This is a genomic window from Kribbella qitaiheensis, from assembly GCF_014217565.1.
Lineage (GTDB): Bacteria > Actinomycetota > Actinomycetes > Propionibacteriales > Kribbellaceae > Kribbella > Kribbella qitaiheensis_A.
Window position 1 is genome coordinate 5054506 of record NZ_CP043661.1, and the last position, 55351, is coordinate 5109856.

The 55351-nt window shown below is 67.4% G+C and carries 63 protein-coding genes, 3 tRNA genes, 1 pseudogene and 1 riboswitch (2 of these 68 running past the window's edge); of the genes and pseudogenes, 32 read left to right on the forward strand and 35 right to left on the reverse strand.

Features of this window, described 5'->3' with window-relative positions; translation table 11 throughout:
* Positions 1-277, reverse strand: partial view of a hypothetical protein gene (locus tag F1D05_RS39045; protein WP_206685810.1) — the 5' portion only. The gene continues 29 nt to the left of window position 1, outside the view; the window shows 277 of its 306 coding nt (coding positions 1-277); its start codon is at positions 275-277; its stop codon lies off the left edge, out of view.
* A 267-nt stretch (positions 278-544) separates the two neighbouring features.
* Complete coding sequence (locus tag F1D05_RS23915) at positions 545-1225, reverse strand: TetR/AcrR family transcriptional regulator (protein WP_185442585.1); 681 nt, start codon at positions 1223-1225, stop codon at positions 545-547.
* Between the two features lie 90 nt (positions 1226-1315).
* Here F1D05_RS23915 and F1D05_RS23920 point away from each other — a divergent pair, with 90 nt between their 5' ends.
* A complete protein-coding gene (locus tag F1D05_RS23920; RefSeq protein WP_185442587.1) occupies positions 1316-2743 on the forward strand; it encodes an MFS transporter in 1428 nt (475 codons plus the stop codon).
* A gap of 171 nt (positions 2744-2914) precedes the next feature.
* Here the strand turns inward: F1D05_RS23920 and F1D05_RS23925 are convergent, their stop codons facing one another.
* Both F1D05_RS23925 and F1D05_RS23930 read right to left on the reverse strand, forming a co-directional pair.
* Positions 2915-3205, reverse strand: coding sequence for a DUF6247 family protein (locus F1D05_RS23925; protein WP_185442589.1), 291 nt, complete (start codon positions 3203-3205; stop codon positions 2915-2917).
* Between the two features lie 55 nt (positions 3206-3260).
* On the reverse strand, positions 3261-4124 hold the full coding sequence (locus tag F1D05_RS23930; protein WP_185442591.1) for a TolB family protein: 864 nt from the start codon (positions 4122-4124) through the stop codon (positions 3261-3263).
* Between the two features lie 126 nt (positions 4125-4250).
* Here F1D05_RS23930 and F1D05_RS23935 point away from each other — a divergent pair, with 126 nt between their 5' ends.
* Genes F1D05_RS23935 through F1D05_RS42120 form a run of 3 tightly spaced genes read left to right on the forward strand, consistent with a single transcriptional unit; the run spans position 4251 to position 7450 of the window.
* On the forward strand, positions 4251-5918 hold the full coding sequence (locus F1D05_RS23935; RefSeq protein WP_185442593.1) for an FAD-dependent oxidoreductase: 1668 nt from the start codon (positions 4251-4253) through the stop codon (positions 5916-5918).
* On the forward strand, positions 5918-7306 hold the full coding sequence (locus tag F1D05_RS42115; RefSeq protein WP_185442595.1) for a sensor histidine kinase: 1389 nt from the start codon (positions 5918-5920) through the stop codon (positions 7304-7306). Before F1D05_RS23935 ends, F1D05_RS42115 begins: the two co-directional genes overlap by 1 nt.
* Before the next feature lie 21 nt (positions 7307-7327).
* Positions 7328-7450: a hypothetical protein gene (locus F1D05_RS42120; RefSeq protein ID WP_281388732.1), complete on the forward strand. Its 123-nt coding sequence runs from the start codon at positions 7328-7330 to the stop codon at positions 7448-7450.
* Positions 7451-7499: 49 nt separating this feature from the next.
* Here F1D05_RS42120 and F1D05_RS23950 read toward each other — a convergent pair whose 3' ends face one another.
* A complete protein-coding gene (locus F1D05_RS23950; protein ID WP_185442597.1) occupies positions 7500-7748 on the reverse strand; it encodes a hypothetical protein in 249 nt (82 codons plus the stop codon).
* Positions 7723-7881 (reverse strand): annotated as a pseudogene (locus F1D05_RS43130) (hypothetical protein); the annotation flags it as partial. The pseudogene F1D05_RS43130 and the gene F1D05_RS23950, both read right to left, overlap by 26 nt.
* A gap of 18 nt (positions 7882-7899) precedes the next feature.
* On the opposite strand from F1D05_RS43130, the gene F1D05_RS23960 reads away from it, so the two are divergent.
* From F1D05_RS23960 to F1D05_RS39050, 4 genes are all read left to right on the forward strand, one after another.
* Positions 7900-8808, forward strand: a complete 909-nt coding sequence (locus F1D05_RS23960) for a phosphotransferase enzyme family protein (protein ID WP_185442599.1) — start codon at positions 7900-7902, stop codon at positions 8806-8808.
* Entirely contained in the window at positions 8798-9415 is a 618-nt protein-coding gene (locus F1D05_RS23965) for a class I SAM-dependent methyltransferase (protein WP_185442601.1), read from the forward strand. The genes F1D05_RS23960 and F1D05_RS23965 overlap by 11 nt, the downstream gene beginning before the upstream one ends.
* A gap of 3 nt (positions 9416-9418) precedes the next feature.
* Positions 9419-9985 (forward strand): DinB family protein, encoded by a 567-nt coding sequence (locus tag F1D05_RS23970; RefSeq protein WP_185442603.1) that lies wholly within the window; start codon positions 9419-9421, stop codon positions 9983-9985.
* A gap of 593 nt (positions 9986-10578) precedes the next feature.
* Complete coding sequence (locus F1D05_RS39050; protein WP_206685811.1) at positions 10579-11175, forward strand: carbon-nitrogen hydrolase family protein; 597 nt, start codon at positions 10579-10581, stop codon at positions 11173-11175.
* Here F1D05_RS39050 and F1D05_RS23980 read toward each other — a convergent pair.
* Together F1D05_RS23980 and F1D05_RS23985 are read right to left on the reverse strand one after the other, a co-directional pair.
* A complete protein-coding gene (locus F1D05_RS23980) occupies positions 11128-11829 on the reverse strand; it encodes a GNAT family N-acetyltransferase (protein ID WP_246485917.1) in 702 nt (233 codons plus the stop codon). The two genes, F1D05_RS39050 and F1D05_RS23980, sit on opposite strands and share 48 nt — an antisense overlap.
* Positions 11830-11898: 69 nt before the next feature.
* Positions 11899-12381: an NUDIX hydrolase gene (locus tag F1D05_RS23985; protein WP_206685812.1), complete on the reverse strand. Its 483-nt coding sequence runs from the start codon at positions 12379-12381 to the stop codon at positions 11899-11901.
* Positions 12382-12466: 85 nt separating this feature from the next.
* Between F1D05_RS23985 and F1D05_RS23990 the strand changes: the two genes are divergently transcribed.
* Positions 12467-12718, forward strand: coding sequence for a VOC family protein (locus F1D05_RS23990; RefSeq protein WP_185442605.1), 252 nt, complete (start codon positions 12467-12469; stop codon positions 12716-12718).
* Positions 12719-12889: 171 nt separating this feature from the next.
* On the opposite strand, the gene F1D05_RS23995 is transcribed toward F1D05_RS23990, so the two are convergent.
* Positions 12890-13471 (reverse strand): DinB family protein, encoded by a 582-nt coding sequence (locus tag F1D05_RS23995; protein ID WP_185442607.1) that lies wholly within the window; start codon positions 13469-13471, stop codon positions 12890-12892.
* Positions 13472-13566: 95 nt separating this feature from the next.
* Between F1D05_RS23995 and F1D05_RS24000 the strand changes: the two genes are divergently transcribed.
* Entirely contained in the window at positions 13567-15042 is a 1476-nt protein-coding gene (locus tag F1D05_RS24000; protein ID WP_185442609.1) for an ArnT family glycosyltransferase, read from the forward strand.
* A 252-nt stretch (positions 15043-15294) separates the two neighbouring features.
* Here the strand turns inward: F1D05_RS24000 and F1D05_RS24005 are convergent, their stop codons facing one another.
* Entirely contained in the window at positions 15295-16833 is a 1539-nt protein-coding gene (locus tag F1D05_RS24005) for a glycoside hydrolase family 16 protein (RefSeq protein WP_185442611.1), read from the reverse strand.
* A 4-nt stretch (positions 16834-16837) separates the two neighbouring features.
* A riboswitch (cyclic di-AMP (ydaO/yuaA leader) is annotated at positions 16838-17046 on the reverse strand.
* Positions 17047-17801: 755 nt separating this feature from the next.
* Here F1D05_RS24005 and F1D05_RS39055 point away from each other — a divergent pair.
* Positions 17802-17963: a hypothetical protein gene (locus F1D05_RS39055; protein WP_206685813.1), complete on the forward strand. Its 162-nt coding sequence runs from the start codon at positions 17802-17804 to the stop codon at positions 17961-17963.
* A 243-nt stretch (positions 17964-18206) separates the two neighbouring features.
* The gene (locus F1D05_RS24010) at positions 18207-18875 is read left to right on the forward strand and encodes a Type 1 glutamine amidotransferase-like domain-containing protein (protein ID WP_185442613.1); all 669 of its coding nucleotides are present in this window, start codon (positions 18207-18209) and stop codon (positions 18873-18875) included.
* A 441-nt stretch (positions 18876-19316) separates the two neighbouring features.
* Here the strand turns inward: F1D05_RS24010 and F1D05_RS24015 are convergent.
* The 5 genes from F1D05_RS24015 to F1D05_RS24035 form a co-directional block, all read right to left on the reverse strand.
* A tRNA-Phe gene (locus tag F1D05_RS24015) sits at positions 19317-19389 on the reverse strand.
* A 50-nt stretch (positions 19390-19439) separates the two neighbouring features.
* Positions 19440-19516 (reverse strand) — tRNA-Asp (locus F1D05_RS24020).
* A gap of 59 nt (positions 19517-19575) precedes the next feature.
* Positions 19576-19648, reverse strand: a tRNA-Glu gene (locus F1D05_RS24025).
* Positions 19649-19869: 221 nt separating this feature from the next.
* On the reverse strand, positions 19870-20181 hold the full coding sequence (locus F1D05_RS24030) for a hypothetical protein (RefSeq protein ID WP_185442615.1): 312 nt from the start codon (positions 20179-20181) through the stop codon (positions 19870-19872).
* Positions 20181-20618 (reverse strand): hypothetical protein, encoded by a 438-nt coding sequence (locus tag F1D05_RS24035; RefSeq protein WP_185442617.1) that lies wholly within the window; start codon positions 20616-20618, stop codon positions 20181-20183. Before F1D05_RS24035 ends, F1D05_RS24030 begins: the two co-directional genes overlap by 1 nt.
* Before the next feature lie 40 nt (positions 20619-20658).
* Here F1D05_RS24035 and F1D05_RS24040 point away from each other — a divergent pair, with 40 nt between their 5' ends.
* Together F1D05_RS24040 and F1D05_RS24045 are read left to right on the forward strand one after the other, a co-directional pair.
* Complete coding sequence (locus F1D05_RS24040; protein ID WP_428995038.1) at positions 20659-21000, forward strand: metallopeptidase family protein; 342 nt, start codon at positions 20659-20661, stop codon at positions 20998-21000.
* Positions 21001-21009: 9 nt separating this feature from the next.
* On the forward strand, positions 21010-21666 hold the full coding sequence (locus F1D05_RS24045) for a hypothetical protein (RefSeq protein WP_185442621.1): 657 nt from the start codon (positions 21010-21012) through the stop codon (positions 21664-21666).
* A gap of 38 nt (positions 21667-21704) precedes the next feature.
* On the opposite strand, the gene F1D05_RS24050 is transcribed toward F1D05_RS24045, so the two are convergent.
* The 7 genes from F1D05_RS24050 to F1D05_RS24080 form a co-directional block, all read right to left on the reverse strand.
* Entirely contained in the window at positions 21705-22436 is a 732-nt protein-coding gene (locus tag F1D05_RS24050) for a polyprenol monophosphomannose synthase (protein WP_185442623.1), read from the reverse strand.
* Between the two features lie 135 nt (positions 22437-22571).
* Positions 22572-23126: a D-sedoheptulose-7-phosphate isomerase gene (locus F1D05_RS24055; protein WP_246485918.1), complete on the reverse strand. Its 555-nt coding sequence runs from the start codon at positions 23124-23126 to the stop codon at positions 22572-22574.
* Positions 23127-23150: 24 nt separating this feature from the next.
* Positions 23151-24182 (reverse strand): LacI family DNA-binding transcriptional regulator, encoded by a 1032-nt coding sequence (locus F1D05_RS24060; protein WP_185442625.1) that lies wholly within the window; start codon positions 24180-24182, stop codon positions 23151-23153.
* Between the two features lie 53 nt (positions 24183-24235).
* Complete coding sequence (locus F1D05_RS24065; RefSeq protein WP_185442627.1) at positions 24236-26074, reverse strand: CheR family methyltransferase; 1839 nt, start codon at positions 26072-26074, stop codon at positions 24236-24238.
* Between the two features lie 9 nt (positions 26075-26083).
* Positions 26084-26875: an ATP-binding protein gene (locus F1D05_RS24070; protein WP_185442629.1), complete on the reverse strand. Its 792-nt coding sequence runs from the start codon at positions 26873-26875 to the stop codon at positions 26084-26086.
* Positions 26872-27792, reverse strand: coding sequence for a chemotaxis protein CheB (locus F1D05_RS24075; protein WP_185442631.1), 921 nt, complete (start codon positions 27790-27792; stop codon positions 26872-26874). The genes F1D05_RS24070 and F1D05_RS24075 overlap by 4 nt, the downstream gene beginning before the upstream one ends.
* A gap of 25 nt (positions 27793-27817) precedes the next feature.
* A complete protein-coding gene (locus tag F1D05_RS24080) occupies positions 27818-28207 on the reverse strand; it encodes an STAS domain-containing protein (protein WP_185442633.1) in 390 nt (129 codons plus the stop codon).
* Positions 28208-28505: 298 nt separating this feature from the next.
* Between F1D05_RS24080 and F1D05_RS24085 the strand changes: the two genes are divergently transcribed.
* Complete coding sequence (locus tag F1D05_RS24085) at positions 28506-29255, forward strand: DNA alkylation repair protein (protein ID WP_185442635.1); 750 nt, start codon at positions 28506-28508, stop codon at positions 29253-29255.
* Positions 29256-29307: 52 nt separating this feature from the next.
* On the opposite strand, the gene F1D05_RS24090 is transcribed toward F1D05_RS24085, so the two are convergent.
* Both F1D05_RS24090 and F1D05_RS24095 read right to left on the reverse strand, forming a co-directional pair.
* Positions 29308-30807, reverse strand: coding sequence for an MFS transporter (locus F1D05_RS24090; protein ID WP_185442636.1), 1500 nt, complete (start codon positions 30805-30807; stop codon positions 29308-29310).
* A 16-nt stretch (positions 30808-30823) separates the two neighbouring features.
* Positions 30824-31534 carry a hypothetical protein gene (locus F1D05_RS24095; protein ID WP_185442638.1) on the reverse strand — a complete coding sequence of 237 codons (711 nt, stop codon included), beginning with the start codon at positions 31532-31534 and terminating at the stop codon, positions 30824-30826.
* A gap of 246 nt (positions 31535-31780) precedes the next feature.
* Between F1D05_RS24095 and F1D05_RS24100 the strand changes: the two genes are divergently transcribed.
* The 8 genes from F1D05_RS24100 (at position 31781) to F1D05_RS24135 (ending at position 37665) form a co-directional block, all read left to right on the forward strand.
* Positions 31781-32566: a DUF4397 domain-containing protein gene (locus F1D05_RS24100; RefSeq protein WP_246485919.1), complete on the forward strand. Its 786-nt coding sequence runs from the start codon at positions 31781-31783 to the stop codon at positions 32564-32566.
* Positions 32567-32748: 182 nt separating this feature from the next.
* Positions 32749-33195 carry a class F sortase gene (locus tag F1D05_RS24105; protein ID WP_246485920.1) on the forward strand — a complete coding sequence of 149 codons (447 nt, stop codon included), beginning with the start codon at positions 32749-32751 and terminating at the stop codon, positions 33193-33195.
* A 71-nt stretch (positions 33196-33266) separates the two neighbouring features.
* Positions 33267-34646, forward strand: a complete 1380-nt coding sequence (locus tag F1D05_RS24110) for a S41 family peptidase (protein WP_185442640.1) — start codon at positions 33267-33269, stop codon at positions 34644-34646.
* An 87-nt stretch (positions 34647-34733) separates the two neighbouring features.
* On the forward strand, positions 34734-35354 hold the full coding sequence (locus F1D05_RS24115) for an L-threonylcarbamoyladenylate synthase (protein WP_185442642.1): 621 nt from the start codon (positions 34734-34736) through the stop codon (positions 35352-35354).
* Between the two features lie 116 nt (positions 35355-35470).
* Entirely contained in the window at positions 35471-36451 is a 981-nt protein-coding gene (locus F1D05_RS24120; protein WP_206685814.1) for a penicillin-insensitive murein endopeptidase, read from the forward strand.
* 12 nt (positions 36452-36463) lie between these two features.
* On the forward strand, positions 36464-37108 hold the full coding sequence (locus F1D05_RS24125; protein ID WP_206685815.1) for a nitroreductase family protein: 645 nt from the start codon (positions 36464-36466) through the stop codon (positions 37106-37108).
* An 86-nt stretch (positions 37109-37194) separates the two neighbouring features.
* A complete protein-coding gene (locus tag F1D05_RS24130; RefSeq protein WP_246485921.1) occupies positions 37195-37449 on the forward strand; it encodes a CGNR zinc finger domain-containing protein in 255 nt (84 codons plus the stop codon).
* Between the two features lie 3 nt (positions 37450-37452).
* Positions 37453-37665 (forward strand): hypothetical protein, encoded by a 213-nt coding sequence (locus F1D05_RS24135; protein WP_185442644.1) that lies wholly within the window; start codon positions 37453-37455, stop codon positions 37663-37665.
* On the opposite strand, the gene F1D05_RS24140 is transcribed toward F1D05_RS24135, so the two are convergent.
* The 6 genes from F1D05_RS24140 to F1D05_RS24165 form a co-directional block, all read right to left on the reverse strand.
* On the reverse strand, positions 37652-38149 hold the full coding sequence (locus tag F1D05_RS24140; RefSeq protein WP_185442646.1) for a DNA polymerase ligase N-terminal domain-containing protein: 498 nt from the start codon (positions 38147-38149) through the stop codon (positions 37652-37654). The two genes, F1D05_RS24135 and F1D05_RS24140, sit on opposite strands and share 14 nt — an antisense overlap.
* 91 nt (positions 38150-38240) lie before the next feature.
* Complete coding sequence (locus F1D05_RS24145; RefSeq protein ID WP_185442647.1) at positions 38241-39068, reverse strand: SigB/SigF/SigG family RNA polymerase sigma factor; 828 nt, start codon at positions 39066-39068, stop codon at positions 38241-38243.
* Positions 39069-39260: 192 nt separating this feature from the next.
* Positions 39261-40133, reverse strand: a complete 873-nt coding sequence (locus F1D05_RS24150; protein ID WP_185442649.1) for a LysR family transcriptional regulator — start codon at positions 40131-40133, stop codon at positions 39261-39263.
* 535 nt (positions 40134-40668) lie between these two features.
* Complete coding sequence (locus F1D05_RS24155) at positions 40669-40941, reverse strand: DUF4235 domain-containing protein (protein WP_185442651.1); 273 nt, start codon at positions 40939-40941, stop codon at positions 40669-40671.
* Complete coding sequence (locus F1D05_RS24160; protein ID WP_185442653.1) at positions 40938-41276, reverse strand: DUF3618 domain-containing protein; 339 nt, start codon at positions 41274-41276, stop codon at positions 40938-40940. Before F1D05_RS24160 ends, F1D05_RS24155 begins: the two co-directional genes overlap by 4 nt.
* Positions 41273-41719 carry a phage holin family protein gene (locus F1D05_RS24165; RefSeq protein ID WP_185442655.1) on the reverse strand — a complete coding sequence of 149 codons (447 nt, stop codon included), beginning with the start codon at positions 41717-41719 and terminating at the stop codon, positions 41273-41275. The genes F1D05_RS24160 and F1D05_RS24165 overlap by 4 nt, the downstream gene beginning before the upstream one ends.
* A gap of 70 nt (positions 41720-41789) precedes the next feature.
* On the opposite strand from F1D05_RS24165, the gene F1D05_RS24170 reads away from it, so the two are divergent.
* The 8 genes from F1D05_RS24170 to F1D05_RS24205 all read left to right on the forward strand — a co-directional run bounded on the left by F1D05_RS24170 (position 41790) and on the right by F1D05_RS24205 (position 50445).
* Positions 41790-42155 (forward strand): VOC family protein, encoded by a 366-nt coding sequence (locus tag F1D05_RS24170; RefSeq protein WP_185442657.1) that lies wholly within the window; start codon positions 41790-41792, stop codon positions 42153-42155.
* 297 nt (positions 42156-42452) lie between these two features.
* Positions 42453-42614 (forward strand): hypothetical protein, encoded by a 162-nt coding sequence (locus F1D05_RS24175; RefSeq protein WP_246485922.1) that lies wholly within the window; start codon positions 42453-42455, stop codon positions 42612-42614.
* 45 nt (positions 42615-42659) lie between these two features.
* The gene (locus F1D05_RS40750; protein ID WP_246485923.1) at positions 42660-42794 is read left to right on the forward strand and encodes a LysR family transcriptional regulator; all 135 of its coding nucleotides are present in this window, start codon (positions 42660-42662) and stop codon (positions 42792-42794) included.
* Positions 42795-43237: 443 nt separating this feature from the next.
* The gene (locus F1D05_RS24185) at positions 43238-44524 is read left to right on the forward strand and encodes an SWIM zinc finger family protein (protein WP_246485924.1); all 1287 of its coding nucleotides are present in this window, start codon (positions 43238-43240) and stop codon (positions 44522-44524) included.
* Positions 44521-45921, forward strand: a complete 1401-nt coding sequence (locus F1D05_RS24190) for a DUF5691 domain-containing protein (RefSeq protein ID WP_185442663.1) — start codon at positions 44521-44523, stop codon at positions 45919-45921. Before F1D05_RS24185 ends, F1D05_RS24190 begins: the two co-directional genes overlap by 4 nt.
* Positions 45918-46997 carry an ATP-binding protein gene (locus F1D05_RS24195; RefSeq protein ID WP_185442665.1) on the forward strand — a complete coding sequence of 360 codons (1080 nt, stop codon included), beginning with the start codon at positions 45918-45920 and terminating at the stop codon, positions 46995-46997. The genes F1D05_RS24190 and F1D05_RS24195 overlap by 4 nt, the downstream gene beginning before the upstream one ends.
* A complete protein-coding gene (locus F1D05_RS24200; protein ID WP_219732962.1) occupies positions 46994-49291 on the forward strand; it encodes a DUF5682 family protein in 2298 nt (765 codons plus the stop codon). The genes F1D05_RS24195 and F1D05_RS24200 overlap by 4 nt, the downstream gene beginning before the upstream one ends.
* Before the next feature lie 17 nt (positions 49292-49308).
* Positions 49309-50445 (forward strand): VWA domain-containing protein, encoded by a 1137-nt coding sequence (locus F1D05_RS24205; protein WP_246485925.1) that lies wholly within the window; start codon positions 49309-49311, stop codon positions 50443-50445.
* An 11-nt stretch (positions 50446-50456) separates the two neighbouring features.
* On the opposite strand, the gene F1D05_RS24210 is transcribed toward F1D05_RS24205, so the two are convergent.
* Positions 50457-50798 carry a YciI family protein gene (locus F1D05_RS24210; protein WP_185442668.1) on the reverse strand — a complete coding sequence of 114 codons (342 nt, stop codon included), beginning with the start codon at positions 50796-50798 and terminating at the stop codon, positions 50457-50459.
* A gap of 28 nt (positions 50799-50826) precedes the next feature.
* On the reverse strand, positions 50827-51756 hold the full coding sequence (locus F1D05_RS24215; RefSeq protein WP_185449394.1) for an aldo/keto reductase: 930 nt from the start codon (positions 51754-51756) through the stop codon (positions 50827-50829).
* Positions 51757-51820: 64 nt separating this feature from the next.
* Here F1D05_RS24215 and F1D05_RS24220 point away from each other — a divergent pair, with 64 nt between their 5' ends.
* On the forward strand, positions 51821-52192 hold the full coding sequence (locus tag F1D05_RS24220; protein ID WP_185442670.1) for a cupin domain-containing protein: 372 nt from the start codon (positions 51821-51823) through the stop codon (positions 52190-52192).
* Between the two features lie 18 nt (positions 52193-52210).
* Here the strand turns inward: F1D05_RS24220 and aceB are convergent, their stop codons facing one another.
* From aceB to F1D05_RS24235, 3 genes are all read right to left on the reverse strand, one after another.
* Complete coding sequence (gene aceB / locus F1D05_RS24225) at positions 52211-53782, reverse strand: malate synthase A (protein ID WP_206685817.1); 1572 nt, start codon at positions 53780-53782, stop codon at positions 52211-52213.
* A gap of 267 nt (positions 53783-54049) precedes the next feature.
* Positions 54050-54913 (reverse strand): LLM class F420-dependent oxidoreductase, encoded by an 864-nt coding sequence (locus F1D05_RS24230; protein WP_185442674.1) that lies wholly within the window; start codon positions 54911-54913, stop codon positions 54050-54052.
* Positions 54910-55351: the 3' portion of a TetR/AcrR family transcriptional regulator gene (locus tag F1D05_RS24235; protein WP_185442675.1), read on the reverse strand. The gene runs 119 nt beyond the window's last position; only the last 442 of its 561 coding nucleotides appear in the window; its start codon lies off the right edge, out of view; the stop codon is at positions 54910-54912. The genes F1D05_RS24230 and F1D05_RS24235 overlap by 4 nt, the downstream gene beginning before the upstream one ends.

The following is a 55351-nucleotide window of genomic DNA, read 5'->3' on the forward strand; positions in this document are numbered from 1 at the left end:
GGCCTAGGGGTGGGCCGTCGGCGTCCGGGCGGTCCTCGGTCTCCGTCTTATAGGGACGGAGTCCGCGCGCCTCGTAGTTGGCGAGGGCATTCGGGCCGTCGAGGGTGTTGGTGTGCAGCCAGACGCGGCTGATCAGTCCGATCCCCGGATGCCGTTCGTTCAGGGTCCAGGCCTGCTGGAGCCCGACCGTGAGGAGGTGTCCGCCGATACCCCGCCCGATGAACCCGGGCAGCAGGCCGAAGTTCTCCACCTCGACCTCGGTGCCGATCGCCTTCATCGCGATGTACCCGGGCCGGTACGCCGCCGACGTACGGGACCCAGGTCTCGAAGCCGGGCCGGTTGAGCCACTGGGTCCATTGCTCCCAGGTCCACGCCAGCTTCTCGGACCAGTGCCAGTCGCCGCCGACCGAGGCGTAGAGGAAGCGCGAGAACTCCGGTGAGATCTCCTCGACCCGCTCGATGTCGACCGCGTCCTTCGGCTTTCGCGCCGGCCTCACCTCGTCCGGGCTGTGCAGCTCGAGGTAGGTGACAGTGCTGACAGCCACTACTTCTGCCGAGCCGGTAGTACGCCGCGGACGCCGGCTACTACGAGCTCGACGCCGAAGTCGTAGTACCGGTCGGTGGAGGCTGGGCAGACCAGGGTGTCGGCCGCGGCGGTGATCAGCGGGTAGCGCCGCGGTGACAGGGCGGCGAGTGAGGCGCGCTTGGCGCGGAGGGCGTCCTCGCGGGCGACCGGGTCGGTGACCTCGGTGGCACCCGGCTCCATCGTGACGAGGGTGATCAGCGAGCACAGTGACTGCCGGCCGACCTCGGCCGCGTCGTCGACGGAGAAGCCCGCCTCGGTGAGGAGCTCCATCGTGCGTTCGGCCATCGCCAGGCCTGGTTCGGTGACCAGGATGCGGAACATCGCCAGCTGAGCGACCTTCGGATGCGGCCGGAGGGCGGCGACGAAGGCGGTCAGGATCGCATGGAGCTGGACGTCCCAGGGGTCGTCGTTCGGCTCGGGCAGGGCGATGTCGGCCAGCATCCGGTCGCCGATCGCGGCCAGCAGGTCGTCCTTGTCGCTGAAGTGCCGGTAGAGGGCCATCGGGGTGACCTCGTGCTGCTGGGCCAGCCGTCTGATCGTGATCGCCTCGAGCCCTTCGAGGTCGGCCAGGGCCAGCGCGCTGATCGCCAGCTTCTCCGGGTCGAGCCGCTTCGCGGTCTCCTTGCTGATCGTCGCCACGTTGACAAGTGTACAACGTAGACCTACTGTCTACGAGGTACGCATACGGCGTATACATACAACGTAGACACACTCTCCTGTGAGGTAGGCATGCGACGCAGTCCCTGGGCGACACTCGCGGTGTTGGCCCTAGCGCAATTCATCGTGGTGCTGGACGTGACGATCGTGAACGTCGCGCTGCCGCACATCCAGGCAGATCTGAAATTCTCCACCGACAACCTGCAGTGGGTGATCAACGCCTACACCTTGCTGTTCGGCGGCTTCCTGCTGCTCGGCGGGCGGATGTCGGACCTGCTCGGCCCGCGCCGGGTCTTCATCGCCGGCCTCCTGCTCTTCGGCGCGACTTCGCTCGTCGCGGGGCTGTCGAACTCGCCGGAGTTCCTGATCGGCGCCCGCGCAGTACAGGGCCTTGGTGGTGCTCTGCTGTCGCCCGCCGCACTGGCGATCCTGACGGTGACGTTCGCCCATGGGCGTGAGCGGAACATCGCGATGGGCGTCTGGGGCGGCCTCGCCGGACTTGGCGGCACCCTCGGAGTCGTGGCGGGCGGCGTACTGGTCGACTCGCTCAGCTGGCAGTGGGTCTTCTTCGTCAACGTGCCGATCGTGCTCGCACTGGTAGCACTGATCCCGGTCTTCGTCCGCGACACCCGGCACAACGAGGGCCGTGACCGTACCTTCGACACGGCAGGCGCAGTGCTCGGTACTGCGGGTCTGCTGGCGGTCGTGTACGGCGTGGTCCGGTCCGAGCCGAAGGGATGGGGCTCGGGCGAGGTGCTCACGTTCCTCATCGGCGGCGTGGCGCTGCTGATCGCCTTCGTGATGGTGGAAGCGCGGTCGAAAGCGCCGCTGGTGCCGCTGCGGCTGTTCCGGTCCCGCGCGCTCAGCGTCTCCAGTGGTTCGCTGGCGTTGAACGGCGCTGGGTTCCTGTCGATGTTCTTCCTGACCGCGATCTACCTGCAGCAGGTCCGCGGTGACTCGGCACTCCAAGCCGGTGTGCACTTCCTGCCGATGGGCGGCGCTGCGATCGCCGGGGCCATCCTCGCCTCACAGCTGGTCCAGAAGGTCGGTACTCGGACAGTGCAGCTCGGTGGTGCTGTGCTGAGCGTCGCCGGATTGCTCCTGTTGTCCCAAGCGGACGCGGTCGGCAGCTACACGAGCCAACTGCTCCCCGGCCTGATCATCTTCGGCGTCGGCATCATCGGCGTCGGCGTACCGGGTCAGATCGCCGCAGTCTCCGACGTCGAGCACCACGAAGCAGGCGCGGCCTCCGGTGTCGTCAACGCGATGTACCAGGTGGGCGGCGCGCTTGGCCTGGCGATCGTCACCACCCTCTCGATCAGCCGCACCACAGACGCGATCGCCCACGGCGTACCCCAGCAACAGGCCCTGGTCGATGGCTTCCAACGCGGCCTCCTGGTAGCCGCAGCCTTCGCCATCGCCAACGTCTTCCTGACCCTGGCCTCCCCCCAACTCCAACCCACCGCAGAACAACTAACCGAAGCCACCGCCGCAGCCTGACCTACCTGGGCCGCCTCCAACTCAGGCGGCCCAGGTGTAGGCCGAAGTGATCAGCCAACCCCGGTGATGTCGTAGATCCTGAGGAGTTGGCTTTACCAGCACGTCGAATGCATCGGGCTGGTAGTCCGGAGAGCTGAGCTAGAGCGGCCGCGTGGAATTCCACGCGATAGGTCACGGTCGATCTGCCCAGCCAGGGATGACTTCTTCGGCCGGGGTGAACTCTTCGGCGCGACCTTCACGGGTTGCTTGTTCTGCGAGGGCGAATCCTGGTTTGGAGAACGCTGTGGCGCGGAGGTGCCAGAGGTGCAGGACGTCCTGGAGCTGACGGAAGCGCCAGACCTCGTGGGCCGCTTCCAAGGCTTCGTGGTACTCGCTCAAGAACTGCTCGTGCCACTCGGCAGGCAGCACGCGCAGGATCTCCGCGGGGTCGTCCCCCGGTCCCGGCAGCGGTTGAGCAGTCACAAGCAAAGAGTAACCCGCAGCGCGAATCTGCCGGGCTAGCTTTCCACAGGCGTGCTCAGAACGGGTAGGTCACGTAGGCGAGGTGGGTGCTGGTGGGGGACCAGCTGGGGACGTTCATGGTGCCTTGGCCGCCGGGGAGGGTGACCAGGTCCCGAGGCGGGTCGGTGAGGAGGCGGATGCGGACGTCGGCGATGTCCGCGGGGTGGCCGAGGGTGCCGGGTGGGAAGCTGATGTAGGCGATCGTGGTGCCGTCCGGTGACGGGTGGGGGAACCAGTTGACCCGCTCGTCGAAGGTGAGTTGTTCGAGGGTCTCACCGGAGATCCGGAAGAGCTGGGCGTGGCCGGGCGTCGTTGAAGCCCGCTCCGAGTTGAAGTAGATCCACTGACCGTCCGGGCTGTACTCCGAACCGTCGTCGGCATGTTCGTCGTCAGTGAGCTGTACGTCGGTGCCACCGGCCGACGGGATCGTGTAGACGTTGGTGAGCGTGGTGCCGTCGGCCGACTTCTCCAAGCCGATGTAGGCGAGCGTCGCGCCGTCGGGCGAGATCCCATGAAGGTAGTGGTGAAATCCCCGCCCGCGATCGTTGCTCACGCGCCTTGCGGAACCACCAGCCAGCGGTACGGCGTACAGGTGGCCGTCGTCGGCGGATACGAACACCGAGCTGCCGTCGGGGCTCAGCACGTGATCGTTGTTGATCGGCGGCACGCCACCGAGCTCGAGCTGCTCGGGTTCGCCGCCGGCAACGGCGATCCGGTACAGATTGCCGTCTCCGTTGACGATCAGCCACTCGCCGTCGACCGTCCAGTTCGGCGCCTCGAACAACAGGGTCGACGACTCGAAGACCAGCCGGCTTTCGCCCGAGTCCACATCGATGACGTACAGCTCGGCTCGCTGACCAGGACGGAGTGTGCGGGGCATAACGCCAACCTATCCAACCCCCCTGATAGTCGCCTTCGGCAACCAATCGGTCACCGCTGGTGGTCGAGTGGGGGACCTCTTGCTTTCGGGGCCGAAGCCACCGAGCATGGCCGCGGGGAGGGGCCAATGAGCAAACCGGCGATTCTGACCGTTGACGACGACCCCATGGTGTCCGCGGCGATCTCACGAGATCTGCGGAATCGGTACGGGGACGACTATCTCGTCGTGGGCGCGAGATCCGCGGCGCAGGCGCTTGCCATCTTGACGAAACTGGCCCTGCGCAACCAGGCGGTCGCGTTGATCGCCTCCGACCAGCGGATGCCCGGGATGACCGGCGTCGAGCTGCTCGAGCAGGCTCGAGTCCATGCGCCCGGAGCGAAGTACCTGCTGCTGACGGCGTACGCCGACACCGATGTCGCGATCAAGGCGATCAACGACATCGGCCTCGACTACTACCTGCTCAAGCCGTGGGATCCGCCCGAGGAGCGGCTGTACCCGATCGTCGACGACCTGCTCGGTGACTGGCGGCAGGCCAACCCGGACCAGTCCTCCGAAGTACGGGTGATCGGGCACCGATGGTCCGATCGCAGCTACGACCTCAAGACCTTCCTGGCCCGCAACCACGTGCCGTACCGCTGGTTCGACATCGAGCGCGACGCCGAGGCCCAGCGACTGTCCACGCTCGCTGAGGCAACCCCGGCTGACCTGCCGCTGGTCCTCATCCCGGAGGGCGAGTCGCTGCGTTCACCGTCGACGCTGGATCTGGCCGGCGCACTTGGCCTGCGGACCAGAGCCGAACAACCTTTGTACGACGTATGCATCGTCGGCGGCGGACCGGCAGGTCTGGCAGCCGCGGTCTACGCGGCGTCAGAGGGCCTGAGCACTGTCGTCGTGGAGCGCGAGGGTCCGGGCGGACAGGCCGGCCAGAGCGCCGCGATCGAGAACTACCTGGGATTCCCGAAGGGCCTGACCGGCGCCGACCTGACCCAGCGGGCGGTCGCCCAGGTCTCCCGGTTCGGCGCCGAGATGGTGCTCGCCCGGAACGTCGTCGGCTTCGAGAACCGTGGGCCGGTGCACGCCGTGCTGTTCGACGGCGCGGGTGAGCTCGAGGCTCGCGCGCTGATCGTGGCGACCGGGGTCTCGTACCGGCGGTTGGAGGCGGCCGGGCTCGACGAGTTCCGCGGTCGAGGCGTGTACTACGGCGCCACGGCGAGCGACGCGAATCTGTGTCAGGACGACGACGTCTACGTCGTGGGTGCCGCGAACTCGGCAGGTCAGGCCGCGCTCAACCTCGCCCGCTTCGCCAAGCGGGTGGTGCTCGTGGTCCGGGCCACGACGCTGGAGGCCACGATGGCCCGCTACCTCGTCGACCGCATCGCCTCCGCACCGAACATCGAGGTCCGCTGCCGGACCGAGGTGGCGGCGTGCCGCGGCGACGGTCATCTCGAAGGTCTCGTCCTCGCCGATCGGGCGTCCGGCGCGACCGAGGAGGTGTCGTCGAGTTGGCTGTTCATCTTCGTCGGCGCTTCGCCGCACACCGAATGGCTCGGGGACGGAGTCGCCCGCGATGCCAAGGGATTCGTCATCACCGGACAGGACCTGCTGGTGGACCTCGACCGGGTAGGTGGACCGCGTTGGCCGCTGGCTCGTCCACCGTTCGCCCTGGAGACCAGCGTGCCCGGGGTGTTCGCGGCCGGCGATGTCCGGCTCGACTCGATGAAGCGGGTCGCCTCGGCCGTCGGTGAGGGCGCGATGTCGGTCTATCTCGTGCATCGCTACCTGGCCACGATCTGATGCGCGTCGCCGATCTGCGGTCCTTCGGCCTCTTCGACGGTTTGACCGACGCCCAACTGGCGGAACTGGTCGAAGCCGGTACCGACGTACCGATCGTGCCCGGCGTCGACCTCTTCCACGAAGGTGAGCACGCGGACTTCTGGTGGGTGCTCGTCGACGGTGGGATCGAACTGCTCCGCCGGGTCGGCCGGGAGGACAACGTCGTCGGCCGGATGGACGTACCGGGTCGCTGGGCCGGCGGCTTCCGGGCCTGGGACGAGCACGGCGTCTATCTCGCGACCGGTCGGGGAGTGACCGACGGCCGCGTACTGCGGGTGCCTGCTCCGCTATTGCGCGAGTTGTCCAGCGCCTGGTTCCCCTTCGCTGGTCACCTCATCGAGGGCCTCTACGGCACCGCGCGCCGAATCGAGGCGACGGTGCGGCAACGCGAATCGCTCGTCACCCTCGGCACGTTGGCCGCCGGTCTTGCCCACGAGATCAACAATCCCGCCGCTGCTGCCACCCGTGCGGTCGGGGCGCTCGAAGGCGCCTGCGGGACGCTGCTCTCATCTCTGGGCAAGCTTGCCGAGGGGGAGATCTCGGCCGCCCAGTTCACCGCCCTCGATGCTTTGCGCCGTGAGATCAAGCCGCTAGCGGCCGAGGTGGATCCGCTCGACATTGCTGACCAGGAGATCGCCTTGTCGTCGTGGCTGGCCGGCCATGGCGTCAGCCGTGACTGGACCATCGCGCCGACGCTCGCGGCCGCAGGCGTTGACGTCGAGTGGTGTGAGCGGGCAGTGACCGTACTAGGCGAGCCCGCCCTGGAACCGGGGCTGGAGTGGGTGGCGAGCACGTTCTCCGCGATCACGCTGCTGTCCGAGGTGAAGGAGTCCACCCGGCGGATCTCCGACCTGGTCGCCGCGGTCAGGTCGTACTCGCAGATGGACCGCGCCTCGATGCAGCACGTCGATGTGACCGAAGGCCTCGAGAGCACGTTGGTGATGCTCGGCCACAAACTCCGCGACGGCATCGAGGTCAGCCGCGACTACGGCACCGACGTACCGCCGATCGATGCGTACGCCGGTGAGCTCAATCAGGTGTGGACCAACCTCATCGACAACGCCGTCGACGCGATGAACGGTATCGGGAGACTCCAGGTGACCACCCGCGCCGACGGCGACCACGTCGTCATCGAGATCGGCGACACCGGCACCGGGATGCCTCCCGAGGTGGCGGCCCGCGCCTTCGAGGCCTTCTACACAACGAAGGAAGTCGGCAAGGGTACGGGGCTCGGCCTCGACATCGCCCAGCGGATCATCGTCGAACGCCACGGCGGCGCCATCACCATCGACAGCCACCCGGGCTCGACGATCTTCCGGGTCCGGATCCCGATCCAGCACTCCACGTAGCCGCCGTCCGGACGGAGACTGTTGGGAACCTGGCCCTTGCAGGAGAGCTTTCCCTTCAAGGAGTGCCTCCTCATCGTCCTCAACGAGGAATGGGAGCACCGCCTGTACGCCGAACGCGACCTGACCGCGTTGGAGAAGCAGTGACGCTGGACTGACCGCTCTGCAGGGTGGGGCGACAGCCGAGCAATTCGCCTTACTGGCCGGGCGTCTCGGTTAGCAGCGGGGTTATCTCGTCGCGGAGAAGGCGCCGGTAGGTCTCGACGTCGATGACTCGCGCCCGCACGTGATGACGCAATCGGTGGGCGCGGACGAGTTGCGACCCGGCGTACGAGGTCGTACCGCTGATGCAGCTGTGACTGAGGGATCCCGCCGACCGAGTGCTGGCGGAGGCGCTGACGTAGGTTGGTCGCCTTCCCCACGTACAGAATTTCGTTGCCTTCATCAAGGAAGAAATAGACGCCGGCCTGGCGAGGCGCGTCCGCCGACGCGGCACGCAGTACGGTGAGGCCTTCCTCGCCCCAGCTGTTCGGTTTGCCCACGGACACCTGCCATCTATGCTCGGCTGTCGAGTTCATCGAGGAAGGCCGGTCACTGTGGTTGATGCAAAAGAGCTCGCGTCGATCGCCTTGCGGCACTTCCCGATCGAGGTCCGTCGGGTCACCCGAGCCGCCGAGTCGTTCAACACGATCTACCGCGTCGAGGCGGTCGAGGGGACCTATGCCCTTCGCGTCGGCCCTTCACTACAGATTCACGCGGCTGGTACTGCGCGAGCCGAGACGGTGTGGCAGCGCAGCTTGGTCGACGCCGGGCTGGCGGTGCCTGACGTCGTACAGACCTCGTCCGGCGAGCCGATGGTGCTCGTGAACGATGCTGATGACCAGCCGCGGACTTGCGTGTTGTTCACCTGGATCCGTGGTCGCTCGATGCGTACGCGGCTTGGTCTCTCGCGAGCGCGCACGTTGGGGCGCCTGATGGCTCGGCTGCATGGCTTCCCCGTGGGTGATGTCGATGTGCTGCGCGCGGACAAGGTGCTCTATTGGCTGTTGCCCGACCGGTTGGGAGATGTGCCCGAGCACGGGAAGGTTCTCACCGAGGCGCGCGACAGCGTTCAAGCTTTGATCTCTGAGTTGTGGCGCGACCGAACTCCCCAGTTGCTGCACGGCGACCTCACTGCGGCCAACGTCATCGAAGCTCCGGGCGTCGGACCGGTGCCGATCGACTTCCAGGACATGGTTTTCGGCTTCGCGGAACAAGACATCTCGTTCACGCTCGCGTCTTTCGGCCGACGCGACGACCGCGACGCCATGGCTCAGGCGTTCCGCGACGGCTATGCGGAGATCTGCCCATGGCCAGAGGTTTCGGATGCGGTGATGCGAGGCCTGATCGTCGCGAGAGGACTGCACCAGCTGAACCTTTCACTGGCGACCGCGGAGGGTCCGCTTCCCCGCGACTACCTCGACTACCACGGCGCAAAGGCCCAAACCTGGCTGGATGCTTCTTAGATCCAGCCGGCCTGGTGAGCGCCTCCAGCGCGATGTCGGCGAGCCGGGCAATTGCTGCCGGTCCACCCGTGCTCTGTTTGCCGCCTTCGCCGAGCTGGTACGGGCCGGAGGCAACGATCGTGTCGCCGACGTCGGCTGCGGGCCTGGCCGGGTGACAATCCTGCTGTCCAACCTGGGGCTGGATGCGTTCGGTATCGACCTGTCGCCGGGGATGCTGAAGCTGGCTCGTCAGACGTACCCGGAGTTGCGGTTCGAAGAGGGATCGACGCTGGCGCTGGATCTGCCGGACGACTCTCTCGGCGGGCTGCTCGCCTACTACTCGATCATTCACATCCCCTGGGACCAACGGGCGCAGGTCTTCGCCGAGTTTCACCGCGTGGTCGCACCGGGCGGGATGGTGATGCTGGTCTTCCAGATCGGTGACGAGGAGGGCCATCGCACCGAGTTCTCCGGCACGCCGGTCGACCTCGTCTGGTACCGACAGCAACCGGACGAGGTCGCCGGCTTGCTGCGCGAGGCCGGCTTCGAGCCGTGGACGACCGCGGTCCGCGAACGCGCGGAGTGGGAGAAGACCACCCACGGTTATCTGCCGGCTCGGAGGACCTGACCGATGATCGATCTCAAAGCCGAGTTGCTGGCGCCTCTGCGGGGGAGCCGGGCTGTCATGCTCGCCAAGCTGGAGGAGCTGCCGGAGTACGACCGGCGTCGGCCGCTCACACCTTCGGGGACGAACCTGCTCGGTCTCGTCAAGCATCTGGCGGGGCTGGAGTACGGGTATCTCGGGGCGTCCTTCGGTCGCCCACCGATCGAGCGTCCGTCGTGGTTCCGCGATGATCCGTACGACGAGATCGACATGTGGGCGACACCTGATGAGTCGAGCGACTACATCACCGCTGTCTACCGCGAGGCATGCGCTCATTCCGACATCACCATCGCCGAACTCGAGCTGGACAGCCCAGGTCACGTGGCGCACTGGGCCGAGGGGCATCAGGGGACGACGCTGGGTGTGCTGCTGATCAGGATGACCTGCGAGACGGCGCAGCACGCAGGCCATGCCGACATCATCCGCGAGCTGATCGACGGCCGGACCGGAGCTGCCCGCGCCGATGATCCGCAGTACAGCCTGGTCCAGGCAGCTGCCGACCAGTTCCGCACGCCCGGAAACCACGCCAGGTAAGGGATTCCGGTGTTCTGGATGGCGACACGCCGTCGGCCGGATGTTTGACGGCGACGGCCTCGGTCGGAAAGGATGTTGGCACTGGCGCGGCCCGCGCCTCACCTTCGTCGACCGGCCCCAGCCCGGTCTCGCTGAGAAGGCAAAGGGATCTCCGATCTCGGGCCGCTCGTCCTGGTCATTCGCCTCGGACGGCATCGCTGGGGGATCGCGTGCGAGTGCGTGGAAGGCCAGATGACAGCGCACAGGAACTTCAAGCGACGGGTGCGAGCCCGCGCCGCCAGAACAGGCGAGTCCTACACGGCTGCCCTTCGGCACTTCCGTCCGACTCCATCAGGAGAAGACATGCCGGAAGCTACTCAGACCATCCTGCGGATCGCCGTCGCCCAGTCGACGGTTCGCGAGGATCCCACCGACGTCGACGGGCTTCGCGCGAGCGGCGCGGAGATCCGTCAGTTCATGAAGGACGCGGCCGACGGGGGAGCACGCCTGGTGCATTTCCCCGAGGGCGCCATCTGTTTCCCCAGTAAGTACGTGATGTCCGAGCTCGGCCCTGACCAGGTCGACCGTCCGACTGGACCAAGGCCGAGTGGGCGGTGCTCCAGTCCGAGCTGGATCAGATCATCGCGTTGTCAGGTGAGCTGGGGATCTGGACGGTGCTTCCGTCGGTGCACCAGGTCCCGGAGGCGCGTCCGTACAACAGCCTGTACGTCGTCTCCGACCAGGGCAAGATCGTTGCCCGGTACGACGAACGCACGCTCTCGACGACGAAGATCACCTATATGTACACGCCCGGCACGAAGCCGGTGACCATCGAGGTCGACGGGTACCGGTTCGGTCTCGCGCTGGGGATGGATGTGCATTTCCCTGAGCTCTACACGGAGTACGACCGGCTCGAGGTCGACGGCGTACTGATCTCGTACTCGACCAACGGCACGCCGGGGAACGACCGGGCGGCCACCGAGGCGCGCGGTCATGCTGCAGCGAACAACTACTGGGTCAGCCTCGCGGTCGCCGCGAACCCGGACTCGAACATCGATTCCGGCGTGATCAACGAACTGGGCGAGTGGGTCGCCGAGTGCCCGTCGGACAGCCGCCCGGCGATCGCGGTCGCCGACCTGCACCCCGAGAACGAGCTGGCCCCGTCAGCGCGCGACTGGCGTCACCAGGCCCGCTCCCGCATCACCTCCTAGGCGAGAGTTTCCCCGTACGACGGGACGCCGTCGTACGGGGACTCCGGGCGCTACTTGGCCGGCGCGACCGTAGTACTCATCACGCAGTGGTTCTTGCCCTTGGGGCGGGAGTAGGTGAACCCGGGCCCGCTCGAAGAGGCTGCGGGTGCCGTTGTAGAGGAACGACGCGGTGATCTGCTTGCCGGCGGTGTCCTGCGGGTACGTCTCCACGACCCCGCCGCCCGCTTGCGCGATCAGTTCCAGGGCGCCGCGGAGGGCAACCGCGGAGACACCCTGACGCCGGTACCTTCTGTCGACGAAGAAGCAGGTCAACCGATAGTCGGGCGGCTCGCCGAGGCCGGCCTCGTACTCCTTGCGGTGGTTGATGTTCGGCAGCTCCATCGGCGGCCCGTACTCGCACCACCCCACCGCGACCTCACCGTCGAACACCAGCGCCGCGTGCGCCCGCCCCTCCTTGACCAGTTGCTCCTTGAGGGCGCGGTTGCCTTCGACCGTGAAGGTCTTCTCGCCGTGCATCGTGTGGAAATACGTACACCAGCAGCCGCCCCACACCCCGTTGTGCCGCTCGGCGAGATCCGCAAAGGCTTGCCAGGTCTCCGGGCTGAGGGCCCGCGTCGTGAGCTCGCCCACCACCACCGCGTTCGTCTTGGCCATAGCTCACGGTAAGACCTTTTCCAGACGATCCCCGTCCGAAATCCACCCCACTTCCGGATCAGCCCGACCTCAGTGCCGGATCAGCCCGCCAATGGGAACGGGAGCGACATGCCCGGTCGCCGGAACCGTCTGCGCCAGCGCGATGCCGATATCGACCAGCGACGACCGATGCAACCCGGCAACCTCGGCGAACGGCGTCCACACCGACTCCGCGGTCTCCCCGTTCGGCTCGGGCCTCAACTCCCCGCCAACGAGCCTCACCGCGTAGAAGATCCCCACATTCTGATGCTCAGGCCCACCCGGCACGGCCCGCTCAGCCGCCGGAATCACCCGCGAATCCACCCCCAGCAGCCGCTCGACCACCGCCTCACACCCGGTCTCCTCAGCCACCTCGCGAATCACCGCCTCAAACGGATCTTCCGCATGCTCGACCTTCCCACCCGGCAACGTCCACCACGTCCCGTCCCCCCGCGGCGACACATACCGGGCAAGCAAAACCCGCCCATCCTCAACACACACCGCATAGGCCGCCAGCCTGAAACTAAAATCCACCCCAGCAAGCTACCTCAGCACGCCGTACGCCGACCCCGCTCGCCGAACCCCGCGCCACCCGCCGCGATCCCCTATATTTCTGGGCATGTACGTCGGAACGCTGGTCCTCGGCACGGTCGAAGCGGCGAAGAGAGCACACGGCATCGACGCCTCACCAGGTAGCCCGGCCATGGTCCTGGCCATCTGGACCGACGACGTCGACACGGCGTACGCCGAATTGCTGGCCGCCGGCGTACCACCCCTTCGCCCACCCCACGACACCGGCAACAACAACCGCAACGCCCTACTCCGCGACCCCGACGGCAACCTCGTAGAAATAGTCTCCAAACTTTCGTAAGCGTGCCATGGCCCGGGTTTTGGTGACTGTATGTCAGGGGCAGGAAGACAACTTCTCGACGAGCCTCGCCTCAGTGCACCACTCGACGTACTCATCGATCGCGTGAGCCGGCGGACGAACAACCCCTACGGCAAGATCACCGAGCAGCAGGCAGCGGCGATCAGTCGGCGATCAATCAGCGGCGACCGCTTTGGCGACGCGCTCGATCTCGGTGCGCTGGGCCTCCCGGGACGCCTCGTCGGGTTGCGACTTCGCCCGCGCCGCGATCGTCCCCACCGAACCGTCGAGCTGCTCGCGCAGGATGTCGGCGTGCCCGGCATGCCGGCTGGTCTCGCTGAGCATGTGAACCATGATGTTGAACAACCGCACGTCCGGGTTCGGCCACCAGGCCGCGTGGCCAGGGGAGTCGAAATTCAGTCCGGCGATCGTCGCGTCCGAGTGCTCCCAGACGCGACGGTAGCGGTCGACGATCTCCTCGCGCGTCTCGTCCTCGGTCGCCCACATGTCGGCCCCGCGGTGGGAAAGGTCGTCCCACCGCGGCTGCGCTTCGGGGGACGGCCGCCCGAAGACCTCGCCGAAGTACCGGGACTCCCACAGCGCCAGATGCTTCACCAGCCCGAGCAGGTTGGTCCCGCTCGAGGTCAACGGACGGCGTACGTCGTACTCGCTGAGCCCCTCGAGCTTCCAGAGCACCGCCTTCCGAAGATCTTGCAACTCGCCGTGCAAGAACTTTTTCGCAAGATCGTCATCCATGCCCTCACTCTGTCACAAGTCTTACCTGCTTGAGGAAATGATGGATATGGCCGGCGTATAGGGCGTTGACCCACTGTTGGGGTATGAGCCAATCGGTGACTGAACTGGTCCGGTCGCCGACCTCGGTACGCCGGGAATCCAATCGGCCGTTGCTGGTTCTGCTCGGGCTGGTGGCGACGGTGCTCACCTTGGTCAGCAACCGATACGGCTACTACAACGACGAGATGTATTTCCTGGTCTCCGGGCGGCACCCGGCCTGGAGTTATCCCGACCAGCCGCCGCTGACTCCTTTGCTGGCACGCTTCGGCGACTCGTTGGCGCCCGGTCAGGTCTGGGCGCTGCGGATCCCCGCGACGGTGTGCGCGGTACTCACCGTGCTGTTCGTGGCCCTGCTGGTGCGAGAAATGGGCGGCTCCCGACGAGCCGAATTGATCGCGGCAACGGCGTTCTCCTGCTCGACGATGGTGCTGATCACCGGGCACGTGCTGAGGACGAGCACCACCGACCTGTGCTTCGCCGCGGCATTGAGCTGGTTGCTGTCCCGATTGATTGCCACCCGCAACCATCGCCTGTGGCTTGTCATCGGTCTCGTCCTGGGAATCGGCCTGTTGAACAAGATGCTGCTCGCCCTATGGGTGTTCGCAGTACTGGTCGCGCTGATTCTCGTCGGCCCACGACGAATCCTCCACAGCCGCTGGTTTCTCGCGGCTTGCCTGATTGCGACGGCATTGTGGACGCCATACCTATCCTGGCAGGCCAACCACGACTGGCCGCAATTGACCATGGCCTCAGTACTACGGGCGCAAGCGCTCGGACTATTGCCGAGCCAAGTCATAGTCGGTCCACTCCTGCTACCGCTATGCGTCGCAGGTCTGGTGTGGTTATGGCGCAGCCAATTCCGTCTCTTCGCCGTGGCTTTCATCGTCTTCGCAGCACTATTGATGGCCACCGGCGGCAAGGCCACCTACCTCGCCGGCGCTTACCCAGGCGTCTTCGCCGGAGCCGGAATTGCCGCCGACCAATGGGTGCGCTCCCGCCGAAATGCCCTTGCCCTGTACGGCGTACTCGGCCTGTCGCTCCTGATCGCGGCGCCAATCGGCCTGCCGCTGCTGCCTGAGCGTACGGCGGTGTCGCTCGGCAACGCGCTGGGCTTCGACCAGGCTCGCGGCCAAAGCGGTTGGCCTGCGGTCGCCGACGCGGTAGCCCGTGCAATGAACCAACTGACTCCTGCCGAGCGCTCCCGTACGGTGATCTACACCTACAGCTACACGCAGGCTTCCGCGATCCAGCTCTTCGGCCCGGCCCGCGACCTGCCACCGGCGTACAGCGGCCACAACGGCTTCGCCTATTGGGGTCCGCCGCCGGACTCAGCCGACATCGCGGTCGTGGTGGACGACTCCAGCAGTCCAGAAGAAGTCCCCGAATGGACGCGCCAGGCCTGCCAATCCCTCGAACCGGCAGCCATGGTCGAAACCCCGATCGCGACCCGCGAACGAGGCCGGCTGATCTGGATCTGCCACCTCCGCGAGCCCTGGTCAACGCTCTGGCCCCACCTCACCCGCGTCGGCTGACCACGGCTTCCGCAGTACGGCGTATTGCCGGCCCGCCCACCGAAATGGACGGGCTCAACGACATGCCCGGAGATGACATGGTGCGTCGCCACGTACGGCGCAAAGGCAGCCCGAATATTCTCGACGTACGGCCGGCGGGTGCACTCCCATGTTGAGACATGGGAGTGCACCCGCACGGGGTTGCTACCTCAGGAGCTCAGTTCGTGCAGTCGATGGAGAAGGACTGCCGCAAGGACGCAATCGGCGTGAGCATCATGCCCACACGCGGACCCAGTCGACTCGAACAGCAGTGCCGGGAGTGATCGCTTCGCCCGAGTGCTGACGAACCGCGTAGTTGAAGATGAGGAACTGCGGAAGCGAGCCGGCGAAGGCGTGCGACCACATCGGCTTGCCGTCGTAGTAGAACGTGACTCCGCTGCTGGTCCACTGCGAGCCGAAGTTGTGGCAGCCGGCCAGCGGCGTGGACGAGTAGGTACCGCCGTGATAGACCGGATCGACATAGTGCAGCGAAGCCTTGGTGCCGCCGCCGATGCCCTCGAGGACGTCGATTTCCCCATGGTCCGGCCACGGCACTGAGGACGGTCCGTTCGTCCACCAGGCCGGGAAACCGTCGACCCTGCCATCGCCGTTACCGTCAGGCAGGCAAACCCTTGCCTCGAACGAGCCGTACCGCTGGTTGAACGTCTTACGAGTGTTCACCAGGCCGGAAACGTACTGCTTGGTGCCGCCTCGGCACGTTGCTTGTTGCTGCGCGAGGCTCAGGTTGAGGAATCCGCCTGCCTCGGAGACCTGCCGGGTGTCGTAGCACTGGAGGTTGTCGCTGTTGACACCGTCCGAGATGCCTTCCTTGAACCAGCCCCGCTCCCACTTGGTGGTGTCGACCGCGCTGGCATTGAACTCGTCCTGGAACGTCAGCCGAGACGAATTCGCCGGGTTCCATGACGGCGCGAGGCCGGTCGTGGGCGGAGTAGACGTCGGACTCGTTGTGGTGGGCGAGGCAGTAGCGGTGGGCGTGGGTGACGCGGTGGTCGGCGTCGTCGTCGGCTTGGTCGTCGTCGGTGTCGCTGTGGGCGACTGCGTCGGCTGCACCGTCGTCGGCGCCGAGGTGGGGGCCGACGTCGGCGTCGACGGCACCGGGCCGGTCGTGCCCTCGGGGACGTAGCTGATCTCCAGCTTCGTCTGCATCGTGCCGGCTTCGCGCGAGCCGAAGATAGTGCCGCCGGCCCCGACCGGCTGCGTTACCGCCAGGTTCAGCTCGCCGGCCTCGGTGATGCCCTCGGAGACGTCGATCCGCAGCTGCGCCGACTTGCCGTCGTCGGCCACTGTCACGAACGGCGTGCCCGGCTTCGGAGCAGTCGAGTAGGTCACGGCCTCGGTCCAGCTGCCCGGCGCCTTCGACACCGCGATCTTGGCCGGGTTGCTGGTGGTCAGCCGGGTCAGCACCAGCGTGGCCTTGCGGTCGTAGCCGTCCGCCACCGCGGGCACGGAGTACCGGATGAAGCTGGTCGACTCGTTCATCTTCGCCACCAGCCGGGAGGACCAGCCATGCCTCTGGGTGGCGGACGTGGTCTGCACGTAGGCGTCGGCGGTGGCAGTAAGGCTGACCGGGGCCGGGATGCTGTCAGAGTTCAGCGCCGCCACGCCGATCCCGGCGGTGGTGAGGAGCAAGGAGGTTCCCGCGATGATCGGGATCAGCGTCCGGCGGCCGGCCTTGGCGGCCGGTTCTTTCAGTTTGTCGGAGGGAACGGCAGCGCGGTGTTGTGCGTGCCGACGGGAGAATGCGTCCCGCATGGGGACAGTCCTTCCTGCACGCCTGTGAGGTTAGCTGTCGGGCTCGGGCTGGAAGTTTGCCCGGTCGCTGGCGCGACTTCGCCCCAAGGACCGCACCGGAGCGCACGCAGGCGCTACGGCTGGTCCGGAAACCTTGGGTTCCCCACTTCCGCCCTCGGATGCGATGTGGGAGGGGCCACCGACTCGGAGGGCGGAACTCGGCGTTGCAAGTCGGCGGAGATATTGGTTGCTCTACCTGCATCCGGTCCCCAGGTCCGGGCAGGCGCCGGTGAGCATATGCACACCCACTAGGAGGTCTCAAATCGGTAACGGTGACGCCATTGACTACGTAACGCAACAATCGGAGCTAGTGATCGGCACAGCGTGACAATCCCAACGGCCTTACCCCGCTAAAGCCATCACTGTCCGTCGCACGACGCCGATTATCGAATGGCGCAGCGACATTTTCGTGACACTCCGTCTCGACATACTCCGACGATTTCCTCCGCATTACGGACGGCTCATTTCGGAGCGTATTCAATCGCCTACACGGAGGCTCGATTTCCGGCCGGTTCGGTCAGAACATCGACGTGCTGCTGCAGCTGATTTGGGAGCCCACCCAGGTCGCAATAAGTGCCGCCGCTGCACACGCCTGCGGTCCTGGCTGGAGCACATCGTGAAGCCCGCGAAGAGGCCGAAGACCCATCAGGAGTACGAGCCGGGGGAGGAGCAAGCCAGCGTCTTTCTCAAGGCGGCCAAGCGGACTCGGCTATAGGCCTTGTTCGTGCAGGCACCGTTCTTGGGATTGACGCGGCGAGTTGCTGGGCCTGAGGTGGGAGGACATTGACTGGGCCGACCAGACCTTAAAAGTACGGCGAACTCTGCAGCGCGTTGATGGAGCGCTGGGAGCTGTGGCTCCGACGACCAGGAAGTCTCGCCGGACGTTGCCGCTGATTGAGCTTTGCCTAGAGTTGCTGAGGCTTCACTGGGTGCTGCAACCAAAGGAGCGGCTGGCGGCTGGCGCCAAGTGGATTGATACCGGCTACATCTTTACGACGAAGATCGGGGCGCCGATCGAGCCGGACAGTCTGCGGCGGGACTGGTATCCCCTACGGGTCCGGGTCGTACTGGGGGGAGATGCGTTTCCATAATCTGCGGCACTGGTGTGTGACCCTGCTCCTGTGGCTTGGCCTTCCGCCGCCACGCGCTACATCCGAACAAATGTTCCCTTAAGCTTTCGTGACGAATGGGTTGTCGGATCCGGAACGTAGTGTTCGTAGAACAGGTGAGTGGCGGCCAATCGAGGGCGCCACCGGCAAGACGAGGAGTCAGGCGATGACGCGTCCGCGGTCCCTATGTCACACGAATCCGTCGCACCCAACTCGGGAGGCGTTGTGAAGCTCCTTCTCACATCCGGAGGCGTTACGAACGAGAGCATCCGCGATGCGCTGGTCGATCTGCTGGGCAAGCCGATCTCCGAGTCCCAAGCGCTCTGCATCCCCACGGCGCAGTGGGGCCACCCGATGCTCGGGCCCGCCTCGGTGCGAAGCTTCGTCGCCGGCGAGCCTCCGTGGCACATGATGACCAGCCTGGGCTGGGCGTCCTTGGGCGTCCTGGAGCTCACCGCGCTGCCCAGCATCGGCGAGGAGCGGTGGGTGCCGTGGGTCCGAGAGGCCGATGTGCTGCTGGTGGACGGCGGCGACGCGACGTACCTGTACCACTGGATGCGGCAGTCAGGGCTGTCGGAGGTCATCTCGTCGCTACCCGAGACGGTCTGGGTAGGGCTCAGTGCCGGCAGCATGGTGATGACACCGCGGATCGGTAACGACTTCGTCAACTGGCCTTCTGCGCCGGACGACCGCACGCTCGGAATGGTCGACTTCTCGATCTACCCGCACCTGGACCACGAGCTCATGCCGGGGAACACCATGGCCGACGCGGAAAGATGGGCCGCCGACATCGCAGGTCCGGCCTACGCCATCGACGACCAGACCGCCATCAAGGTGACCGACGGCACCGTCGAGGTCATCTCCGAAGGGCACTGGAAGGCCTTCCCCGCATAGCCGCCGACTGCTACCGGAGCCTCCCGGCGCCCCTCCTCTGCGTCGTACTGGACCGCCCAGGTCACCCACCGAGACTCTTTTCGGAGCTCAAGGGACCGCATGATCGATTCGGGGAGCTGGTGCGGCACACGCTTTGTTCGACCTGAAGCACCGATACCGGCAGCGGTCACGGGATCAGAGACAACCTCACTGGGCAATGGGTAGTGCAGACCTGCCTGGTGCCGCGGCCCACTGGCAGGCCGCTGTCCTGAGCCTGCGCTATGACGACCAGTGCGAGCGCCAGGATGACTGCGCTTGGTACCGAGATCCGCCCGTCCAAGTCGAGCTGCCCATCACGCCGCGAGGAACCGAGGCCGCGCTGCTGCACATCGCCGGATAGGCGTTGCGGTCATTTGCGGGAGGTCGGCGATTCTCCGATGGAGGAACCGCAGGTCAGAAGTGTGGTCAGGGGCGGTCTCGAACCGCCGACCTTCCGCTTTTCAGGCGGACGCTCTACCAGCTGAGCTACCTGACCGGGAGAGAAATATGGCGGCGGTGTGTGGACACCCGCCGCCACTTCTCTCCTGGCGACCCAGACGGGACTCGAACCCGCGACCTCCGCCGTGACAGGGCGGCACGCTAACCAACTGCGCTACTGGGCCAGATTGCTCGACGATGCTACACCATCTTTCGAGCCTTACTGACATCGGTCTTTCGACCGTATCCCCAACGGGATTCGAACCCGCGTTACCGCCTTGAAAGGGCAGCGTCCTAGGCCACTAGACGATGGGGACTCGGACCGCGGGAGCCGAAGCTCCAGGGACAGCCGTAAGCATAGAGGAGACCGGGCCGAGGTCCAAAACGAGTTCCTGACAAGGGCGTTCGGAGAGGGGAAGGCGGGGTGGGAAGCGGGCGTTCGGAGAGGGGAAGGCGGGTGGGAAGCGGGCGTTGGGAGGGGGGCACGTGGTGCGCGGGGTGTGGGAGATCGGGCGCACTACGTGCCGGTTCGTAGGGATCAGCTGCCGGGGGCGGTTGCGTCGGCGGTGATCTGGACGTCTGTGGCGTCGGGGCGGACCAGGTAGGGGAAGACTCGTTCGAAGTGGGCTGCGAAGAGCTTGGAGGATGCGGCCCTGCTGGCGGGCTCTCGGCGACGCCGAAGCCCCACAGGGCGCCCGGACGCGCTGGTTGGGCGTCCCGTGGTGATCGGGGAGTCGAAGCCGCAGTCGCCGATCTGGGCGAACATCTGGACGAGGTGCGAGACCCGCTTCCGCTGCCGGTTCTCGCCGGGTGCGTGGGTCAGGAAGTACGCGCTGAACGAGGCGGCCATCAGTTCCGTACGCCGGGTGGCTTCCGGCGCCGGCAGGTCGGACGCGAACAGCCCGTCCTGGTACTGGAGAACTCATGCCCGATGGTCGCCTGCGTGGTCACATCGGCCAGCCCGACCTGGGCGAACCCGTCGAGCACGCCGTCGCCGACGATGATCCGGTCCGGCACCAGCCCGACGCCCGGGGTCGGGGCGCCCTCGGAGCTGTTCGCGTAGGCGTTGAAGGTGAAGATCGTGTGCGCGCGAATCGGTTCAGCTGTTGGCGTCGCCGGCGACATGCTCTCCGACGTCTTGATTTCGATGTTCGGGCTGTCGCCGTATTTCAAAGCCGCGCTGTTCACCTCGGTGGCGATGAAGTTCGCCGTGTTCAACGACACATCCGGCGCCTGGCCGTAGAGCGTCGTGAAGACCTTGGTGACGCCGGGCCCGCGGGCGAGCATGCGCTGTGGAACACCTCACTACGCTGGCGGTGTGATCGAGATGAGCCGGCCGGACTTCGAGCTACTGGTGTCGGAGGCGCTCGACCAGGTGCCACCCGAACTGGCGGCCCTGATCGACAACGTCGCCGTCTTCGTCGAGGACGACGCCCCATCGAGCGATCCGCACCTGCTCGGCATCTACGAGGGCATCCCGCTGACCGAGCGCGGTCACTACTACGGCGGCGTACTGCCCGACCGGATCACCATCTACCGCAACCCGACCCTGTCCATCTGCGTGACCCACGAGGACGTCGTCGACGAGGTGAACATCACCGTCGTGCACGAGATCGCCCACCACTTCGGCATCGACGACGCCCGCCTGCATGCACTCGGCTACGGCTAATCTCAGCCCGTGCAGTCACCCTCACCGCAGACCAAGCTGCTCGGAGCCGCTGTGGCCTTCGCAGTACTGGTCGTCGGCGGTCTGATCATCCGGTACGCCGGGTCGTCCACCGAGCAGACCGAGCAGACCGCGGACACCCCGACCCCTTCTGCCCAGTCCGTGCCGCCCGCCGAGGTGGTCCCTTCCCGCAACCCGCGTCGCGACCCCGATGTCGACGCGGGCACCCCGATCAACTACGGCGTGTTCGTCACGATCCCCGAGGGCTGGGAGCGGGACAGCTTCAACGGCATCAGGGTGACCTCGCGGGGGCGTGGCGCCGCGCAGATCACCGTGTCGAACCATCCGGTCCCGACCGCCGGCCTCTTGCGGCCTGACGCCGAGACCTTCACCGACATGATGGTGCTGGAGAATCTGAAACTCGGAGCCGAGCAGCAGATCCCCGCACCCAACCTGAACACCTTCGATGCGGCCAGGATCAGCTTCACCAGCCACTACGTCGAGGACGGCGTGACCTATCGGTTCGCCGGGGACTGCACGAGGTTCCGCGGTCTTCCCGCCGTCAACGACGTCAGCGTGAGCATCTGCTACTTCGCCTACGCCGAAGACCTCGACGCCGTACGCGCCGAGGTGACCGCGATGACCGGGTCAGTGGCGCGCTCGATCTAGTGCGCCGCTATCGCTAACGGAACTTCTGACACGGCGCACTAGGAACGCTTGAAGAGCAGCTTCCAGGGCATCAGGGCCGACTCGATCTGGACCTGGAGGGTCATCTTCGAGGCGCCGATGGTGCGCTCCTCGAAGCGGATCGGGACCTCGGCGATCCGGAACCCACGGCGTACGGTCCGGTAGTTCATCTCGACCTGGAACGAGTATCCGTTGCTCTGGATCGAAGCCACGTCGATCGCGCGCAGGGTGTCGGCCTTCCAGGCCTTGAATCCGGCCGTGGCGTCCTTCACGTGCAGCCGCAGGATCGTGTTCACGTAGACGTTCGCGAACGCCGACAGCAGCCGCCGGTGCCAGGCCCACTCGGCCGCGGCGGATCCGCCCTCGACGTACCGGGAGCCGATCACCACGCCGGCGTCGGTCGTCCGGAGCGTCTCGACCATGATCGGGAGCACCGAGGACGGGTGGGACAGGTCGGCGTCCATCTGGATCACGATGTCCGCGTCCTCGGCCAGTGCCCGGCCGATGCCCGCGATGTAGGCGCGGCCGAGGCCGTCTTTCTCGGTCCGGTGCAGGACGGCGACCTGGTCCGGCGCCTTCGCGGCCAGCTCGTCGGCCACGTCACCGGTGCCGTCGGGGGAGTTGTCGTCCACCACCAGCATCCGCAGCCCGGGGAGCTGCAGATCCGACAGTAGGCCGGCTAGTACGGGCAGGTTGTCCCGCTCGTTGTAGGTCGGCACGACAACGATGATCTTGGAGGAGCTCTCGCCCATGGCCATCCTTCAGAAGCGGGGGGACACAGGACGCTACCAGTTGGTGGCGGCGGTCCGGGCGCACAGGGTTCGTCCGGACCGCCGCGCGGGCGGGTTGGATCCGATCAGCAGGCGGTCGCCCATTGGTCGACCAGCTCACTGACCAGGTGCAGCGCGACCAGGTGCATCTCCTGGATCCGGGCGGTTTCCTCGGCCGGTACGACGATCGCCAGGTCGGCCGCGGCCCGCCAGCGCGATCCCTCGGGTGGAGGTGAAGGCGACCGAGCACGCCCCGCGCGAACGGGCCATCGCGAGCCCCTTCACCACTGTCGGAGACGTGCCGGAGGTGGTGAAGCCGATCACCATGTCGTTGGGTCGCGCGAGCGCTTCTACCTGGCGGGAGAAGACTTCGTCGTACGAGTAGTCGTTGGAGATGCAACTTGTCACGGCCGCATCGCCGACCAGGGCAACGGCGGGCAGCGGCCGCCGTTCCCGCAGGTACCGGCCGATGAGTTCTCCGACCAGGTGCTGGGCGTCGGCAGCGGATCCGCCGTTGCCGTACGTGTAGAGCACTCCGCCCGAGTCCAGTCGGCGGATGAGCTCGTCGGCGACCTGTTGGATCGCGTCGAGTTGGCTGTGCATCGCGTAGGCGACCTCGGCGTGTCGCTCGAGCTGCCTGGCGATGACTCGGTCCACATAAATTTGGGTCATGTGGACGGTGGTACGCCAGTTTTGCTACTTGCGGGGAGCCGGTCCGGTAGATCCGCGCACAATTAGCCGGGGCGCGACCCTGATCGTGCGATGCCTGGCAGGCAATTCGTCCCGGATCCGGGCCAATAGCAATTGCGCACAGCTACGACCTATATCCACAGTGTGCTGATCCACGGTGGTGATTCCGGGCTGGACCAGTGACATCCAAGGCACGTCGTCGTACGCCGCGAGGCTGATCTTGTGCGGAATTCGCAGCTTGCGGTGCTTGATTTCGGCCAATGCGCCCTGTGCCAGCACGTTGTTCGCGGACAGGATCGCGGTGACGTGGTGGTCGTTCAGCAGCTCCCGGGTGCTTTCGCGGGCCGCCTCGGCGTCGAAGCTGGTGTAGACGATCAGGTCCTCGTCGAGATCAATCCCGGCGTGTTCGTGAGCTGCCCGGAATCCGGACAGCCGACCCGCTCCGGTGGACCATTTCGTCTCATCGATCAAGAGGCCGATCCGCTCGTGCCCGAGCCCGATCAGGTGCTCGGTCAGCTCCTGCGCGCCCGCCTTGTTGTCGCTCAGGACGGCGTCGCAGCCGTTCCGGCCGAGTCGGCGGTCCGCGCAGACCACGTGGATGCCGTTGTCCTGCAACATCTTCGAGCAGCCCGCGGCGACCGGCGTCACGATCACCCCGGCGACCTGCATCGCCAGCAGCGTCTCCGCCGCGTGCATCTCCTCGTCCGGGTCGCCGTTGTCGTTCACCAGGATCATCTGGTGGCCCTCGGACCGCAGGACCTCTTCGACCCCGGCGGCCAGATCGGCGTAGAACGGGTTGCGCAGGTCGGAGATCAGTACGCCGATCGCCGTCGACGTCCGGCTGCGCAGGTTCCGGGCCATGTGGTTCGGGACGTAGCCGAGCCGCTGAGCTACCTCCTGGACCCGTTCGCGGACCTCGCGGGAGGCGTAACCACGGGTGTGCAGCGCGCGCGAAACGGTCGACGGGGACACCCCCGCCTCCCGGGCGACGTCCTGCACGGTCGGCCGGCTCGCTGGCTTTCTCGAATCCCCAGTCACGCGGTCATCGTAGGGCCCAGGCCACCTTCCAGTACCCGTCCTGGCCCGAGTGGCTACTGGGAATCCATCGGTTCCATCGTGAGAAGGGCACCTCGCTGCCGCCCGTCAGGGCCGCGCAGAGCGCTGCAGATGAGCCGTACCGTGATCGCCCGACCGCGCCGGTTGACCGCCTCCAGCCGCGCCTCACTGGCCTTCTCCGGCTCGTTGAGCGCGTCGCGGATCAGCGGCCGCAGTACGTCGGCAGGCAGCCCGACATCCAGGTTGAGCAGGTGCCGGCCCTCGGCCTCGTCGCTGCGGACGCCCCACAGCTCCTGGGCGGCGGCGTTCCAGGCGAGCACCAGCATCTCGAGGTCGACCACGATCACCCCGGCCGTGAACGCGGTCAGAACGGACTCGAGGAAGTCGTTCGCGTCGTTCAATTCCGTACTACGTTCGCGCAGCGCCTCGTTGATGATCTGCAGTTCGTCGTTCGCCGACTGCAGTTCCTCGTTCATCGTCTCGAGTTCCTCGTTGGTGGACTGGAGTTCCTCGTTGGTGGTCTCCAGCTCCTCCACGGTCGACTGGAGCTCCTCGTTCGTGGTCTCCAGCTCCTCATTGGTGGACTGGAGTTCGGCGTTGGTGCTCTCCAGTTGCCGGTTCGCCCGGTCGATCTCCATCCGCAGCCCGCGGGTCGCGCTGACGTCGTGGAAGACCACCGATACGCCGAGCAGGTCGGTCCCTTCGGTCACCGGGTTGAGGTGCACCTCGAACCAGTGCACGACCCCACCGGGCCGGCCGAACTCGACCTCGGAGATCCGGACCGGCTTGCGCTCGGCGAACACCTGGTCCAGGTATTTGCGCAACGCCAGCGGCTGGTAGGAGACCTCCAGCTCGCGGATCGGCCGGCCGAGGTCGCGCCTGGTCAGGCCGAACAGGGCCGCCGCCTGATCGCTCTGCATCACCAGCGTGTCGTCTGTACCGATCACCAGCTGGGCGATCGGGCTCGCGGCGAAGGCGTACTCGTGCAGCCGCTCGGTCGGCCGCTCGTGCTCGGTCGGAGCAGGGGTGGTGCGGCCGGCGGCCACCCGCCGGTTGGCCACCCGCCGGAAGATCCGCTGCTTCAGGTCGATCGGCTCGAACAGCCGGGTCCGGCCGAGCAGCATCTCGGCCCGGCCCAGGAAGAGCACCCCGCGCGGAACCAGCGCGAAGTGGAAGCGGTTCAGCATCCGCTGCTGGGTCTCGGCGTTGAAGTACATCAACGTGTTGCGGCACAGCAGCAGATCCACCCGGGAGATCGGCGCGTCCTGGACCAGATCGTTGCGCCCGAAGATCACCGTCCGGCGCAGCTCCGGATGGAAGACGTACCGGCCGTCGCGGAGTTCGAAGTACTTCGCCCGCAGGTCGGCGGGCACGCCCTCGAGCTCGGCCTCCGGGTACGACGCCTGCCGGGCCTGGGCGAGCGCGTCGTCGTCGATGTCGGTGGCGTAGATCTTCACCTGTTTCAGGTAGTTGTCCAGGCCGAGCTCCTCGGCCAGCAGGATCGCCAGCGTGTAGGCCTCCTGGCCGGACGAGCAGCCGGTGCTCCAGGCCCGGAGCGGGTCACCCGGGCTCCGCTCGGTGAGCAGGGCTGGAATCACGTCGGTCCGCAGCACCCGCCAGGCCGCCGGGTCGCGGAAGAAGCTGGTGACGTTGATCAGGATCGTGTTGAACAGGGCGGTGAACTCGGCGGCGTCGACCTGCAGCAGATCGAGGTACTCGTGGTAGTCGCCGACCCCGACCTGATCCATCCGGTGCCGGATCCGGCGGACCAGGCTGGTCCGCTTGTAGCCGCTGAAGTCGAAGCCGCGGGACTCGCGGAGATAGTCGAGCAGGGCCTCGAAGTCCGCCTGCTCGTCCGTGGCGGGGGTGGTCACGCGGTCACGCTACTGCCCGTTGCGCCAGGCGTTGTTGATCGCCACTTTGGCGTTCGGCGGGGTGAGCCGGATGGTTGCCCAGACCACCTTGCCGCCGGTGGAGGTCTGACTGGCGCCCCAGGCGGTCGCCAGGTGAGTCACGATGCCCAGCCCGAGGCCGCTCTCCCGGGTGGTGCTGGGCGGGCGGCGGATCGGGAAGACCGGATCCCCGTCCGAGACGGCCACCGTGAGCAACCGCCGGCGTAGTTCGAGCCTGAGGTCGGCGTCGGTGCGCGCATGCCGTACGACGTTGCCGATCAGCTCCGACACGATCGCGACGGCGTCCTCAACTAGGTCCTCGCAGCGCCACAGTTCACACGTGGCGGCGACGAACCGGCGGGCGACGCGCGCGCTGTGCGGCTCCGGTGCCAGCCGGAGTCTGGTCAGCTGCCGGGCCGGTGGACTGTGCATCGAGGCGAGCGCCGAGGCGAGGTCCGCGAAGACCGGAATGAACCGGGCGACGATCGCCGACTGCAACTGGATCGCGCGGTCGTTCCGCTGGCCGGTGACGAGGATCAGTGGAATGCCCGACCAATCAGCGGTCTGCCTGGCGACCGCGGTGAAGACGCTGAGCGTGTAGGACCTGGCCAGGACGAGATCCTGCAACTGCACGATCACCGCGTCGGGCTGGTCTGCCAGCGTCTTGAACAGGAACGTCCGCAGTCGCGGGGCGGTGGCCACCTCGAGCACGCCGGACGGGCTGATCACGGCTGCCCCGCCAACGGTGCGGAGGGCGATCTGCAAGGGAATCCCTCGACTCATTGCCCGACGCCGCCGTCTCTGAGATTTTCGGATTCGCCCGCCGTCAGCCGGCCCCGAAGGAGCCTGGCCGCGGCTTTGGTCTCCTCCATGGAACCTGAATATCGCTCAGCTTGCGAGGTGTTGCCGCGTTCCCGTGCGGTCGCCGCCATCCGTTCGGCGAGGGAGGTCTTCTCGTCCAACGTGCGAAGGGCGGTCCAGAGGGCCGCTTGCAACTGCTGGTCGGTGGTGTCGAGCAGGGCGTCGGGCGACCAGGCGTGGCCGAGCTGACAGCGGAACCCGTTCTGGTCGGGGATCAGCATCGACAGCGCGCCGCCACAGTCCGGGCAGCTGAGATCCGCCGCCACGCCGAGGATGTGGCCGAGCTGGGTGCCGATCGCGGCGGCGGACAGCTGATGGTCGATGTCGACGTTGGCCAAGGCGTTGTCCGGCATCCCCCGGTACGCCGCGTCCTCCGGGTCCTGGACGATCGCCAGGCCGCCGCGAGACTTGATCGCGACCAGTCCGGCCGTACCGTCGTCGAGGACGCCGGACAGCACGACACCGACCACCGACGGGCCGCGATCCGCCGCGGCAGACCGGAAGAGGGCGTCGATCGAGGGGCGATGCCCGTTCTGGGCGGGAGCCTCGGACAGCACCAGGTGATCGGCACTGACCAGCAGGTGGTGGTCAGGCGTCGCGACGTACAGATGACCGTGTTGGATCGGCGTTCCGTCCTCGGCCGGATGGACCGGCAACGGGCTGACGGCGTCGAGAATGGAGGCGAGTGCGCTGGTACTGCCGGCTCGCAGGTGCAGCACGATCAGGACGGCGGCCGCCAGATCTCCGGGCAGCGCCGACACCAGCGTCCGTAAGGCCTCGACCCCGCCGGCGGACGCCCCGATGACGACCAGATCCCGGAGGGGCCCGACCGGCCTCATGGTCGGTCGCCGGCTGCCCTCGTCATCAGGCGCCGCCCTGGCGCAGTGCGTCCTCGGCCGAGGCGAAGATTCTGAACTGGCCGCCGAGCCCGGTGATGGACAGCGGACGGTCGACCGGACGGCCCACACCGACCAATGCGAGATCGATTCCATGTCGGCCCGCAAGTTGCCGCGCCTCAACCAGATTTCCCAACCCCGCGGAACTGCAGAACGTCACCGCGGACAGGTCGAGCAGCACCAGCCGGGCCGGCGGTACGACGGCCGCCCGGATCGCCTGGGCGGCGAACTCGGTACTGGCGATGTCGATCTCACCGGACATCCGGACGAGCATGACGCCGGGTTCGAGCTCCTCGGTCACGGCATCGAAGACCGTCCGGATCATCTCGTCGTCCGGTGACTCCGGTTGGCTCGTCACGGCGGTCCTCCCCGAGGCGTGCTCTGCGGACGCCGGTCGGTCCTGGCGTGGGAGAACGGCCCTGCCCTCACCGTATGCCCGAACGCTCCGCAGTCACAACGGTTACATGGGTAGCGACCTCGGAGCGTGATCAAGCGGATTAGCGTTGCCTGTCCTCAACGGCCCCGCAGCCTCAGTCCGGTTGTAGAGGTAGGTGGGGCGACGGGCAAGTGCGATAAACACTCTCCGGAAGGGATCTGGCACAAAGAGTGAGGCTCGCCTGGCGGTGTTCAATGACCACGACTGAAGGAGCTGTGATTTGAGTACGGTCGACGAGTTGTTGCGGGCGATCGACGACGCCGCGGATCCCGCCGTCGCAGCGGTGCTCGAGCGCTACTTCCAGCTCCAGCCCGGCGGCTACGGTTTCGGCGACCGGATGATCGGCGTCAAGCTCTCCACCTTGCGCGTCCTGCTGAAGCCCTACACCCGCGCCGGCCTACCGCTGCCCGACCTCGAGAAGGCCCTCGCCAGCCCGATCCACGAGCACCGCCTCGCCGTACTGGCCCACCTCGCCGACCGCGCAGCTCTCGCCATCAAACCCCGTACTGCGAACGCTGCCGAGCTGGCCGAGATCTACGCCCTCTACCTACGCAACACGCAGTACGTGAACAACTGGGATCTCGTCGACTGCAGCGCGCCCCAAATCGTCGGCGGCCACCTCCTCGACAAACCTCGCGATCCCCTCTATAAACTAGTTGCCTCCAGCAACTTCTGGGAACGCCGCATCGCCCTGGTCGCCACCCAGCGCCTGATCGGCGAAGGTCAGACAACCGACACCTACAGCCTCTCCGCGCTGGTCCTCGATGACCCCGAAGACCTGATCCACAAGGCCTCCGGCTGGATGCTCCGCGAAGCCGGCAAGCGAGTCGCCGAGCCCGACCTACTCACCTTCCTCGACACCCACGCCGCCGAAATGCCCCGAACCATGCTCCGCTACGCCATCGAACGCCTCCCGCCCGAAGTACGCAAGCACTACCTGGCGATGAAGGCCGCCAAAAAGTTGCCCTGAACAACAACGCGGCCCGCCGACCTCGCTGAGGTGAACGCGAACGAACTGATGCTCAGTGTGAACTAGGGCTGTTCGACAGCGGCGGAGATTCCAGGGCGCAATGCCGGTGGGAGTGGACGAGTACCGGCTTGCGCGGTTCTGGACGGTGGTCGGCCAGGGTGATCCAGGCCAGTACTGCGCCACCTACCGCCAGGGCGGCGGAGATCACCATGGCCGTCATGAAGCTGTGGCCGAAGGCGACGGGGTCTCGGTAGGAGTCGCCGGTGATCCCTGCGGCCAGCGGGATCGCGGCGACTGCCATCAGTTGGGCTGACCGAGCTACCGCGTTGTTCACGCCGGAAGCGATGCCGGCGTGATGGTCCTCGACCGACGACAACACGGTCGCGGTCAACGGTGCGACCGTGCACACCAATCCGAGCCCCAGTACGACGACCGCCGGCAGTACGTCGGTGAAGTACCCCGACCCGGGCCCGATCCGCCGCATCAGCAGGAATCCACCCGCCATCAGCACCGGGCCGATCGTCATGGGCAGCCGAGCGCCGATCCGCTCGGACAGGCTGCCCGCGTACCCCGACAAGCTCAGCATCAGCAAAGTCATCGGCAACAACGAGGCGCCGGCTCGCAAGGCGTCGTACCCGAGGACCGTCTGCAGGTAGACCACTACCAGGAAAGTCGCCGTCCCCAACGCCCCGTAGACGACGACCGTCACCAGATTCGCGCCGGTGAAGCGGAGGTTCTTGAAGATGCCCGGTGGCAGCATCGGGTGCGAGCTGCGCCGTTCGACCTCGACGAACACCGCGAGACCGGCGACACCGATCACCAGACTGGCCAGTACTGCGGGGTCGCCGAACCCGCGATCCCCGGCGCTGATCAGACCGAGCGTCACCCCGGCCAGCCCGATGGTCGCGAGCAGAGCGCCACTGATGTCGAGCTTCCCGGTGGAGTCTTCGTCACGAGTGTCCGGGACGTGCCGCATCGCGACCAGGACGGTGGCCAGCGCGAGCGGCAGGTTGATCAGGAAGATCAGCCGCCAGGAGCCGTGGTCCACCAGCGTGCCGCCGACGAACGGTCCGATCGCGGCCGCGACGGAGGTAAGGCCGGACCAGGCTCCGACCGCCTTGCCGCGGTCCGAGTGACGGAAGCTGGTCTGCAGGATCGCCAGACTGCCAGGAGTGAGCAGCGCGCCGCCGATACCTTGCAGTACCCGGCCGCCGATCATCACCTCGAGCGTCGGCGCCAGCGCGCAGACAGCAGAGGCAAGAGCGAACCAGATCACCCCGACGACGAAGAGCCGGCGGCGGCCGAGGCGGTCGCCGAGCGAGCCGCTGAGCAGGATCAGCGAGGCCAGCATCAGCATGTAGCCGTTCACGATCCACTGCAGCCCGGCGATCCCCGCATCGAGGTCGTCGCCCATCGCCGGCAGGGCGACGTTCACCACCGTGCCGTCCAGGAAGGCCATCCCGGATCCGAGCGCTGTGGCCGCCAGCACCCACCTGGCCCGAGCCGTACCGAAAGCGATCCGATCCGTTTCCTCAGGCTGTGCATCCACCATCTGCACAGAGTAGGCGTCACGGCTGCAGCGGTAGATCCAATTGCAGTACTGCGAGGGCCTGGCCGGCGGGGATGCCCGGCTGGACCGTCATGCCGGGCGGCTCGCCGACGGCGCAGCGCGTCTCGGCCAGCATCGGGCAGGTCGCGTTCTGCAGGCCGCCGCCGGACACGATCAGGTCGGTCGGCAAGGTGCTGTCGACGTCGGCCGTGAGCGGTTTGATCGCGGCCGAAGCGCGTCCCGTGCTCGACGGGACCCGCCGAACCACCGACCCGCTGAGGCGGTACGTCAGCTTGAACTTGGTTGGCGACGTGATCATCGGCAGCTCCTGGGAGCCGCTCACCATGGCCTGATTCACCGGAACGGGGTCGCCGTCCGCCAGCACCGTCAGACTGCTCACCTGCGGCTTGGTCGGCATCATCATCCCCGGCAGTTCCTCACCGGAGTCAGGCAGCCGCAGCGGCAAGGTGGCGACAGCACTGCGCACGACCACGTCTTCAGTGATGTCGAAGCTTCCGTCACCCCTCGGTACTGCGGCCAGCCGGATCCCCGGTGCCGTCAGCCCCGGCCCCTCGGGGGTCGGTGGTGCCTGGACCGACGCGGAACCGCCGCCGTTGGCCAGCGGTCCGGGACTCGGCGCGGTCGGCGCGCTGTTCTCGGCTGAGCATGCGGCGGTAGCGCTGAGCCCCAGTGCCAGCGCTACCAGTGCAAGTCCTTTGAGCATGGACATCGGACATCGCCCCCCAAAGACCCGGCCACTACCTCTGGTGGCCGGATCGACTTCCGCATACGATACGCCGGAATTGGAGCATGCCAATATTTCGGAATGTCATTTCTGAGGGGGTATGAAATGCGGGAACGGAGCGTATTCGGATCATTCCGGAGGGTCGCCGAAACGTCATCGAATATCAAGGCGATGATTTCGAGAAGCCGAGGTCCGCATTATCGTAGGGTAATTTCGCTGGCGCTCGCGGTGATGATCGCCGCTGCGACGGCGTTGCTCGCCGTACCGGCTGATGCGGCCGGCAAGGGAGTGCTGCACGTCATCCAGGGGCTGCCGGGCCGGTCGCTCGACATCTCGGTCGACGGTAGGACGGTGGCTCGCGGGGTGAAGGCGGCCGAGATTGTCGGTCCGCTGGATGTGGCTGCCGGACAGCGGAAAGTGACCGCGCGCGAAGGCGGCAAGGTGGTGATCGAGCGGGTCGTCACGGTAGGTGCTGACAGCAACCTCGATGTGGTCGTCCACCGGCCGGCCGCGCCGACGGCGGCACCGGTCATCACCACCTATGCGAACAAGCTGACCGGTATCCCGAAGGACAAAGCCGCGCTCCGGGTCGCGCATACGGCCGCGGTCGGACCGGCCGACATCCGGGTCAACGGCAAGGTCCTGTTCGCGAATGTGGCGAACGGGGAATCACTCGACGTAGTCGTACCGGCCGGTACCTATTCGGTCGAAATCGTGCCCGCCGGCGCGACCTCACCGGTCATTCTCGGGCCGCTGGCTTTACCAGTCAAAGCGGGCTATCTGACCCGGGTGTTCGCGATCGGTGAGCCGAACTCGAAGACGATGAACGTCACGGTGACGTCGCTGCGGCTGCCCAGCGCCGGGTCGGACCGGCCGAACCTGGTGAACACGGGGACCGGTGGCCAGGCCGCCGGGCTGGTGAACGGCGAGCAGTCGCCGGTGGCACCGATCGCACTGGTCGCCCTGCTGCTGGTGGGCGCGTCGTTGCTGACCATACGGAAGGTTGTGCGTCGCTGAGGGGCATCCTGCTCGGACTGCTGTTGGCCTGTCTGGCCCTGGAGGGGTGTGCCGCACAGGTCGACCAAGCAGTTCCGACTCCTGGCGAGGCCGGCGGCGTACCGGCTGGTGAACAGTCGGCGCCGCCGTCGGGGGTGCCCGGAAGGGTCGGCACGCCGGCCGCGAGCCAGCGGATCCGGTTCGTGCCGACCGAGGTGGTGCTGCCCGGCGGTCACCGCGCGAAGGTGCAACCGGCCAGCACGGTGAGCGGCAAGCTAGTGGTGCCTGAGCATGTCCAGCGGGTCGGCTGGTGGGACGGCGGCGCCGAGGCGGGCGATCCGTTCGGGTCTGTGGTGCTGGCCGGCCATGTCGACTCGGCCACGGAAGGTATCGGCTTTTTCGTCCGGTTGAAGCAGGTCAAACCCGGCGAAGTGGTGGTGCTGCAGGGCTCGGGACACACCGCGCGGTACCGGATTTCGTCGGTGATGTCAGTTCCCAAGAATGCACTCGCGACGACCAGCGGCGCATTCAATCAAACGGGTGATCACCGATTGATATTGATTACCTGCACCGGTTCTTATGACCGGAGCAAAGGCGGCTATAAGGAGAACCTCGTGGTCACGGCGGCCACTGTCGGGCTGGCCAGGTAGATCTTGTCCTACCCCCGGTGGGGGACTTTGCTCCCTGGTGAGCGGGCGGCGGGCGGTCGAGGGTTGCGGGTATGGACTCACAGACGTTCCGACCTGCCCGCCGGCTCCTGATCGGCGTCGGTCTCGCTGCCGGACTTGTCGCCGCTCCGCTCTCCGCGCCGCTGGCCGCGACGGCGGCAATCACGATCGATGGTGTGTGGCAGACCGAGGGCTACGGCCTGATCCTTGCCGTCGACAATGGCAAGGCACAGCTCTACCCGACCACCAGCATCAGCTGTACGACGCCCACCGCCTACGAGCAGGACGGCAACCGGTTCACCGCCGAAGGGGAGCAGGCCTTCACCGTCAAGGTGACCCGTGATCGAGGCCTCCTGCATGTCGAGGGCGATGTCGGCGACAAACACCTTCGCCGGTTGGCCAAACTCCCCTCCACCTGTACTGCGCCGGCTCCGACCGGACCCCTCGCGGTATTCGACCAGTTCTGGACCGACTATGCCGAGAACTACCCGTTCTTCCGGGCCAAGGGGATCGACTGGCGCGCGGTACGGACGAAGTACCGGCCGCAGGTCAAGCCCGGGATGCCGGACGACGCGCTGTTCGAGCTGCTCGCCTCGATGATCCGGCCGCTGGGGGACGCGCACACCGCGATCCGGAGCCCGGACGAGAAGTTCGAGTACGGCGGCGTACGGCCCGGGACGACCTTCCCGAGTGAGGAGCTCGAAGCGAAGCTGCGGCCGTACATCGAGAGCACCGCGCTCAAGGGCAGCACCTACACGTCGTACGCGAATGACCGGATCGGGTACGCCGACCTGCCGGGACGGATCGGCTACCTGCGGGTGATCGCGTTCCTCGGCTACGGCAACATCCCTGACTACAACGCCGAGCGCAAGACCTTGAACCAGGCCCTCGACCAGGCGCTGGCCGGCGCCGCGAACCTCCGTGGGCTGATCCTCGACCTGCGGATCAACGGCGGTGGATCCGACCAGCTCGCACTGGATGTCGCGGCGCGGCTGACGGACAAGCCGTTCTTCGCCTACTTCAAGCGAGCCCGGAACGACCCGCGGGACGCGTCGTCCTTCACCACGCCGCAGCCGCTCTTCGTACAGCCGGGCCAAGGACCCCGGTACGCCGGTCCGATGGTGATCCTCACCGGCGGTTCGCAGATGAGCGCGGGCGAGACCTTCACCCAGGCGATGATGAACCGCTCGCCGCGACCGGTCCGGGTCGGGCAGAACACCCAGGGCGTCTTCTCCGACACCCTTCAGCGCACCCTGCCGAACGGCTGGGACTACATCCTCCCGAACGAGGAGTTCCGCACCCTGGACTGGAAGGCCTTCGACGGCCCCGGCATCCCGCCGGACGTCCGCAGGCCGGTCTTCACCCCGGCGGAGTTCGCCGCCGGTCGCGACAGTGCCTTCGCCACCGCTCTCGCCCTCCTCAAACGAAAATAGCCCTTGCGTCCGAAGAGGCGAGGGTCTTGCCCCACACCCCTTCGGACGCAGTTCAGCTTGGGGAGGTCAGGACGCTAGGGTCTGGGGATGGCCAGGTATTTCGATGTTCATCCGGAGAATCCGCAGAAGCGCGCGATCGGTCAGGTGGTCGAGCTGGTCCGCGGCGGCGGCCTGATCGCCTACCCGACCGACTCCTGTTTCGCGCTCGGCTGCGCGCTGGGGAACAAGGACGGCATCGACCGGATCAAGAGCATCCGGCAGCTCGACGATCGGCACCACTTCACGCTGGTCTGCCAGGACTTCGCCCAGCTCGGGCAGTTCGTGCACATCAGCAACGCGGTGTTCCGCTCGATCAAGGCGGCGACCCCGGGCAGCTACACGTTCATCCTGCCGGCCACCAAAGAAGTCCCGCGCCGGCTGCTGCATCCGAAGAAGAAGACGGTCGGTGTCCGGATCCCCGACCACGTCGTCACCCAGGCCCTGGTCGGGGAGCTCGGCGAGCCGCTGCTGTCGACCACGCTGCTGCTCCCCGACCAGGAGGAGCCGATGACCCAGGGCTGGGAGATCAAGGAACTGCTCGATCACCAGGTGGACGCGGTCGTCGACTCGGGCGACTGCGGCACCGAGCCCACCACCGTCATCGACTTCTCCGAAGACGTCCCGGAGGTCGTCCGGGTCGGCGCGGGAGATCCGTCGCCGTTCGAGTGAGGCCCGGCGAGGGCTGAGTACTTGCGGCGGGGAAAATTCTGCCGGAAAGTGGCGCCGAGAGGAAAACTACTCACGGAACCACTCACCGCCCCGAATGGAGCCCCACCGTGCCCTCCTTGAAACGACGACCCTCCCTGAAACGACTCGGCCCCGCCCTGGCGGCGGTGGTCCTGCTGGTCGGCGGGATACCGGCCACCGCGCAGGCCTACGCCAACGCGTTCTTCCCGACGCAGAGCAGCGGCAACCGCGGTGCCGACGTACTGGCAATTCAGTACCTGCTCCAGCAGAGCGGCCAGACGAACCCCGCCGACGGCGTCTTCGGTGCCTCGACCGTGACCGCTGCCAAGGCGTTCCAGGCCGCCAAGGGCCTCGCCTCCGACGGCATCGTCGGCCCGGCCACCTGGGGCGCTCTCGTCCCGACCATCCGCTCCGGCGACAGTGGTGCCGCCGTGAAGGCGCTCCAGGTCGAGCTGAATGCCAAGCGTCGTCTCAGCCTGCCCGTCGACGGCGTCTTCAGTACTGCGGTGCGCGACGCCGTCGTCTCGTTCCAGTCGCACGCGGGCATCGGCGCGGACGGGATCGTCGGGCCGATCAGCTGGCGCAACCTCGCCTGGCACTACGACTACCCGGACTTCACCGCCAACCTCTGCGACCAGGACCCCGACGGCAACGGCACCGCCGCGAACTGGGCCGCCGCGGCCGCCGTGGCGCAACTGGAGGCGGCGACCCGCTCCTTCGCGAGCACGAACCAGGGCAAGGTCGGGTACGGCGACGCCGGGTTCGAGCACGGCGGCGACATCCCTGGCCATGCCAGCCATGACAACGGCATGGACATCGACATCTGGCCGATCCGCACCGACAACGCCCAATGCACCGCGGGTCGAATCACCTGGGAGTCGTCGACCTACGACCGGGCCGCGACCCGCCAACTGGTCCAGGCCGTCCGGGCAGCGGCTCCCGGCCACGTCAAGTTCATCTGGTTCAACGACCCGACCCTGATCAACGAGGGCCTGACTGCCAATTGGCCCGCGCACGACAACCACCTGCACGTCCGGTACTGCGAGAAGGTCCACCCCATTTCGACGTACGTGTGCTGACAAACTGAGCAGGTGACCACACTCGACCTGACCCCAGACGAACTGCTTACCACCACCCGGACCGTCCGCAAGCGGCTGGACCTGGACCGGCCGGTGCCAATGGAGCTCATCAAGGAGTGCATCGAGATCGCGCTCCAGGCTCCGTCCGGCAGCAACCGGCAGACCTGGCACTGGCTGGTGATCACGGACCCGGAGAAGCGGGCCGCGATCGGTGAGTACTACCGCCGGTCGGTCGCCGCGTACCTGGAGTCCTCGGGCGCGGCAGGACGGCTGTACGCCGATGATCCCGAGCGGGCGCCGGTGCAGCAGCGGGTCGGGTCGAGTGTGGCGTACCTGGGTGAGCGGATGGGGCAGGTGCCGGTCCTGCTGATCCCTTGCCTGCAAGCGAAGTCGCTGGGCGCGGGCAACCAGGCCGGCCTGTGGGGCTCGATCCTGCCCGCCGCCTGGAACTACTGCCTCGCCGCTCGTGCGCGCGGCCTGGGTACGGCGTGGACGACGCTGCACATGACCTACGAGCAGGAGATCTCCGAGTTGCTCGGGCTGCCGGAGGACATCCGCCAGTCAGTCCTGCTCCCCACCGCCTACTACACCGGCGACACCTTCAAGCCGGCTCCGCGTCAGCCGCTCGACGACATCCTGCACGTCGACACCTGGTAACCCACCCGAACCGACGCTCGGGCGATACGCGCGACCTTGCCTAACAGGCTAAAGCGCTGCGCCGGCTGGTCGTCGAGGCGCTGGCTGTGGCGGAGCCGCCCGGCGCCGGTCTGGTACGGCTGCTCGACTGGGAGACCGGCGACCTCGCTACCGCGCTGGTGTTGTCGGCCGCCAGGTTGCTGGAGCGCGAAGACCTGACCCGGTTGCGCGAGTGCCAGGACGACGACTGCGGCTGGCTGTTCCTGGACCAGAGCAAGAACAAGTCGCGACGCTGGTGCAGTTCCGGGGACTGCGGTAACCGGGCCAGGGCGAAGCGGCACTACGAACGGACCCATTCATGAGCCTTGTCGCGAAGACATAACGCCTTTCGTCGACGAGTCCTGCTCGCGGGGTTGATCGTCACCCAGCTCGGTGGTCCGGGCTGGCATGAAGTGGACTGGACGAAGCTGGCCGGAGTGGGCGCGGCCGGCGGGTTGTGCCTGGCCAAGGTCCCGATGCTGGTGGCTGTCGCGGACGGGATCGTCGTGACAGCGCTGCTGCGGCTCAGCTTTCGGTAGCGGCCATTTCCTCGATGGTGAGGCCGCTGAGGATCGAGCGCGGCTCGGTGACGGTGAGGTCGAGCAGCGGATCGGCGTCGTCGTCGCGGACCTTGACGAGCAGCCAGTCGCGCTCGGTGCGGGTAAGCGCGAAGACGCCGGCCAGCTTGACGCCCTGGAGTCGGAACTTGAAATGACCGCGATCGATCGCGGTGGCAGGGTCGACCAGCCGTTGCTTGTCCGCGGTGAGGTTCTGGTAGACGCCTGCGTCCCAGACGATCACCGCGCCACTGCCGTACTGGCTGCCCTCGATCACGCCCTCGTACTCGGCGTACTCGATCGAGTGGTCGGTGGTGAAGACGGCGAGCCGCTTCACGGTCGGATCGAGCGAAGGACCACGCGGTACGGCCCAGGACTTCAGCACACCGTCGACCTCGAGCCTGAGGTCGTAGTGCAGCCGTCTCGCGTCATGCAACTGCACGACGAAGATAGGGGCCGCAGGCATCCAAGAACCTTCCGCTGGTGGTCCGTCGCACAGACAAGCTTACGGCGGACCACCCGCGGGGAGGGCACTGCCGCGCTGACCGGGAGGGCGGTCAGGCCGCGGCAGCGGTGGGAGGCTCGATCTGATCGCGCAGCCGGTCGAGAATGCCGCGCAGCAGGCGGGAGACCTGCATCTGGCTGACGCCGATCTCGGCACCGATGTCCGCCTGGGTGTGACCCTCGACGAACCGCAGTTCGAGGATCTTGCGTTCTCTCGGTGCCAGGTCGTTCAGTACCGGCTCGAGGACGGCGACCGCCTCGGTCCGCTCGAACGCGGAATCTTCCTCGTCCGCGATCGTGTCGGCCAGGCTGGCTGTCGAATCGCCGTCCATCGGACGGTCCAGCGACAGCACGGAGAAACAGCCGTCGGCGGCGATGGCCGCTTCGACGTCGCCGACCTGGACGCCGATCGCCTCGGCGAGTTCTGCCAGGGTCGGATCGCGCTGCAGGTCCTGGACGAGTTGCGGACGCGCGGCGGCGATGGATCCCTGCAGTTCCTGCAGCCGGCGCGGGATGCGAACGGTCCAGGAACAATCCCTGAAGTACCGTTTAACTTCACCGCGGATAGTCGGTACGGCGTACGCCAGGAACGGCGTCTCCGTGTCGGGACGGTAGCTACGGGCCGCTTTCAGCAAGCCGAGATAGGCGACCTGGTCCAGGTCGTCGGCCTCGACTCCGCGGCCGCGGAACCGGCTCGCGATGCTGTGGGCGATCCCTAGGTTGAGCTCGATCGCCTGCTCGAGCAGGGACTGACGCTCTTCTTCGTTCGTGGAGCCGGCCCGCTGGTCCAGAAGGGACCGGGTGGCTCTGTCGCGGCGCTGCTTCGGATCGTTCGGTGCAGACTGCTCGTCGACGGTGCTGCTGGCAAGTACGGTAACCATGATTCTTGACCTCGCGACTATGAGTCACGGCGCGGCACATGTCTGGACCGCGGTCAATATCTGTAAGTCAGTTCTACCCTATCGGAGCCGAAGTTATGCATCCGACTTTCGACCGTCACCAACCCGCAGGGGTCGTGACAGGACGGAAACACTGTGTAGCAAGGGAAAACGTGGCCGGGCAAAGGTGAAGAACTACTCAAGGTTACGAAGCGCTGCCAGAGCGGCAACCGGTGTCCGGGCCGAATCACGCCAGCGCAGTGACCATCCATAGGGTGGGACACCGGCAGCCAGCGGACGGACGACGACTCCGGCGGGATGTGGCGTGGAGAGCAGCCCGACCGCGACACACTCGCCTGCCTTGACCAGTTCGAGCGCGGAACTGGTTCCATCCGTGCTCGCGGGATGCCGGCGCGGGGTGAATCCCGCAGTACGGCAGCAGGACAGGATGAACTCGTTCCACTCCGGCGCGAAGTCGTCCCGGGGCAGATAGTGCGTCTCGGCGGTCAGTTCCCGTACGGCGACTGCGTCGGCGGTCGCGAGCGGGTGATCCGCGGGCAGCGCGACGCCGAGCGCCTCGCGCCGGATGAGCCGCTGGACCACTCCCTCCGGGCAGTGCGCGGTGGAACCGCACAGCGCGAGATCGAGCTCACCGCTGAGCAAGCGACGTTCCTGGTCGCGAGTGCCGCGGCTGCTCACCTCGAGCCGGAGCGACGGCAGGCGGTCGCGAAGCCTGGCCAGCACGGCACGCGGTGTCGCCAGATCGGTCTGCAGCACGTCGATACGTAGGACCTGGTCCCGTCCCGCGGCGGCGGTCGCGTCGGCGACCCCGGACCTGATCGCGGCGAGCGCTCCTCGCGCGTGCGGAAGGAAGGCATCGCCTGCTGCCGTCATCGACACGCCACGTGGGGAGCGCTCGAACAGCTGGGCGCCGAGTTGGGCCTCGAGGCGCCGGATCTGGTTGCTCAGCGCGGGCTGGGAGACGTAGAGCCGACGGGCCGCTGCGGTGAAATGCAGCTCCTCCGCCATGACGAGAAAATACCGGACCAGTCGTAGATCGACGTCCATGACGCTTGCGGAACCTTCCTACCTGCCGTGACAACCGGAGAATGTGACGTTAGTGCGCTTGTGCGCCGGCCGTCGAGACCTCAGCACACCCAACGTGATTCAGCTGTCGACACTGCGTGAGGGCGCCGCCCGGGTGCCCCTCTGGGTTGGTCAGGTCACGCGGAGCGTGATTGGGGAGATTGGCTCGCCCCAAGACCGCTGGGATGCGCCCGGCCCCGGGTTGCCCGCGGTTGGATGTCTTTGTGCACCGGCTGAGTGTTCGGGGGCCGATCGCATACTCCGGCTGTGCACAAAGCGAGGAGTGCACGCGTTGGTTGACGGCCTTTGTGCATCCGGTGAGCGCCTTCCGGGACGCGGAGTGCTCAGCCGGTGCACAAAAGACGCCCGGACCGCGGGGTAACGGGGGAAGGCTCCGGACATGCCGGTGGCCCCGATGCTGTCTGCTCAACATCGGGGCCTGGTCACCAGCACTTGCTCTACCCCAGTGCCCGAAAGGCTTTCTTTTATTCAACTTTTCGGGTGACCTAGGGCACGATCAGTTTCCCGGCCATTCGCCGGTCCAGCGTTCGAACGCCTTGGCGCCGCCGCGGTCGACGGCTGCCTTGACCACGGCGTACACGGCACCTTGAAGTGCCGCGGCGAGGAGGAGCTGGCGCCACGGATACTCCGACTGGAGCGCGTCCGGGGCGTCGTCCTCGTCGCTGATCCGGCGCCAGACCTGTTTGAAGATGGCGCCGGCGACCAGTCCGCCGGCGATACCGGAGATCAGGCCGAACGGGCGATAGGCGATCTTGGCGGCTTTGCTCACTTGCCGCGCCCCGCAATCCAGGCAGCGGCGCCGACACCGAGCGCGACCGCGCCGCCGATGGCAGCGACGGCGCGCGGGTGCTGCCGGGTGAGCGCAGGCACCTGCTTGGCCCGCTGACCCGCAGTACCGGCAACGCCGGCTGCGCGGTGTCCGGCAGTGCCTGCGACCTCGGCTGCGCGGTGTCCGGCGTTGGCGGCGGACTCCTTGATCCTGCGCGGGAAGTTCAGTTGGTAGCTGAGTTCCTGGACGGTGTCCGCCAGGTGCTGCCGGGTCATTTGCAGATCAGCCCGCAGCGCTTCCGTCTCGCTTAGCTGGGTGTCCTTCGTGGTGGTCATGAAACTTTCCTGCCTTCCGGCTCGTGGCCCTTGAGCGCTTCCAGGTCCTCGTGAACTCCCTCGACCGCCTGCTGCGGCACCGGCGGAGTCGCCTGGCTGACGTGTCGCTTGCCGAGCAGCGCGGCCACGCCGGCGATCGCGAACAGAACCAGCGCGATCAGCAAGGCCGACAACCAGGCCGGTACCGCGGCCGCGAGGCCGAGGATGGCGGCCGCCACCAGCGCGCCGACGCCGTAGACGGCGACGGTGCCGGCACCCCCGAACAGGCCGATGCCGATCCCGGCTTCCTTGCCCTTGTCCTTCAACTCCGCCTTGGCGAGCTGGAGCTCGTCGCGAACCAGTCGGCTCACATCGCTACTCATCTGGGCCACCAAGGCACCGAATTGCTCGTCCTGGCCGGTTCGGTGGCCGTCCTGCCGGACGGCCGAAGGGTGCGTCGTCATGGTGTCTCCCGTGGTTGACTTACTGGCCCGGTACCCAGTACCGGTCACGCCAAGCGACGGAGAGGCAACGATGGATTGGAAGCTCGAACTGGTGTCGGTGCCGGTGGCGGATGTGGATCGGGCCAAGGAGTTCTACACCGAGAAGGCCGGATTCCACGCCGACCACGACCATCAGGTCACCGACGAACTGCGCTTCGTCCAGCTCACTCCGCCAGGGTCGGCCTGCTCGATCGCCATCGGGACCGGGATGCCACAGGCGGAGCCGGGGTCGGTCCGGGGGCTGCAGATCGTGGTAGCGGACGTGGCCGAGGCGCGGGCCGGGCTGGTCGAGCGCGGGGTGGAGGTGTCGGAGATCCAGGAGTTCCCCTGGGGCAGCTTCGTCTTCTTCAGCGACCCCGACGGCAATGGCTGGGCCCTGCAGCAGATCCCGGTCTAGGGCTGACGGGTCAGCAACTTCTGGGGGGCTTGAACTCTACTTACGGATGAACAGTTCGAAAGTCCTTACCTGGTTGAGGATTCCATCGGTGATACCGAGCATCGGACAGTTCGAGTTACCGCTGGGTCCGGGCCGGTGACCGGTTGTAAGGTGGCCTTTGGTTGAGCAGCCAGCCGGCGTTCGATGCGTCGACGACTGCGGTCCCTGCCGAGGACGAATATGACCGAACTGCACCACCCCCGCAAAGCAGCCCGACGCCATCAATCCGTTGCCGCCCCTGTCAAGAAGTCGAGTGCCATGCCTGTTGCCACTCCCACTGCCAGGCCCGTCGACGTCCAGGTCCGCATCGGCGGCCGCTGGATCGCCGGTCAGGCCCTGACCCACCGCGCCGACGAAGTACTGGTCAGCCACCACGGCCACTTGGTCTGGGTCGACCAGCAGTCCGTCCGTACCGCCTGACGCTTCCTCGACCAGCCCGGTAGCTCCGCCTGCCAGACTCTCGCCATGGAGTTGCGGCAGTTGGAGTACTTCGTGGCGGTGGCGCACGAGCGGTCGTTCACGCTCGCGGCGCAGCGGCTGCATGTTGATCCTTCCTGGGATCAGCCCGCTAGGGAACGAAGAAGCCTCGGCGGGCCCTGACAGCACCGCCGAGGCTTTTGTTGATTACTCAACAGGTTGAGATGGTACGTGGAAACCGCGTTCCCCGGCAGTGGGTGTCTCAAATCAAGACACCTGCCCGTATTGTTGGCTGCTGCAACCAAATGGTCCGGGTGAGGCTGCGTCTGATCAGTACGGAGTGCCGAGCAGACCACGACGCCAACGTCGAGCACGGCAACGGCTACCCGGCACACGAGCAGGACCGCCAGGCCTTCGGGTAGTCGCCGGACCGCCAACACTCACCAAGGGCGCTCCCAAGCGTGGAACCGGTGCTCGCTGAGCGGTGGAGGCCGGCTCGGTGAGCCGATGGTGAGTGTTGGCGGTCCACCCGCTTCGGGGGATTGTCGGCCGGGGGTGGGATGCTCTGCGGGCAACGGCTGTGGTGGGAAGGCGGGTCGGCGGTGGGGCCTTGGGATGTGGAGCGGGTGCTGGCGCTTGCGTCCGACGCTGCCTCGGCCAAGGCGGGGCAGGGCCAGGCGAATTCAGCCAAGTGGTCGGAGCAGGGCAGTTCGGAGCGGGCTGTCTGGGGGCTCTGCCAGGGCAGCGGGAAGAAGCCGTACCAGACGATCGTCGACCTGAGCGGCCCCGCGTATCGCTGTAGCTGCCCGAGCCGGAAGTTCCCCTGCAAGCACGCGCTCGGGCTCCTGCTCCTCTGGTCCACGGACCGGCTCGCCGCAGCCAGCGAGCCGGCCTGGGCGACCGAGTGGATCGAGGAGCGCGCAGGCAAAGCCGACCGGGCGGCCGAGCGGGCGGAGAAGAAGCCGGGCGAGGTCGTCGATCCGCTGGCGGCGCAGCAGCGGGTGGTGCGCCGGACCGAGCGGGTCGCGGGCGGGATGGCTGAGCTCCGCGGTTGGCTGGACGACCAGGTGCGGCAGGGGCTGAGCGGGTTCGAGCAACGTGGGTATGCCGAGCTGAGCCGCCTCGCCGCGCGAATGGTGGACGCGCAGGCGCCAGGCGTCGCAGGCGCCGTACGCCGGGCGGCCGGTGTGGTCGGTCGCGGCCACGGCTGGCCGGGCGAGCTGCTGGAGGAACTGTCGCTGATCCACCTCACCGTGTCGGCTCATTCGCGCCTGGCCGAGTTGCCGCCCTCCGTGGCGGACACCGTGCAGTCGCGGATCGGCTGGACCGTCGAGACCGCGCGGGTGCTGGCCGAAGGGGAGAAGGTCGAGGACGATTGGCTGGTGCTCGGCCGGGTGATCGAGCCGGACGACCACCTGACCGTACGGCGCCTGTGGTTGCGCGGCGCGTCGACCGGGCGGCTCGCGTTGATCCTGAACTTCGCCGCGGGCGGTCGACAACTCGATCCGCTCCCGGCCCGTCCCGGCGAGCTCGTCCCCGGCGCCCTGTCCTTCTACCCTGGCGTCCTGCCGATGCGCGCGCTGCTCACCCAATCGGCGCCACGCCTGCCCGGCCCTCGCCCTGGCGGCTTCACCGCGAAGCAGGCTCTGGCTTCGTACGTCGAATCGCTGGCGGCCGATCCGTGGAACGAGCGCTGGCCGTTGGTGCTGGCCGACGTGCGTCCGGCGCGGAACGGTGACGGCTGGGCCCTTGTTGACGAGACGGGCGGGCTGGAATTGCTGCCCGGTGTGGATCCCTGGAAGCTGCTCGCAGTCTCAGCCGGCGACCCGATCACCGTCGCCGGGGAATGGAACAGAGTCGGCTTCAAACCCATGACCTGCTGGCACACCGACCGCCCGGTCGTGCTCTCGTGAGGGGCTGGGATGGGTTGGTCAGTTCGGCGCTGCTTGGGACTGAGCGGCGGCCGGCGCATTTCGACGAGTTGCCGGAGGTGATCCGGGAGCAGGTAGGCGAGGGGGGACTGCTGGATGCGGCGGCATTGGCGACGGTCTATCAGCGAGCTGGGCGGAGGCCACTCGAAGGTCTGGAGCCGCTCCCGGTAGCGGCAGGAGAAGACAGGCCACTGCCTCGCCGCGTTGCGATCCGGCGGCTGGCGGCGATGCTGGGCGGGTTCCAGACGGCCGCGCTCGGCGAGTGGTTGCGAGCGGCCGATGCCCGCGGCTGGGGTGTGCCGCCGGAACACCTGCCGGCGTTGGCCGACTACGCTCGCGGGCGCTCGGAGTACAGGCCGCTGGTGGTGAAGGCAGCGGGCAGGCGCGCGAGTTGGCTCGCCGACCTCAACCCCGAATGGCGGTTCCTGCACGAAGCGGTTGCTGATAGCAACAACACGGAGATCTGGACACACGGCAACGCGATCCAGCGCCGGAGCTGGTTCCGCGAGTCGCGTCGCCGAGACCCGGCCGCCGCGCTCGAAGCGCTCCGCGAGGTCTGGCCGGCTGAGGTCGCGGCGACCCGGGTCGAGTTCCTGACGTTGTTGACCAGTGAGCTGTCGTTGGCAGACGAGGAGTTTCTCGAGACCGCGCTCGACGACCGGTCGAAGGAGGTCCGCCGAGCCGCGGCGACCTTGCTCGCGCGGCTGCCTGGTTCGCAGTACGGCGAACGGATGGCGGCGCGAGTGTGGTCGCACCTGACCGTCAGCCAGGGCGTTCTCGCCGTGACCTTGCCGTCGCAGGTGGACGCGTCGATGCAGCGGGACGGGATCGATCCGCAACCGCAGGAGGGAATCGGCAAGCGGGCTTGGTGGTTGCGGCAGCTCCTCGCCGCAGCGCCGCTCGCGACCGCCGACCCGTCGTACCTCCAGCTAGCCGTCGAAGGCTGCGCGCCCGAGGTACTGCAAGTGGCTTGGTCCGAAGCGGCAGTGCGCGAGCGGAACCTCGATTGGGCCCGAGCCTTGTTGCAGGCAGATGCGGCTACGGGCAACAGGATCGCCGAGTTGCTGAGAGTGCTGCCCGAGGACGAATGGGTGCCAGCGCTCGAAGGACTGCGCGCCCGGATCGACCTCGCGGAGCTGGTCGGCGGCCTGCCCGTACCGTGGCCCGCGCCGCTCGGCGCGATGGTGCTCGACCTGCTGGAGAAGGCCGGCTCCGCCCGCAACTGGGCGCGATTGGCGAGCATCGCGGCCCGCGCCGTACCGCCCGAAGTACTGAACCATCCGATCACTCGCGAACCGACAGGTGAGGAAGACACCTGGCGGCTGCGTCTCGTCGAGACCTTGATCTTCCGCCGTGAGATGTACGAGGAGCTGTCATGACTGAGGTACTCCGGCCGCATGCCGAGGACGAGTACGCCGACGAACTGGCCGCGCTGATCGCGTCGGACGACCGGGCCCGGCCGCCGGCGTGGCGGATGTCGCCGGCAGCCGTGGTGACGTACCTGCTCGGCGGGACCGCGGGGGATGTGGAGATCACCCCGAAGTACGTCGGACCGCGGCGGCTGGTCGAGGTCGCGGTCGCCACACTGGCGACGGATCGCGCGCTGCTGCTCCTCGGCGTACCGGGAACGGCGAAGACGTGGGTCAGTGAACATCTCGCGGCGGCGATCAGTGGCGACTCGACCTTGCTGGTGCAGGGGACCGCGGGCACCGCCGAGGAGGCGATCCGGTACGGCTGGAACTACGCGCAACTGATTGCCCAAGGCCCCAGTGAGGCCGCGTTGGTGCCGAGTCCGGTGTTCCGGGCGATGGCGGACGCGAAGATCGCCCGGATCGAGGAGCTGACCCGGATGCCGTCCGACGTCCAGGACGCGCTGATCACGATCCTGTCCGAGAAGACGCTGCCGATCGCCGAGCTGGGCACGGAAGTCATGGCCCGCAAGGGTTTCAACGTCATCGCGACCGCCAACGACCGGGACAAGGGGATCAACGAGCTGTCCAGCGCGTTGCGCCGCCGGTTCAATACGGTGGTGCTGCCGTTGCCGGATTCGGCCGAGGACGAGGTGGAGATCGTCTCGCGCCGGGTCTCGCAGTTGGGCGCATCGCTCGAGCTTCCGCAGCCTGACGACGCGCTGGCCGAGATCCGCCGGGTGGTGACGGTGTTCCGCGAACTGCGCGCCGGCCGGACGGAGGACGGGCGGACCGCGGTGAAGTCGCCGTCCGGCACGCTTTCCACCGCCGAGGCGATCAGTGTGGTGACCGGTGGACTCGCGCTGGCCGCGCACTTCGGCGACGGAGTGCTGCGCTCGTACGACGTGGCGGGCGGCATCCTCGGTGCGGTGGTGAAGGACCCGTCGGCGGACCGGGTGGTGTGGTCGGAGTACCTGGAGACGGTGGTTCGCGAGCGGGAAGGCTGGTCCGACTTCTACCGTGCCTGCCGGGAAATCAGCGGATGACAGTCACCGAAGCCGAAGCCGAAGCCGAAGCCGAAGCCGAGGCGGCGACCGAGCCCGAGCCCGAGGCAGTGACCGAGCCCGAGCCCGAGGCAGCGACTGAGGCTGTGGCGCGCGGGCCGGTGCAGCTGTTCGGGATCAGGCATCATGGGCCGGGATCGGCGCGGGCGCTGGCGACCGCGCTGGCCGAGATGCAGCCGGACATCGTACTGATCGAGGGACCGCCCGAGGCCGACAAGATCGTGGAGCTGGCCGCCGAGGAAGGGATGGAGCCGCCGGTAGCGTTGCTGGCTTACGCGGTCGACGACTCGACCAGGGCGGCGTTCTGGCCGTTCGCGGTGTTCAGCCCGGAGTGGCAGGCGATCCGGCACGCGCTGGCCGCCGGAGTACCGGTTCGGTTCTGTGATCTGCCGGCGGCACATCAGTTCGCCTCGTCGGGAGCGGACGGCCGGCGCGGGTTGTCGATGGATCCGCTGGCCACGTTGGCGAACGCCGGCGGCTACGACGATCCCGAGCGCTGGTGGGACGACGTCATCGAACACCGGCGGAGCGGGGCCGAGCCGTTCACGGTGATCGCCGAGGCGATGGGCGAACTGCGCATTGGTGAGGAGGCGACCGGTCGGGAGGCGCAGCGCGAGGCCTACATGCGGACAGTGCTGCGGAAGGCGTTGAAGGAAGGCTTCCAACGGATCGCCGTGGTCTGCGGAGCCTGGCACGTGCCTGCCCTGACACTGCCGTTGCCCCCGGCAACACATGATCAGCGGATTCTCAAGGGTCTGCCGAAGCGCAAGGTCGCCTGTACGTGGGTGCCGTGGACGCATGGCAGGTTGGCCAGCGCCAGTGGGTACGGCGCGGGGGTGACCTCGCCGGGCTGGTACCACCACCTGTTCACCGCGCCCGACCAGATCACCACCCGCTGGTTGTCGAAGGTAGCCCGGGTACTACGGGCCGAGGACCTGCCGGTGTCCAGTGCACACGTGATCGAGGCGGTCCGACTGGCGGAAACCCTTGCAGCGCTGCGCGAACGGCCCCTCGCGGGGTTGAGCGAGGTGACCGAAGCGACTCGTGCGGTCATGTGCGGGGGCAACGACGTACTGCTCGACCTGGTGACGCGAGAGGCCGTGGTCGGTGAGTTGCTGGGCGCAGTACCAGCTTCTACTCCACAGGCGCCGGTAGCTGCGGACCTGGCCGCCCAAGCGCGTCGGCTGCGGATGAAGCGCGACGCCGTCGAGCGGGTGGTCGAGCTCGATCTGCGGAAGCCGAACGACTTGGAGAAGTCCCGGTTGCTGCACCGGCTGCGAATCCTTGGCATCGACTGGGGCGTGCCGACCGCGGACGAGCGACGCAACCAGGGAACGTTCCGTGAGACCTGGACGCTGAGCTGGGATCCGGGCCTGGAGGTGGACCTCGTCGCCGCTGGCGCACACGGTACGACGGTGCTCGGCGCGGCGACCACGACGATGCTCAAGGTCGCCGAGGAAGCGTCGACTCTGGCCGCGGTGACCGCGGCGCTGGAGCGGTCGTTGCTCGCGGATCTCGCCGACGCCTTGCCCGCTTTGCTGGCCGGGGTGGATACGCGGGCGGCCAAGGACGCCGACGTCGGGCACTTGATGGCGGCGCTGCCTGCGTTGGCCCGGTCCGCGCGGTACGGCGATGTGCGCGGTAGCGACACCGGTGGACTCGGCTCGGTCGCGAGCCGGATGGTTTCGCGAGTCTGCGCCGGATTGGCCCGGACAGTGCATGGGCTCGACCCGGAGGCCGCGGCGAAGGTGCTCGAACTGATCGACGGCGTACAGGATGCGACCGCGTTGCTGCCGGCGGAGGTCAGGCGCGAGTGGCTGGCCACGCTGGAGGGGTTGAGCGATCGGTCGTCGGTGCCGCCGTTGATCGCCGGGCGGTTGACCCGGTTGATGCTCGATACGTCACGGGTCGAGTCCCGCGAGGTCGGGCTCCGGCTCGGGCGGGTGCTGACCCCCGGTACGCCGACCGGCGATGCGGCCGGTTATATCGAAGGGTTCTTGGCCGGCGGTGGGTTGCTGCTGATCCATGACGAACACCTGCTGGCGTTGGTGGATTCGTGGCTGGCCGGGATCCGGGACGAGGACTTCGTCGAGGTGCTGCCGCTGCTCCGCCGGACGTTCGGCACCTTCGCGCCACCCGAACGCCGCTCGATCGGATCGCGAGCCGCCGTACTGGGACCGGCCGGTCGCGTCCGGGTGGTTGCTGAGGACAACGACTTGGACGAGGAGCTGGCGGCCTCCGTGCTGCCCGCCGTGGCCCGATTGCTGGGGGTGTGATGGTGGAGGACGAGCGGATGCGGCGCTGGCGCCTCGTGCTCGGCAGCGAAGCGGAACCAGAGACCGCTACGACGTTGTCCGGCGCCGACAGGTCGATCGACGCGGCCCTCGCCGCCCTGTACGACGCCGAGCCGGGTGAGTCGGGGTCTCGGCGATCGGCCGGTCTCGGTTCGTCCGCGCCGAGGGTCGCGCGCTGGTTGGGAGATATTCGCGGCTACTTCCCGAGCACGGTGGTCCAGGTGATGCAGCGCGACGCGGTCGAGCGGCTCGGGATCACCCGGATGCTGATGGAGCCCGAGCTCCTCGGTGCGGTCGAACCGGACGTCCACCTGGTCAGCACGTTGCTCGCGCTGAACGAGGTGATGCCCGAGGAGACCAAACAGACCGCACGCGAAGTGGTCGGCCGGGTCGTCGCGGAGCTGGAGCAACGCCTTGCCGAGCGGACCAGGGCGGCTGTGACGGGCGCACTCGATCGCGCCGGGCGGACCGGGCGGCCGCGACACGCGGACATCGACTGGGACCGGACGATCCGGGCCAACCTGAAGCACTTCTCGCCCTCGCTCGGGACGATCGTGCCGGACCGGCTGGTCGGCTACGCCCGGCGCAACCACAGCGTCCAGCGCGACATCGTGCTGGCGATCGACCAATCCGGGTCGATGGCTGAGTCGGTCGTCTACGCGAGTCTCTTCGGCGCGGTACTGGGGTCGATGCGTGCCCTGCGGACCAGCCTGGTCGTGTTCGACACGGCGGTTGTGGACCTGACCGACCAGCTGGACGACCCGGTCGACGTCCTGTTCGGGACGCAACTCGGCGGCGGGACGGACATCAACCGGGCCTTGGCGTACTGCGAAGGCCTGGTCGCGCGGCCGGCCGAGACGGTGCTGGTGCTGATCAGCGATCTGTACGAAGGCGGCGTACGGGAAGAGATGTTGCGCCGGGCCCGGTCGCTGGTGGAGTCCGGCGTACAGGTGATCGCGCTGCTGGCACTGGCCGACTCAGGCACGCCCTCGTACGACGGGGACAACGCGGCCGCCCTCACCGACCTGGGCATTCCGACCTTCGCCTGTACGCCGGATCTGTTCCCGGATCTGATGGCCGCCGCCATCCGCCACGAAGACATCTCCTCCTGGGCCGCGGTCAACCTGTCGGGGTGAAATGGGTGGAGTCAGCCGGCGAGTTCGAGGATGTCTATTTCGGTGCCGGGGTCGGCTTCGGCGAAGCGGAGGGCCCAGCGGACGGCCTCTTCCTTGGAGTCGACCCGGATCACCGAGACACCGGCGACCAGTTCCTTGGTCTCCGAGAACGGTCCGTCGATGACGCGCGGCGGACCGTTCTCGAACGCGATCCGGGCGCCGCGCGAACTCGGCATCAGGCCTTCCGCGATCAGCAGCACTCCTGCTTGGCGCATCTCCTCCAGCACCGCGTCCGCCCGCGCGAGCACGTCGGCATCGGGCGGCAGGCCCGCTTCGAGCTTGTCGTTCGTCTTGTGCAGGAGCATGTACCGCATGCTCAGACCGTAACCACTCCGCCGCCGACTAACCAGCACCAGCGCGCGTCGTGATCAGCCCCTCTCGCTCGAGGATCGTCCAGAAGTCTGCCGGGATCTCGACCTCGAGTAGCTGCGCCACCTCCGTGATCTCGCGCGGACTTCTCGCCCCGACCACCACCGCGGGCACGGCTGGATGCGCCAGCGGGAACTGAACGGCGGCGGCCAGCAGCGGTACGCCGTACTGGCGGCAAAGGGCGCGAAGTCGCTCGGTTCGCGCCTGCGTGGGGTAAGCCAGCGCACCGCCTTGGAAGACGCCCGCGGCGAGGATCGGGATGCCGAGGTTGTGGCACAGCGGCAGCAGTTCGTCCGCGCCGGACTGGTCGAGAAGGGTGTAGCGGCCCGCGAGCAGGATGCAGTCTGGTCCCCGTCCGGTCGCCCGGATGAATCGGGCCGCGACGTCCGCGTGGTTCACGCCGAGTGAGAGGGCGCCGATCGTGCCGCGGTCGCGGAGCTCGGTCAGCGCGCGGTACGCCTCGGTGGAGGCGGTCGGGAAGTCGAGCTCCGGGTCGTGGATGTGCAGGATGTCGATCCGGTCGATCCCTATCCGGCTCAGGCTCTCCTCGAACGAGCGCAGCACCGCGGCGTACGAGTAGTCCAGGCGTGGACCGAGACCGGCTGGCGGCTCGGCCCAGATCGGCTGGATGTCCGGGCCGCCGGGCTCGATCAGGCGGCCGACCTTGCTGCAGAGCACGAACTCGGACCGAGGCCGCCCGCGAAGCGCCAGCCCGGTCCGCTGCTCCGAGCGGCCGTACCCGTACACCGGAGCCGTGTCGAAGAGCCGGATGCCGACCTCCCAAGCCCGATCGATCGTGGCGACGGCCTGGTTCTCCGGCACGGCCGCGAACATCCCACCGAGCGAGGCGAGCCCCAACCCCAGCCGACTGACCCGCAACCCCGTCCGCCCGAGCTCCACCATCTCCACACCGGCACGCTAGAACTCCGCTCCGACAGTTTCGGTCCACCAGGGGCAGACTGGGGAGATGACTGAGCCTGTTCGTGTGATCCGGGAGGTCGAGCTGATCGCCTCCGATCCGACCAGCGGGATGCTGCGGAGGAAGGCGTTCGAGCTACCGATCCTGTGGGCCGGCCGGGTCGAGACGCAGCCCGGTGCCATCTCCGGCTGGCACCATCACGACCGCAACGAGACCAGCCTGTACGTCGTGTCCGGCATCCTCCGGCTCGAGTTCGACGGCGGCGACGGCTATCTGGATGCCGTCGCCGGGGACTTCATCCACGTCCCGGCCTTCACCATCCACCGCGAGAGCAACCCCGGCGACGAACCATCCATCGCCGTCATCGCCCGAGCCGGTGGCGGCATCCCCACCGTCAACGTCGACGACTTCGACCGGTAACCCGATCAAAGCCGCGGGTCAGGGGAAGCGCTCGTACGCCGGGAGGGTCAGGAAGTCGGTGTAGTCGTCGGCGTTGGCCACGTCGAGGAAGGTTTCCCGGGCGGCCGTGTAGCGGGTGGGGTCGTCGCCGAGTTTGGCGATCTCCTCGTCGGCGATCTGGGTGACCAGGTCGGTGCTGACGACCGAGCCGGTGTCGAGCACGACCTTGTTGTGGCGCCACTGCCAGATCTGCGACCGGGAGATCTCGGCCGTCGCGGCATCCTCCATCAGGTTGAAGATGCCGACCGCGCCGGTGCCTTCGAGCCACGCCGCGAGGTACTGGATCGCCACACTCACGTTGCTTCGCAGCCCTGCCTCGGTCACCTCGCCGGGAGCGCCGCCGATATCCAAGAGCTGATCAGCGCTGACCTGCACGTCCTCACGGAGCTTGCCGAGCTGGTTGGGCTCGGAGCCGAGGACCTCGTCGAAGACCGCACGACAGGTGTCGACCATGCCGGGATGGGCGACCCACGAGCCGTCGAACCCGTCGCCCGCTTCCCGCCTCTTGTCGGCCTCGACCTTCGCGAACGCCTGCTCGTTCACCGCCGGATCCTTGCTCGGGATGAACGCCGCCATCCCACCGATCGCGTGCGCTCCACGCTTGTGGCACGTACGCACCAGCAGCTCGGTATAGGCGCGCATGAACGGCACCGTCATCGTCACCGAGTTCCGATCGGGCAGCTGGTACTGCGTACCTCGCGTCCGATAGGTCTTGATGACGCTGAACATGAAGTCCCAGCGACCCGCGTTCAACCCGGCCGAGTGCTCGCGAAGCTCGTACAGGATCTCTTCCATCTCGAACGCGGCCGGGTACGTCTCGATCAGCACGGTCGCCCGGATCGTCCCGCGCGGCATCCCGAGGAACTCCTGCGCCGCCACGAACACGTCGTTCCAGAGTCGCGCTTCGAGGTGGGACTCCATCTTGGGCAGGTAGAAGTACGGTCCCTGACCGCGATCGAGCTGCAACCGCCCGCAGGCGACGAGGTAGAGCGCGAAGTCCACCAACGACCCCGACGTCCGCTGCCCATCGACCAGCAGGTGCTTCTCCGGCAGGTGCCAGCCGCGCGGCCGGACCACGATGGTGGCCAGCTCGTCATCGGGCCGCAGCTCGTACCGCTTGCCGGCCTCGGAGCTGAAGTCGATCTTGCGGGTGACGGCGTCGAGCAGGTTGAGCTGGCCGCCGATCACGTTCTCCCACAACGGGGTGTTCGCGTCCTCCTGGTCGGCGAGCCACACCTTCGCGCCGGCGTTGAGCGCGTTGACGGTCATCTTCCGATCGGTCGGCCCGGTGATCTCCACCCGCCGGTCCACCAGCCCTGGCGCGGCTGGCGCGACCCGCCAGTCACGGTCCTCGCGAACGGCAGCAGTTTCCGGCAGGAACCCGAGCGATCCACCGGCGGCGATCGCGGCGACCCGCTCCCGGCGCTTCCCGAGCAGTTCCAGCCGGCGCCCGTCGAACTCCCGGTGCAACCGCTCGATCAGCTCCAGCGCCTGCCCGGTCAAGATCTCGTCGTACCGCGCAAGCATCGGCCCGGCAATCTCGATCGCCACCGTGATCCTCCATCCCGTTGTCCGTCCCCGACACGCTACCCGCAGCCTCGGCGGCGCTTGGCCGGCCACGAGCGCGTACGCCATGGCGGGCCGCGCGGCGGCGCAACGGTCCAGAAGCCGGGACCGTGGACACCAAGTGGGGACCTTGGACAGGAAATAACGTGGCCGAGGTCCCCACTGCTTGTTCAAGGTCCCCAGTTCTGGTGAGGTCCCGCTTCGGAGCGGCCTCCGTGGTGGAAGGCATCATCCACGAACTGTGGCTTAGTACTAGTCGGCTTGGAGGGCGGGCAGCACGTCACGTAGTACGGTGGCGTGGTCCTCGGGCTTGGCGAGGCCCATGCCCATCGTGTTGACGCCGAGGTGGGTGGCGCCGAGCTCGCGCCAGCCTTCGGCGTACGCCGCCCAGTCTTTCTCCGGGACGCTGCCCAGCGAGATGCGGGCCTCGAATCCGATCGCGGCCGGGTCGCGGCCCGCTGCGACGGCGTACTCGCGGACGCGTTCCAGTTTGGCGCGAGCCTCGTCGTCGGGCGCGAGCTGCGGTAGCCAGCCGTCGCCGATCTCGCCCGTACGGCGCAGTACCGCCTCGGCGCCGCCACCGAACCAGATCGGGATCCTCCGCCCTGGCAGGGGGTTGAGCCCGGCTTCCTCGACCTGGTGGAACTCACCGTCGTACGAGATCACCGGCTCCGCCCACAGCTTGCGCAGCAGGTCGACCTGCTCGGTCAGCCGCGCGCCGCGTTTCTCGAACGGCACGCCCTGAGCCTGGTACTCGACCTCGTTCCAGCCGATGCCGACGCCGAGGCGCAGTCGCCCGCCGCTGAGCAGGTCCACCTGGGCCGCCTGCTTCGCGACCAGCGCGGTCTGGCGTTGCGGCAACACCAGCACGCCGGTCACCAGCTCGACGCTGGACGTGATCGCGGCCAGGTAGCCGAAGAGGACGAAAACCTCGTGGAACAAGGACTTGTCGGTGTACCCGGTCCAGCCCGGCCGGTGCTCGGGGCTCGCGCCCAGCACGTGGTCATAGGCGAGGATGTGGTTGTACCCCGCGGCCTCGATCGTCCCCGCCCACTGCCGGAGTACCGCCGGGTCCGCGCCGATCTCGAGCTGCGGAAGGATCGCACCGATCTTCATGAAGTCACTCCGGTCAGCAGGTCGACGAGTCCTTCGATCGCGAGGTCGAACGGCTCCTGCGAGTTCGCCGCGCGGGCCAGAACATACCCACCCTGCAGTACGGCGGCAATGGTGGCAGCCGTCCTCGTGGCGTCCAGGCCGGCCGGGTACTCGCCGTTTTCCTTGCCCTCGGCAATAATCGTGGCGAGCCGGGACCGGATCCACTGGAAGGTCTCGTCGACCGGCGCCCGGAGGACGGGATCTGCCATCACATCCGGGTCGGAGGTGAGCCGGCCCATCCGGCAGCCCTTCAATACCTCCCGTTCGCGGCGCAGATAGCCGGTGATCCGCTCGGTCGAGGTGCCGTCGGCGAACTGCTCCTCGGCGGCGGCTCTGAGTTCGGCGCCGGAGCGCTCGATCGCAGCCTTGGCGAGCTCGGCCTTGCCGCTGAAGTGGTGA

Coding starts and splice junctions, on each gene's coding strand:
- F1D05_RS23920 (WP_185442587.1), top strand. CDS start 1,316: ATGCGACGCAGTCCCTGGGCGACACTCGCGGTGTTGGCCCTAGCGCAA.
- F1D05_RS23930 (WP_185442591.1), bottom strand. CDS start 4,124: ATGCCCCGCACACTCCGTCCTGGTCAGCGAGCCGAGCTGTACGTCATC.
- F1D05_RS23935 (WP_185442593.1), top strand. CDS start 4,251: ATGAGCAAACCGGCGATTCTGACCGTTGACGACGACCCCATGGTGTCC.
- F1D05_RS42115 (WP_185442595.1), top strand. CDS start 5,918: ATGCGCGTCGCCGATCTGCGGTCCTTCGGCCTCTTCGACGGTTTGACC.
- F1D05_RS23950 (WP_185442597.1), bottom strand. CDS start 7,748: ATGAAGGCAACGAAATTCTGTACGTGGGGAAGGCGACCAACCTACGTC.
- F1D05_RS23965 (WP_185442601.1), top strand. CDS start 8,798: ATGCTTCTTAGATCCAGCCGGCCTGGTGAGCGCCTCCAGCGCGATGTC.
- F1D05_RS23970 (WP_185442603.1), top strand. CDS start 9,419: ATGATCGATCTCAAAGCCGAGTTGCTGGCGCCTCTGCGGGGGAGCCGG.
- F1D05_RS23980 (WP_246485917.1), bottom strand. CDS start 11,829: ATGGCCAAGACGAACGCGGTGGTGGTGGGCGAGCTCACGACGCGGGCC.
- F1D05_RS23990 (WP_185442605.1), top strand. CDS start 12,467: ATGTACGTCGGAACGCTGGTCCTCGGCACGGTCGAAGCGGCGAAGAGA.
- F1D05_RS23995 (WP_185442607.1), bottom strand. CDS start 13,471: ATGGATGACGATCTTGCGAAAAAGTTCTTGCACGGCGAGTTGCAAGAT.
- F1D05_RS24005 (WP_185442611.1), bottom strand. CDS start 16,833: ATGCGGGACGCATTCTCCCGTCGGCACGCACAACACCGCGCTGCCGTT.
- F1D05_RS24030 (WP_185442615.1), bottom strand. CDS start 20,181: ATGGCCGCCTCGTTCAGCGCGTACTTCCTGACCCACGCACCCGGCGAG.
- F1D05_RS24035 (WP_185442617.1), bottom strand. CDS start 20,618: ATGCTCGCCCGCGGGCCCGGCGTCACCAAGGTCTTCACGACGCTCTAC.
- F1D05_RS24040 (WP_428995038.1), top strand. CDS start 20,659: ATGAGCCGGCCGGACTTCGAGCTACTGGTGTCGGAGGCGCTCGACCAG.
- F1D05_RS24050 (WP_185442623.1), bottom strand. CDS start 22,436: ATGGGCGAGAGCTCCTCCAAGATCATCGTTGTCGTGCCGACCTACAAC.
- F1D05_RS24055 (WP_246485918.1), bottom strand. CDS start 23,126: ATGACCCAAATTTATGTGGACCGAGTCATCGCCAGGCAGCTCGAGCGA.
- F1D05_RS24070 (WP_185442629.1), bottom strand. CDS start 26,875: ATGAGTCGAGGGATTCCCTTGCAGATCGCCCTCCGCACCGTTGGCGGG.
- F1D05_RS24075 (WP_185442631.1), bottom strand. CDS start 27,792: ATGAGGCCGGTCGGGCCCCTCCGGGATCTGGTCGTCATCGGGGCGTCC.
- F1D05_RS24090 (WP_185442636.1), bottom strand. CDS start 30,807: ATGGTGGATGCACAGCCTGAGGAAACGGATCGGATCGCTTTCGGTACG.
- F1D05_RS24095 (WP_185442638.1), bottom strand. CDS start 31,534: ATGTCCATGCTCAAAGGACTTGCACTGGTAGCGCTGGCACTGGGGCTC.
- F1D05_RS24100 (WP_246485919.1), top strand. CDS start 31,781: ATGATCGCCGCTGCGACGGCGTTGCTCGCCGTACCGGCTGATGCGGCC.
- F1D05_RS24110 (WP_185442640.1), top strand. CDS start 33,267: ATGGACTCACAGACGTTCCGACCTGCCCGCCGGCTCCTGATCGGCGTC.
- F1D05_RS24115 (WP_185442642.1), top strand. CDS start 34,734: ATGGCCAGGTATTTCGATGTTCATCCGGAGAATCCGCAGAAGCGCGCG.
- F1D05_RS24140 (WP_185442646.1), bottom strand. CDS start 38,149: ATGCCTGCGGCCCCTATCTTCGTCGTGCAGTTGCATGACGCGAGACGG.
- F1D05_RS24145 (WP_185442647.1), bottom strand. CDS start 39,068: ATGGTTACCGTACTTGCCAGCAGCACCGTCGACGAGCAGTCTGCACCG.
- F1D05_RS24150 (WP_185442649.1), bottom strand. CDS start 40,133: ATGGACGTCGATCTACGACTGGTCCGGTATTTTCTCGTCATGGCGGAG.
- F1D05_RS24160 (WP_185442653.1), bottom strand. CDS start 41,276: ATGACCACCACGAAGGACACCCAGCTAAGCGAGACGGAAGCGCTGCGG.
- F1D05_RS24165 (WP_185442655.1), bottom strand. CDS start 41,719: ATGACGACGCACCCTTCGGCCGTCCGGCAGGACGGCCACCGAACCGGC.
- F1D05_RS24170 (WP_185442657.1), top strand. CDS start 41,790: ATGGATTGGAAGCTCGAACTGGTGTCGGTGCCGGTGGCGGATGTGGAT.
- F1D05_RS24175 (WP_246485922.1), top strand. CDS start 42,453: ATGCCTGTTGCCACTCCCACTGCCAGGCCCGTCGACGTCCAGGTCCGC.
- F1D05_RS40750 (WP_246485923.1), top strand. CDS start 42,660: ATGGAGTTGCGGCAGTTGGAGTACTTCGTGGCGGTGGCGCACGAGCGG.
- F1D05_RS24195 (WP_185442665.1), top strand. CDS start 45,918: ATGACTGAGGTACTCCGGCCGCATGCCGAGGACGAGTACGCCGACGAA.
- F1D05_RS24200 (WP_219732962.1), top strand. CDS start 46,994: ATGACAGTCACCGAAGCCGAAGCCGAAGCCGAAGCCGAAGCCGAGGCG.
- F1D05_RS24205 (WP_246485925.1), top strand. CDS start 49,309: ATGCGGCGCTGGCGCCTCGTGCTCGGCAGCGAAGCGGAACCAGAGACC.
- F1D05_RS24210 (WP_185442668.1), bottom strand. CDS start 50,798: ATGCGGTACATGCTCCTGCACAAGACGAACGACAAGCTCGAAGCGGGC.
- F1D05_RS24215 (WP_185449394.1), bottom strand. CDS start 51,756: ATGGTGGAGCTCGGGCGGACGGGGTTGCGGGTCAGTCGGCTGGGGTTG.
- F1D05_RS24220 (WP_185442670.1), top strand. CDS start 51,821: ATGACTGAGCCTGTTCGTGTGATCCGGGAGGTCGAGCTGATCGCCTCC.
- F1D05_RS24230 (WP_185442674.1), bottom strand. CDS start 54,913: ATGAAGATCGGTGCGATCCTTCCGCAGCTCGAGATCGGCGCGGACCCG.